General features: G+C 41.2%; 46 protein-coding genes and 1 tRNA gene (2 of these 47 only partly in view). 29 read left to right on the top strand and 18 right to left on the bottom strand.

Features of this window, described 5'->3' with window-relative positions:
• Positions 1 to 536: the 3' portion of a beta-N-acetylhexosaminidase gene (nagZ, locus tag FPL17_RS16760; protein WP_159886301.1), read on the top strand. 487 nt of this gene lie to the left of the window's left edge; only the last 536 of its 1023 coding nucleotides appear in the window; its start codon lies off the left edge, out of view; its stop codon occupies positions 534 to 536.
• 279 nt (positions 537 to 815) lie between these two features.
• Entirely contained in the window at positions 816 to 1658 is an 843-nt protein-coding gene (locus FPL17_RS16755; RefSeq protein WP_159886299.1) for a class I SAM-dependent methyltransferase, read from the top strand.
• A gap of 58 nt (positions 1659 to 1716) precedes the next feature.
• Here the strand turns inward: FPL17_RS16755 and FPL17_RS16750 are convergent, their stop codons facing one another.
• Positions 1717 to 3027, bottom strand: coding sequence for an alpha/beta fold hydrolase (locus FPL17_RS16750; RefSeq protein WP_005185051.1), 1311 nt, complete (start codon positions 3025 to 3027; stop codon positions 1717 to 1719).
• 354 nt (positions 3028 to 3381) lie between these two features.
• On the opposite strand from FPL17_RS16750, the gene FPL17_RS16745 reads away from it, so the two are divergent.
• The 3 genes from FPL17_RS16745 to pta all read left to right on the top strand — a co-directional run bounded on the left by FPL17_RS16745 (position 3382) and on the right by pta (position 8284).
• Positions 3382 to 4647 (top strand): glutamate-5-semialdehyde dehydrogenase, encoded by a 1266-nt coding sequence (locus FPL17_RS16745; protein WP_159886297.1) that lies wholly within the window; start codon positions 3382 to 3384, stop codon positions 4645 to 4647.
• A 296-nt stretch (positions 4648 to 4943) separates the two neighbouring features.
• The gene (locus FPL17_RS16740; protein ID WP_159886295.1) at positions 4944 to 6119 is read left to right on the top strand and encodes an acetate/propionate family kinase; all 1176 of its coding nucleotides are present in this window, start codon (positions 4944 to 4946) and stop codon (positions 6117 to 6119) included.
• Between the two features lie 29 nt (positions 6120 to 6148).
• Positions 6149 to 8284, top strand: a complete 2136-nt coding sequence (pta, locus tag FPL17_RS16735; protein ID WP_159886293.1) for a phosphate acetyltransferase — start codon at positions 6149 to 6151, stop codon at positions 8282 to 8284.
• Between the two features lie 34 nt (positions 8285 to 8318).
• On the opposite strand, the gene FPL17_RS16730 is transcribed toward pta, so the two are convergent.
• Together FPL17_RS16730 and FPL17_RS16725 are read right to left on the bottom strand one after the other, a co-directional pair.
• Positions 8319 to 8996 (bottom strand): DUF6348 family protein, encoded by a 678-nt coding sequence (locus tag FPL17_RS16730; protein ID WP_159886291.1) that lies wholly within the window; start codon positions 8994 to 8996, stop codon positions 8319 to 8321.
• Positions 8997 to 9065: 69 nt separating this feature from the next.
• Positions 9066 to 9971 carry a DMT family transporter gene (locus tag FPL17_RS16725; RefSeq protein ID WP_159886289.1) on the bottom strand — a complete coding sequence of 302 codons (906 nt, stop codon included), beginning with the start codon at positions 9969 to 9971 and terminating at the stop codon, positions 9066 to 9068.
• A 180-nt stretch (positions 9972 to 10151) separates the two neighbouring features.
• Between FPL17_RS16725 and FPL17_RS16720 the strand changes: the two genes are divergently transcribed.
• From FPL17_RS16720 to FPL17_RS16710, 3 genes are all read left to right on the top strand, one after another.
• On the top strand, positions 10152 to 11012 hold the full coding sequence (locus tag FPL17_RS16720; RefSeq protein WP_159886287.1) for an AraC family transcriptional regulator: 861 nt from the start codon (positions 10152 to 10154) through the stop codon (positions 11010 to 11012).
• Between the two features lie 148 nt (positions 11013 to 11160).
• Positions 11161 to 12687: a fumarate hydratase gene (locus FPL17_RS16715; protein ID WP_004657827.1), complete on the top strand. Its 1527-nt coding sequence runs from the start codon at positions 11161 to 11163 to the stop codon at positions 12685 to 12687.
• Between the two features lie 107 nt (positions 12688 to 12794).
• On the top strand, positions 12795 to 13337 hold the full coding sequence (locus tag FPL17_RS16710) for a DUF2059 domain-containing protein (RefSeq protein WP_005185072.1): 543 nt from the start codon (positions 12795 to 12797) through the stop codon (positions 13335 to 13337).
• Positions 13338 to 13351: 14 nt separating this feature from the next.
• Here the strand turns inward: FPL17_RS16710 and FPL17_RS16705 are convergent, their stop codons facing one another.
• The 4 genes from FPL17_RS16705 to tig form a co-directional block, all read right to left on the bottom strand.
• On the bottom strand, positions 13352 to 14068 hold the full coding sequence (locus FPL17_RS16705) for a DUF2846 domain-containing protein (RefSeq protein ID WP_005185073.1): 717 nt from the start codon (positions 14066 to 14068) through the stop codon (positions 13352 to 13354).
• A gap of 153 nt (positions 14069 to 14221) precedes the next feature.
• Entirely contained in the window at positions 14222 to 15532 is a 1311-nt protein-coding gene (gene clpX / locus FPL17_RS16700; RefSeq protein WP_005185075.1) for an ATP-dependent Clp protease ATP-binding subunit ClpX, read from the bottom strand.
• A 42-nt stretch (positions 15533 to 15574) separates the two neighbouring features.
• A complete protein-coding gene (gene clpP / locus FPL17_RS16695; RefSeq protein ID WP_004775790.1) occupies positions 15575 to 16180 on the bottom strand; it encodes an ATP-dependent Clp endopeptidase proteolytic subunit ClpP in 606 nt (201 codons plus the stop codon).
• 352 nt (positions 16181 to 16532) lie between these two features.
• Complete coding sequence (gene tig, locus FPL17_RS16690; RefSeq protein ID WP_005318089.1) at positions 16533 to 17864, bottom strand: trigger factor; 1332 nt, start codon at positions 17862 to 17864, stop codon at positions 16533 to 16535.
• A 248-nt stretch (positions 17865 to 18112) separates the two neighbouring features.
• Here tig and FPL17_RS16685 point away from each other — a divergent pair, with 248 nt between their 5' ends.
• The 10 genes from FPL17_RS16685 to FPL17_RS16640 all read left to right on the top strand — a co-directional run bounded on the left by FPL17_RS16685 (position 18113) and on the right by FPL17_RS16640 (position 33210).
• Positions 18113 to 20317 carry a TonB-dependent receptor domain-containing protein gene (locus FPL17_RS16685; protein ID WP_159886285.1) on the top strand — a complete coding sequence of 735 codons (2205 nt, stop codon included), beginning with the start codon at positions 18113 to 18115 and terminating at the stop codon, positions 20315 to 20317.
• Positions 20318 to 20794: 477 nt separating this feature from the next.
• Entirely contained in the window at positions 20795 to 23056 is a 2262-nt protein-coding gene (locus FPL17_RS16680) for a catecholate siderophore receptor Fiu (RefSeq protein WP_159886283.1), read from the top strand.
• Between the two features lie 97 nt (positions 23057 to 23153).
• A complete protein-coding gene (locus FPL17_RS16675) occupies positions 23154 to 23837 on the top strand; it encodes a Fe2+-dependent dioxygenase (protein WP_159886274.1) in 684 nt (227 codons plus the stop codon).
• Positions 23837 to 24928, top strand: coding sequence for an alpha-hydroxy acid oxidase (locus FPL17_RS16670; RefSeq protein ID WP_171519526.1), 1092 nt, complete (start codon positions 23837 to 23839; stop codon positions 24926 to 24928). The genes FPL17_RS16675 and FPL17_RS16670 overlap by 1 nt, the downstream gene beginning before the upstream one ends.
• Positions 24929 to 25256: 328 nt before the next feature.
• Entirely contained in the window at positions 25257 to 27524 is a 2268-nt protein-coding gene (locus FPL17_RS16665; RefSeq protein WP_159886270.1) for a TonB-dependent receptor, read from the top strand.
• Positions 27525 to 27627: 103 nt separating this feature from the next.
• Positions 27628 to 28311 (top strand): Fe2+-dependent dioxygenase, encoded by a 684-nt coding sequence (locus FPL17_RS16660; protein WP_159886268.1) that lies wholly within the window; start codon positions 27628 to 27630, stop codon positions 28309 to 28311.
• Positions 28312 to 28769: 458 nt separating this feature from the next.
• Positions 28770 to 30467, top strand: coding sequence for a 2-isopropylmalate synthase (leuA, locus tag FPL17_RS16655; RefSeq protein ID WP_159886266.1), 1698 nt, complete (start codon positions 28770 to 28772; stop codon positions 30465 to 30467).
• A 405-nt stretch (positions 30468 to 30872) separates the two neighbouring features.
• Positions 30873 to 32033: a homoserine O-succinyltransferase MetX gene (gene metX / locus FPL17_RS16650; protein ID WP_159886264.1), complete on the top strand. Its 1161-nt coding sequence runs from the start codon at positions 30873 to 30875 to the stop codon at positions 32031 to 32033.
• Entirely contained in the window at positions 32033 to 32626 is a 594-nt protein-coding gene (metW, locus tag FPL17_RS16645; RefSeq protein WP_004877532.1) for a methionine biosynthesis protein MetW, read from the top strand. The genes metX and metW overlap by 1 nt, the downstream gene beginning before the upstream one ends.
• Positions 32623 to 33210: a tetratricopeptide repeat protein gene (locus tag FPL17_RS16640; RefSeq protein WP_159886262.1), complete on the top strand. Its 588-nt coding sequence runs from the start codon at positions 32623 to 32625 to the stop codon at positions 33208 to 33210. The genes metW and FPL17_RS16640 overlap by 4 nt, the downstream gene beginning before the upstream one ends.
• A 40-nt stretch (positions 33211 to 33250) precedes the next feature.
• Here FPL17_RS16640 and FPL17_RS16635 read toward each other — a convergent pair whose 3' ends face one another.
• Positions 33251 to 33784, bottom strand: a complete 534-nt coding sequence (locus FPL17_RS16635; RefSeq protein WP_159886260.1) for an SMI1/KNR4 family protein — start codon at positions 33782 to 33784, stop codon at positions 33251 to 33253.
• A 183-nt stretch (positions 33785 to 33967) separates the two neighbouring features.
• On the opposite strand from FPL17_RS16635, the gene rdgB reads away from it, so the two are divergent.
• A complete protein-coding gene (rdgB, locus tag FPL17_RS16630) occupies positions 33968 to 34591 on the top strand; it encodes an RdgB/HAM1 family non-canonical purine NTP pyrophosphatase (RefSeq protein ID WP_159886258.1) in 624 nt (207 codons plus the stop codon).
• Between the two features lie 17 nt (positions 34592 to 34608).
• Here rdgB and FPL17_RS16625 read toward each other — a convergent pair whose 3' ends face one another.
• Positions 34609 to 35496, bottom strand: coding sequence for an AEC family transporter (locus FPL17_RS16625; RefSeq protein ID WP_159886256.1), 888 nt, complete (start codon positions 35494 to 35496; stop codon positions 34609 to 34611).
• A 152-nt stretch (positions 35497 to 35648) separates the two neighbouring features.
• On the opposite strand from FPL17_RS16625, the gene tatA reads away from it, so the two are divergent.
• From tatA to FPL17_RS16605, 4 genes are all read left to right on the top strand, one after another.
• A complete protein-coding gene (gene tatA / locus FPL17_RS16620) occupies positions 35649 to 35864 on the top strand; it encodes a Sec-independent protein translocase subunit TatA (protein WP_004678519.1) in 216 nt (71 codons plus the stop codon).
• Positions 35865 to 35876: 12 nt separating this feature from the next.
• Positions 35877 to 36317, top strand: a complete 441-nt coding sequence (gene tatB, locus FPL17_RS16615) for a Sec-independent protein translocase protein TatB (protein WP_159886254.1) — start codon at positions 35877 to 35879, stop codon at positions 36315 to 36317.
• Positions 36314 to 37078 carry a twin-arginine translocase subunit TatC gene (tatC, locus tag FPL17_RS16610; protein WP_005185135.1) on the top strand — a complete coding sequence of 255 codons (765 nt, stop codon included), beginning with the start codon at positions 36314 to 36316 and terminating at the stop codon, positions 37076 to 37078. Before tatB ends, tatC begins: the two co-directional genes overlap by 4 nt.
• A gap of 184 nt (positions 37079 to 37262) precedes the next feature.
• Positions 37263 to 39248, top strand: a complete 1986-nt coding sequence (locus FPL17_RS16605; protein WP_159886252.1) for a PhoX family protein — start codon at positions 37263 to 37265, stop codon at positions 39246 to 39248.
• Positions 39249 to 39481: 233 nt separating this feature from the next.
• Here the strand turns inward: FPL17_RS16605 and FPL17_RS16600 are convergent, their stop codons facing one another.
• The 4 genes from FPL17_RS16600 to FPL17_RS16585 all read right to left on the bottom strand — a co-directional run bounded on the left by FPL17_RS16600 (position 39482) and on the right by FPL17_RS16585 (position 44280).
• On the bottom strand, positions 39482 to 40132 hold the full coding sequence (locus FPL17_RS16600; RefSeq protein WP_159886250.1) for a hypothetical protein: 651 nt from the start codon (positions 40130 to 40132) through the stop codon (positions 39482 to 39484).
• 78 nt (positions 40133 to 40210) lie between these two features.
• A complete protein-coding gene (locus FPL17_RS16595) occupies positions 40211 to 41743 on the bottom strand; it encodes an alkaline phosphatase (RefSeq protein ID WP_151716853.1) in 1533 nt (510 codons plus the stop codon).
• 20 nt (positions 41744 to 41763) lie between these two features.
• Positions 41764 to 43356: an alkaline phosphatase gene (locus FPL17_RS16590; protein WP_159886248.1), complete on the bottom strand. Its 1593-nt coding sequence runs from the start codon at positions 43354 to 43356 to the stop codon at positions 41764 to 41766.
• 141 nt (positions 43357 to 43497) lie between these two features.
• Positions 43498 to 44280, bottom strand: a complete 783-nt coding sequence (locus tag FPL17_RS16585) for an NRDE family protein (protein WP_159886246.1) — start codon at positions 44278 to 44280, stop codon at positions 43498 to 43500.
• A gap of 109 nt (positions 44281 to 44389) precedes the next feature.
• On the opposite strand from FPL17_RS16585, the gene lgt reads away from it, so the two are divergent.
• Both lgt and FPL17_RS16575 read left to right on the top strand, forming a co-directional pair.
• Positions 44390 to 45202 (top strand): prolipoprotein diacylglyceryl transferase, encoded by an 813-nt coding sequence (lgt, locus tag FPL17_RS16580; RefSeq protein WP_004657788.1) that lies wholly within the window; start codon positions 44390 to 44392, stop codon positions 45200 to 45202.
• A gap of 105 nt (positions 45203 to 45307) precedes the next feature.
• Positions 45308 to 45682 carry a hypothetical protein gene (locus FPL17_RS16575; RefSeq protein ID WP_159886244.1) on the top strand — a complete coding sequence of 125 codons (375 nt, stop codon included), beginning with the start codon at positions 45308 to 45310 and terminating at the stop codon, positions 45680 to 45682.
• Here FPL17_RS16575 and wrbA read toward each other — a convergent pair.
• On the bottom strand, positions 45679 to 46278 hold the full coding sequence (gene wrbA, locus FPL17_RS16570) for an NAD(P)H:quinone oxidoreductase (protein ID WP_005185150.1): 600 nt from the start codon (positions 46276 to 46278) through the stop codon (positions 45679 to 45681). The two genes, FPL17_RS16575 and wrbA, sit on opposite strands and share 4 nt — an antisense overlap.
• A 113-nt stretch (positions 46279 to 46391) precedes the next feature.
• On the opposite strand from wrbA, the gene FPL17_RS16565 reads away from it, so the two are divergent.
• Complete coding sequence (locus tag FPL17_RS16565) at positions 46392 to 47642, top strand: YihY family inner membrane protein (RefSeq protein WP_005185152.1); 1251 nt, start codon at positions 46392 to 46394, stop codon at positions 47640 to 47642.
• 26 nt (positions 47643 to 47668) lie between these two features.
• Here the strand turns inward: FPL17_RS16565 and FPL17_RS16560 are convergent, their stop codons facing one another.
• Positions 47669 to 48574 carry a DMT family transporter gene (locus FPL17_RS16560; protein ID WP_159886242.1) on the bottom strand — a complete coding sequence of 302 codons (906 nt, stop codon included), beginning with the start codon at positions 48572 to 48574 and terminating at the stop codon, positions 47669 to 47671.
• Positions 48575 to 48681: 107 nt separating this feature from the next.
• Here FPL17_RS16560 and FPL17_RS16555 point away from each other — a divergent pair, with 107 nt between their 5' ends.
• The gene (locus tag FPL17_RS16555; RefSeq protein ID WP_159886240.1) at positions 48682 to 49482 is read left to right on the top strand and encodes an AraC family transcriptional regulator; all 801 of its coding nucleotides are present in this window, start codon (positions 48682 to 48684) and stop codon (positions 49480 to 49482) included.
• A 106-nt stretch (positions 49483 to 49588) separates the two neighbouring features.
• Here FPL17_RS16555 and FPL17_RS16550 read toward each other — a convergent pair whose 3' ends face one another.
• A complete protein-coding gene (locus tag FPL17_RS16550; protein WP_159886238.1) occupies positions 49589 to 50230 on the bottom strand; it encodes a fumarylacetoacetate hydrolase family protein in 642 nt (213 codons plus the stop codon).
• Positions 50231 to 50263: 33 nt separating this feature from the next.
• Positions 50264 to 50761, bottom strand: coding sequence for a YcxB family protein (locus FPL17_RS16545; protein ID WP_005185186.1), 498 nt, complete (start codon positions 50759 to 50761; stop codon positions 50264 to 50266).
• Between the two features lie 397 nt (positions 50762 to 51158).
• Here FPL17_RS16545 and FPL17_RS16540 point away from each other — a divergent pair, with 397 nt between their 5' ends.
• Positions 51159 to 52457 (top strand): SRPBCC family protein, encoded by a 1299-nt coding sequence (locus FPL17_RS16540; protein WP_159886236.1) that lies wholly within the window; start codon positions 51159 to 51161, stop codon positions 52455 to 52457.
• Positions 52458 to 52499: 42 nt separating this feature from the next.
• Here FPL17_RS16540 and FPL17_RS16535 read toward each other — a convergent pair.
• Positions 52500 to 52576, bottom strand: a tRNA-Arg gene (locus FPL17_RS16535).
• 513 nt (positions 52577 to 53089) lie between these two features.
• On the opposite strand from FPL17_RS16535, the gene FPL17_RS16530 reads away from it, so the two are divergent.
• Positions 53090 to 57671 carry the 5' portion of a beta strand repeat-containing protein gene (locus FPL17_RS16530; protein ID WP_420867265.1) on the top strand. 2282 nt of this gene lie beyond the right edge of the window, so the window shows 4582 of its 6864 coding nt (coding positions 1-4582); the start codon lies at positions 53090 to 53092; the stop codon falls past the right edge of the window.

The following is a 57671-nucleotide window of genomic DNA, read 5'->3' as shown; positions in this document are numbered from 1 at the left end:
CCGGCAAACATTTTCCTGGCCACGGTTCAGTCAAAGCTGACTCGCATGTTGCAGCTGCAATTGACAGCCGCTCGTATCAAGAAATCTATGACAAAGACATGCAGAGCTTTATCAAATTAATGCCACAGCTTGATGCACTGATGCCAGCCCACGTGATCTATGATCAAGTCGATCCAAATCCAGCAGGTTTCTCACCATTTTGGTTACAAGAAATCTTACGTCAACAGCTTAAATTTGATGGCGTACTATTTTCAGATGACTTGAGCATGCAAGCTGCCTGTGTTGCAGGTGGTGCGGATGCACGTATTCAAGCCGCTTTAAATGCGGGTTGTGATATGGGCTTAGTCTGCAATGACCGTGCAGCTGCATGTACCGCATTAGATGGAATCCAAACATTAGCGTTACCAAACCAACAACGTTTAGAACGTATGCGCGGTAAAATTCCAAATATTCAGATTGGTACCACATTGACTTTAGACGATGAAAATTGGCACAGCGTCAGAAAAGTCATTGAAGAGTTTAAGAATTCGTTCTAACTTACTTCATATTAAAAAATATTTTTGCCGATATACGATACTCGGTAATGTCATCCGCAACCTGCGTGATTTCAAAAAGATAGATATAGTCGTCTATATGCTGAAATTAATCACATGCAAGGAATGAACAGGTTTTGCGGATGACAATGCCTTTGGTTACTTTGGGCGAAACCAAAGTAACTCCAGCTGAAAGCTTATCCTGATATCAGATGAGGACTCAGCAAGACACCGTTATAGATATCGTTAAAAATAAGAATTAGGGAAAAGAGTCTAGGACAGATGACACAACAACTTTCGAAACATCGCCACATTTCATTTACCGCACACTACACCGGCTACATCTGGTATCAAATGGGGATCTCACATCCAGCACTAGCAACAGCAAAAGGCAAAACACTGGCAGCCTTAGTTCATCCAATTGAAAGCTGGGCAGAAAAATATGTCGGTGGCAGTATGCGCACCACGCTTAAACAACGCCACAGCATCTTGGATAACCACTTAAAAGAATTGATTGAACAACACCCTAATCTTCAAGTACTAGAAATTGCATGTGGTCTATCACCACGAGGCTGGTGGTTTAGACAACATTATCCAAATATCACTTACCGTGAATTGGACTTACCCGATATGGCAGCCACCAAACAAGCTGCACTACAACAAATTGAAAGCAATGTAGATGAAGTTCTGTCTGTCGACTTATTTACCGATGCCTTTGCTGCTGCATTTGAGGTATTTGATCAGCAACGTCCATTGGTGATTATTAGTGAAGGACTCATCAATTACTTTGAAAAACCAATGTTACAGCAACTCATTCAAGCAATTGCCAACTACGGTCAAAACTTTAAAGAGCTGCATTATTTAACAGACATCTACCCAGAACCGACCCAAAACAAACTGGCAACCATTATCTGGAACAGCAGCCGTTTACTAAAATGGATGTCACGCAGTGCATTTAGTTTTCATTTTAAAAACCCAGCCGAGGTCGAAAATTTCTTCCAAGAGGCAGGCTTTAATCAAGTTGAAGTTCTGCAGCCAAAGCAGTTTTTTGAACAAGCAACTTTAGAAAATACGCAGCAACACTTAGGTGATTTAGTCTGGGTCATTCAGGCAACCAACAAATAATCCTCAATAAAAAAGGGAAATGGTTGATCCACTTCCCTTTTCAAATCTTCGGTTCTCATCAAGCCTGTTTTTGACGCTCAATAAAACGCGTTAAACGATCAGCAATATCAAAACTACCATGTTTAAACAAGATGCGCAGTCCTTGCTCAGTTGCATCAAAGTTTAAACATTCAATTTTAAACTCACCTTCCTCATCAGCTAAATGTAGAGCTAAATCACGAGGATGTTGGCTAACAAAATCAAGCTGTTCAAGATCATTAAGTTTTAAATAAACGCCAAAGAAGGTGATATCGACAATTTTCACTGCCACTTCTGTCGCTAAATGACGATGAGTCAATTTAGTCTGTGGTTGTAAAACAGCAATACGCTCCTCGCCCCGACGTTCAATTTTTTGCATTTGTTCACGCGTCATCGGGATAATACCATCCAGATTCTCGATAGATTCCCCTTTCAAGAATGAGGTAAACAAATTCATGGTTTCTTTACGGCGCTGCAATTGCGGCACATGATCTGCGTTTGCAATTAAAGCAAACTGCATATCTTGGCATTGCAAAGCAAAATCAGCATTTTCGTGTGGCAAAGTAAAGCTATCGTACTGTCCAGCAGCCACCAAAGTTTTACATTGGGGTACTGGCACGTCGCTTAAACGCAATAAGCGGTTGCAGTTAATTTCATAACGTTCACGTTCAGTTGCACTAAATTCTGCCATTTGTCTGAAGAATAAACGCTTTGCTGTTGGCGACATGCGCGTTTTATCAAGCTTGGCATGATTCACTAAATATAGGATCACCGCTTGACCAAACTCATCCATGCGATCTTCGCGCATTAAATGCAATGATTCTTCTAGCAGCATCCGCCAGCTTTTACGCGTCTTCTGCATCACGCCCATCAATACCATACGGTCAATCAATTCAGGGCGTTGGTGTGCAAATGATGATGCGACCACCGAACCTAATGACATCCCCATCATTGAAACTTTCTCAAGTCCAACAATATCGAGCCATTGACCAAGCATTTTAGACAGTTCAGGCAGTTCCAGGATTCCAGCAGATTCACCTGTATCAACATTACGAATCTGTTGATTCGCCCCCATTGACGGTAAATCAATGAGAATAACGGGACCACTCTCAAAGAGTTGCTCAACACAATACTTGTAAGAGTTAAAATTTTGAAATGCGCCCCCGACAATTACAATCGGCGTGTTGTAGATCGTTTTCGGATCTGCAATTGCCATATATTCAATTTTCCAACCATCGATCCACGTGGTACGCGCTGGCTGTTTAAAACTGTTTTTATTGTAAATGTCGAAAAAACCAAAGCCTGTGTAGGTATGATTTATATCCGAGTCCATTTGGATAATGGAATTCATGTCCTTCCTCCATCCTTGTTTATTTTTTTGTTGCAAGAATCTCATTTTCAGCGATTTCTACTTGCAAGTTAACAAATTTATAAAATTTGTATTACATTTATCCTATACTTTTTCATTCTATACATATGCACGTTTTATACGCAATCATTTCCTTAACCACTTATCTTGTTTAGAACATTAATCTTTTGCAAAATATGTAATCTCAGCTTTAGATTCAATATCTTCATCGCATTAAAATAAAAACTTTTGCGCCAATTAACGCTTCATAATTTTTTGAATTGTCAGTTCAGCCTATTCATTGTTCAGCCGTTGACTGTTACTATCTTTATAAATACATGCAAATCTCAAACTGCTATGCAAGATTCTATTCAAAATTATATGCAACAGGTCGGTGCTCAAGCGCGTCAAGCTTCTCGTGTATTAACGAGCGCATCGACGCATTTGAAAAACCATGCCCTATCTGCAATCTATACGGCTTTGGAAAATAATCAAGCCCAAATTTTAGCAGCCAATCAAATCGATATGGACAGTGGCCGCCAACGTCAACTCGACAGCGCTTTACTCGATCGTTTAGAACTTACTCCTGCTCGTTTTAAAGGTATGCTGCAAGGTCTGAAAGATGTGATTGCCTTGGTTGATCCGATTGGAGAGATTACCGATCTTGCCTACCGTCCGTCGGGGATTCAACTTGGAAAAATGCGCGTGCCTTTAGGCGTGATTGGCATGATCTATGAATCAAGACCCAATGTGACCCTTGAAGCAGCGTCATTGGCTTTAAAATCTGGCAACGCAATTATTTTACGTGGTGGATCAGAAGCACTTGAATCCAATAAAGCCATCGCAACCGCGATCCAGCATGGTCTACAAATTTCAGGCTTGCCTGAACATGCGGTTCAAGTGATTGAAACCCCTGATCGCGCCGCAGTAGGTCACCTGATTACCATGACTGAATTCGTGGATGTAATTGTGCCACGCGGTGGTAAAAGCTTGATCGAACGAATCAGCAATGAAGCGCGTATTCCAGTCATTAAACATCTAGATGGCAACTGCCATGTATTTGTTGAAGCTCAAGCAGATCTACAAAAAGCTTTACCGATTGCGCTCAATTCCAAAACGCATCGCTATGGTGTATGTAATGCCATGGAAACATTATTGGTCGATGAAGCGATTGCTGAGGAATTCTTGCCACGCATTGCCGAACTTTATGCTGAAAAACAGGTTGAATTGCGCGGTTGCGCTGAAACCCAACGTATTTTAGGCGTATCAGTGAAAACAGCGACAGAGGAAGATTGGTATACCGAATATCTCGGTCCAATTCTTGCGATTAAAGTGGTTACTGGTATGGATGAAGCAATTGAACATATCAATAAGTATGGTTCACATCATACCGATGCCATTATTACTGAAAACTTTAGTCTAGCCCGTGAGTTCTTGGCACGTGTGGATTCAAGTTCGGTGATGATCAATGCTTCAACCCGCTTCGCTGATGGTTTTGAATATGGTTTAGGGGCAGAAATCGGTATTTCAACCGATAAAATCCATGCCCGTGGCCCAGTTGGCCTAGAAGGTCTAACCTCACAAAAATGGATTGTGTTTGGCGACGGTCAAATCCGCCAATAACAAAATCGAGCATTTGAATACAGAAACACGATAAAGGTCATTTATTTGATCTTTATCGTGTTTTTATATATTTACATACAAAAAACAATGACAAAATCAACAGATCAATCAAAACAACTGCTCATTTCCTAACTATACTGAATAGGTTGATTTATAAACGGGTTGTATAGGCTAAAGTCTATCTTCGCCAAGATGACATCCCATGTTAAAACATTGCGCTTGATTCCACTGCCTCATGCGTTGCAGCAAGATCAAAGTGTTCATCATAAAATTTAAAATCTGTTAGGTGTTCAAACGTGGCTATATCTGTATTAGTAATTAACTGTGGTTCATCATCAATCAAGTACGCGCTCATCTCGGAACGTCGTGAAGACCGTATTTATGGCTTGGCAGAGAATTTAGGGGCAGCCGATGCCCGTATTAAAGGAGTCACACTGGGTGGCGAACCACTGGAACTTTCGATTCCGTATGCAGATCACGCCAAAGCACTTGAAACCTTATTGGCTCGCTTAGCCAACTATAACCCTCAGGCAATTGGACACCGTGTCGTTCACGGCGGTAACATCACCAAAGCAGAATTGCTTACATCAGAACTGGTTGAGCGTATTGAAGCAGCGACACCTCTTGCACCGCTGCACAATCCTGCACATTTGATTGGAATTGAAGCCACCCTACGCTTGTTCCCTCAACTGCCTCAAGTCGCCGTCTTCGATACCGCATTCCACCAAACCATGCCTGAGCGTGCTTATCGCTATGCTCTACCACAATATTTGTATACTGAACATCAAGTGCGTCGCTATGGTTTCCACGGAACCAGCCATGCTTATGTGACTGAACGCGCCAGCGAATTGGCAGGCCATAAAAATGAAGGCGGCTGGCTCAGTGCACATTTAGGCAATGGCAGTTCAACCTGTGCTGTCTGGAATGGTCATAGCGTCGATACATCAATGGGCATGACCCCACTTGAAGGTGTGGTGATGGGTACCCGTAGTGGTGATGTAGATCCAAGCTTACATTTATTCCTTGCCAGCAACCTTGGTTGGGATATCCAAAAAATTGACAGCATGTTGAATAAAGAAAGTGGCTTATTGGGCTTGTCTGGTTTATCCAATGATATGCGCACCTTGGTTGAAGCCTCTGAAAATGGTCATGATGGTGCAACCCTTGCCATTGAAGTATTCTGCTATCGCCTCGCCAAATCTTTATCAGCGATGAGTTGCGGTTTACCCCATCTTGATGGTTTAGTATTTACAGGTGGTATTGGTGAAAACTCGGCTTATGTCCGTGAAAAGACTTTAGGCTATCTGGCTCATTTCGGTTTTCAATTTAGTAAAGAGAAAAATGATGCATTGCCGCGTGGTACAGAAGGTCGTATCGACGATGGTACAGGTCCTGAAATCTGGGTGATTCCGACTGATGAAGAAGGCCGTATTGCCAAAGAAACCCGTCAAGTACTTGAACCAACAGCTTAATCAACCTATTAAAAGAATTTAAGGTCACTATGAATACGATTTTACTCATCCCCACAGGTGAAGGTGTTGGTTTAACTTCAGCCTGCTTAGGTATGATCTACGCGCTAGATTGTAAAGGGATTAATGCGGGTTTCTTAAAACCTTACTCTCAAATTGCAGACACCACGGTTGACCGTACCACGACACTCTATCGCCATTTATTTCAGCATAAATCTGCCGAACCAATCACCTACGAGCGACTGACTCAACTGATTGCCTTGGGCGAAACAGATGAATTGCTTGAAGAAGCCGTTGCGCTACACCGTCAAATTTCAGCTGATCATGATGTGATTATCGTTGAAGGTTTGGTTCCGAATGGACAAGATCATTTTGTCAGTGAAATCAATGCCGCACTCGCACAAGCACTGGATGCACAAGTGGTTTTGGTCAGCACCGCAGATTTAGCTGATCCACGTAAAACAGCAGAAAGAGTCGATGCGCATTTACGTCAATTTGGTGGCGCAGCCTCAGCACGCACTACAGGCGTGTTATTTATGCGGACCAAAGGCTTACCTGAAGGCACGGCCGAAATTCCAGTCACGCTTGATCCAAGTCTACGCCTAGACCAGCATATCAATGCTTTTGCCTTAGAGTTACAACGTTATAACCGCTTTATGGGAACCGATGAACTGCCGATTATTGGATTGGTGCCATTCAGCAATACCCTCAGCGTGCCACGTAGTTTAGATATCGCTTCGATCATCAATGGTACATGGTTGCATCAAGGTGAGGCTAAACAACGTCGTATTCTGCATACCAGTTTAATTGCATCCAATATCGAATCAGAATTGCATAAATTTGTTGCGGGCGAATTGATAATTAGCGCATCACAACGCACCGATGCGATCTTGGCAGCGAGCCTTGCCAGCAGCAATGGTACGCCACTCGCAGGTCTGGTGTTAACCGAGCAAGCTGCGCCTGCAAGCAATGTACTCGAATTTTGCCAAAGTGCGATTAAGCAAGGGCTCCCTATCTTACACACACCTTTAGATACCTTAGAAACGGCACAACTACTGCATCGCTTTGGAAATGAAATTCCAATTGATGATACTGAACGTGCAGAGCAAGTCACTCGTTTCGTGTCAAGTCATTTAGATAGCCATTGGTTGGATCAACATACCCAGAACAACTTGCATCCTCGCTTATCACCTTCAGCGTTCCGTTACGAGTTGGTACAAAAATCCATTGCTGCGAAAAAACGTATTGTCCTGCCTGAGGGTGATGAGCCACGCACGGTACAAGCGGCTGTGATCTGTCAAACCCGTGGTATTGCGCAATGTATTTTATTGGCAAAGCCTGAGTCGGTTGCCGAAGTGGCGAAGGCGCGAGGTATTCAATTACCCGATGATTTACAAATCATTGACCCTGATACCATTCGTGATCAATACATCGAACCGATGGTGGAGCTGCGTAAAGGTAAACTCGACGCACTACAAGCCAAAGCACAGCTGCAAGATACCGTGGTACTCGGCACAATGATGTTGGCGCTCGATCAAGTGGATGGTTTGGTGTCTGGTGCGATTCATACCACTGCCAATACCGTGCGCCCAGCATTCCAGCTGATTAAGACTGCACCGAATTACTCACTGGTCTCATCGATCTTCTTTATGTTGTTGCCTGATGAAGTTTATGTCTATGGAGATTGTGCGATTAATCCTGATCCAAATGCAGAACAACTTGCCGAGATTGCGATTCAGTCCGCAGATTCTGCCAAAGCCTTTGGTCTTGATCCACGTATCGCCATGATCAGTTATTCAACGGGAACTTCAGGTACCGGTGCCGATGTTGAAAAAGTGGCTGAGGCGACTAAAATTGCACAGCAACGCCGTCCTGATTTACTGATTGATGGCCCATTGCAATACGATGCTGCTTCGGTTGAAAGTGTCGGTCGCCAAAAAGCACCAGACTCGCAAGTGGCGGGACGCGCCAATGTATTTATTTTCCCTGATTTAAATACAGGTAATACCACCTATAAAGCGGTACAACGTGCTGCCAATGTGGTGAGTGTCGGTCCAATGCTACAAGGTTTAAATAAACCTGTGAATGACTTGTCTCGTGGTGCTTTGGTCGATGATATTGTATTTACCATTGCTTTAACTGCGATTCAGGCAGCTCAGTCAATGTAAGAATAAAAAAACTGATGTAGCAGGTTTTGCTACATCAGTTTTTAAAGTAATTTCTAATCCGTTCCCAACCACGATCTTTCTTGCGTTTTAATATAATAAAATTACGAACACTATAATACCCAGAACTTGGTTCCCAACTTAACTGTTTTAAAGCTTCTAAGCCATCTGCCCAGTCTTGGTTTTCAGCTAGTGCTTCAAACGTTTGCTCACCCTTAAAATCACAAAAGAATACTCTATACCACGCAAAATCATGAGCTGGTTTGTGTTTTAGAATGGCCTGTTCAATTGAAGAAAAGAATTCGCTAGGCGGTGTTGGTGAATTATTAAGATCGCTACGCTGTCCAATATTACCAATATAAGCTGTATATTTTTTTCCTGCTATTTGCCATTGCTCTATAGTGACTTCAGTGTGGTCATTCTGCTTCCAGAAAGCGGCAAGAAAAACATGTAATGAATTAACAGAAAAATTCTGCACCGCATTCAGTACCCCTGCGTTTCCCACCCCTATGCCAGCAAAACTTTCAGTTATGATTCGCTTATCCTCTAACATCACCTCAACATCTAGACGACCATGTGTCTCATGTTCCAACCAGTTGGCCCGCATCGCTGGGAGTTGCCCATAAGGTACAATCCAACCATCAAACGTTTGAACCGAAACACCATGCTCTTCTAACAAATCAATCATTATTTGTGTGACTGATTGATTATTCATAAAGCCTATTCCATATTTTTTATTCAATATATCAGTTTCATCTACCAACTAATAAATCAAATTTCATACTCAGGCTTGTTTTGAAACCCCAATTCTTTTGAACTGCGGCCCTTTCACAAAGAAAATTGCATTGCCACATAGAATTAAAATCACCCCAATCACCGCATTCATTTGCCAGTGATAGCCTTCCCATACAGTCGAAATCACCAATGCGACCAAAGGAAATAACAAGGTACTATAAGCTGCCTTACCTGCACCAATCCGTCCGACCAGATAAAAATAGGCAGTGAAACCAATCACTGAACCGAAGATCGCGAGATACAGTAAAGCACTAACTGCACTTAATTGCATACTCGGGAAAAACTGATCCTGTCTAAACCATGAAATCAACGCCATCAACAGTGAGCCATACAACATCCCGTATGCATTGGTGGTAAAAATATCCAAGCCATGTTTTTGATGGCGCGTACTGATCATATTGCCCAAAGAGAAACCATAAGTGCCTAAAATGCACAGTCCAATACCGATCAATGTATTGCGATTTAAAGTGGTGCCCACCACGTCATGCCAAAACAAGGCAATAATCCCGAGTACACCTAATAAGGCCGCAGGATAAAACCGCGAAGAAACCTGCTGAGAGAAAAATAATCGGGCATTGATGGTATTAAAAATCACCGCCATGGAAAATATCACAGCCTCTAAACCACTACTGATATATTGCACCGCATAATAAAAACAGACGAAGTTAAAACCAAAAATACAGCAGGCCTGCAACATACAAAACAGATGATCTTTACCGGCGAGTTTCCGCAACTTTCGGCTCAAAGCAACGAAAGCGAATAACACCATTGCAGAAATAAAAAAACGCCAGAACACTGCAACACTGGCTGATATTCCACTTTGTTGTTGCAGACTGATCGCAATCCATGTGGTTCCCCAAATTACCACCACCAAAGCATATAACAGCGCATTCATTTCTCTAAAACCACACTCAACGATAACTGTTATATTTTGCAGGGTTGAGGCCGTTGATTACTTGCACCATCTTGCGGTGATTGTCATGGATTTGCGTTTTTCTAGATTTTTTGACCAGATGACAAAACTGGCTGAAAGTTCTACACTAAACTGGATCATATTTGGCACTGCGTATAGAAGATGAAATATCAGATTCTAGATCAATTACAGCAATATAAAGCGCAATTACTCGACTCGGTAGAACTGGGTTCGGGCATGCAGTTGGCCATGTGGCAAAATAATCAGGATCGTGTCAGTGTCTGCAGCAATCACCACACCTTGAGTATGTATATTCAGGGCGGTTATGAAAGCTATCAAAAAACCCAACAGGGCTGGCACAATGGCGGTGGCCCTGACCGTATGTGCCTGATGCCACAAGATTTCGAGTCGACTTGGGACCTACGTGATCCACTCACCTTCGTACATCTTTACTATACTGAACAGCACTTACAACGTGTGGCAGAACAAGTCTGGGATCGCGAACCGAGTCAGATCATTTTAAATCCACAAATTTTTGTGGCTGACCCACAAATTTCGATGATCTATCGGCACTTTTTACTCAATGGTGCATGGCAAGATCGTGAAAACCATTTGCAGATGAGTACCGCAACAACATTATTACTCAATCATCTGATCAAAAATTACAGTCATGCACAATGGCAAGCACCTGAAGTCAAAGGGGGACTCTCCCCTTATGTGCTTAAGCAGTTACTGGAATGGATTGACCAACATCTCCATTTGAGTTTGACCTTGTCTGATCTGGCTCAGCAAGCGCAACTCAGCGAGTATCATTTTGCGCATATGTTTAAACAATCGATGCAGATGCCACCACATCAATATGTGATGCAACGCAGACTTGAACGAGCTCATCAAGCACTTGAACAAACCACAGTGAATCTGACAGAGATCGCAGTGCAATATGGTTTTAGCTCAAGCAGCCATTTTAGCCATCGCTTTAAGAAACAGTTTGGCTATAGTCCATCTCAACTGAGAAAAAACTAAAATCCAAAGCGCATCTTTTGTTGATGCAATTTAGATCGAAGGCTTACTTTAGACCTTTAGCCAAATCTAAGCTAAAACTCCCACATTCATTCCTTTTTGTCATATAATTTAGCCCGCCAGCTAATCGCCCGCTCAAGAGAAATTTGATATGACAACGATCATCAAACAAGATGACTTGATTACATCAATCAAGGATGCCCTGCAATTTATTTCTTACTATCACCCACAAGACTTCATCCAAGCGATGAGCCGTGCTTATGATCGTGAAGAAAACAAAGCTGCAAAAGATGCTATTGCCCAAATCCTTATCAACTCACGTATGTGTGCTGAAGGTCACCGACCAATCTGTCAGGATACAGGGATCGTTAACGTTTTCCTTGAAGTCGGCTTAGATGTTAAATTTGATTTAACCATGAGCTTGGATGATGCTGTAAACGAAGGTGTACGCCAAGGTTACCTAGAGAACTCAAATGTACTCCGTGCTTCTGTTTTAGCAGATCCAGCTTTTGGTCGTAAAAATACCAAAGACAATACGCCTGCCGTGATTCACTACAAACTCGTTCCTGGTAATAAAGTTGATATTACCGTTGCAGCGAAGGGTGGCGGTTCAGAAAATAAATCTAAACTTGCGATGTTAAACCCATCTGATTCAATCGTGGATTGGGTACTTAAAACTGTTCCAACTATGGGTGCAGGTTGGTGTCCACCAGGTATGCTCGGCATTGGTATCGGTGGTACTGCTGAAAAAGCCATGATGCTTGCAAAAGAAGCACTTATGGAAGAAATCAACATGGACGAATTACTTCGTCGTGGCCCACAAAGCAAAATGGAAGAACTCCGTATCGAGATCTTCGAGAAAGTGAATGCACTCGGTATTGGCGCACAAGGTCTTGGTGGTTTAACTACAGTACTTGATATTAAAATCAAGGATTACCCATGTCATGCGGCAGGTAAGCCAGTGGGTATGATTCCGAACTGTGCGGCGACTCGTCACGCACACTTCCAGTTAGATGGTACTGGCGTTGCACATATTCAAGCACCAAAACTTGAAGACTACCCTGCTGTAACGTGGGATTCTTCTCAATCAAAACGTGTAAACCTTGATACTATTACCCAAGAAGAAATGAATGCTTGGAAGCCAGGCGATACATTATTATTGAACGGTACGATTTATACAGGTCGTGATGCTGCACATAAGCGCATGGTCGACATGTTAAATAATGGCGAAGAACTTCCAGTCGATCTAAAAGGTAAATTCATTTACTACGTAGGTCCAGTCGATCCAGTTGGCGATGAAGTTGTTGGTCCTGCTGGCCCAACCACTGCAACCCGTATGGATAAGTTCACTCGTCAAGTTTTAGAAGCAACGGGCTTATTCGGTATGATTGGTAAAGCGGACCGGGGTCCTGCTGCAATTGAAGCGATCAAAGACAATCAAGCAACTTATTTAATGGCCGTTGGTGGTGCTGCTTACCTCGTGTCTAAAGCAGTCCGTGAAGCGGAAGTCGTTGCTTTTGCAGACTTAGGTATGGAAGCAATCTACAAATTCGTAGTTGAAGATATGCCTGTTTCTGTTGCAGTTGATGTAAATGGTACTTCAATCCATGCCACTGCACCAAAAATCTGGCAAGCTAAGATTGGTAAAATCCCAGTTGTTGATGCTGCTGCGTCATAAATAATACTCATACAATAATCATAGCCGAATCATCGTATTCGGCTATTTTTTTGCCTGTGGCTTCTGCTAAATTATAAAAAAGACGAGAACAATAAGGCGGTCTATAGATGAATAAATACATGTTCAACATGGTGATTGGACTTTGCCTTCTCGTTGGCATGCAAAATACCTTTGCATCCCCAGCCCAAAGTAAGTCAGTCAAAGAACTAATCAAACTGAGCGAGCTCGAAAATGTTTTAAATACCTCACTCGATGAAATGCAACCAACACTCGATCTTGAAGCGGAAAATATTTTATTAAGAGTCTTAGGAAAAGAAGAACTGACCACAACACAAGAACATCTTGCCGTGTTGGAACTGAGCCAATTACTTAAAGATACCAGCTCAAAAGTCTTTGCTCGCCCCGAAACTATTCGAGCAATCGAGAAGATTTATGCAGATACCTTGAGCGAAGAAGAAATACAAGCCTATTTGAAATTCTTAAAAACACCTGAAGGTAAATCCATTAATCAAAAAACATTGCAAATCAGTACTCATGTTTTTCAATATATGAATAATTTAAGTCAAAAAACCTTAAATGATCCAGAGCAGAGCTCACAATTAAAAGAGCAGTTCCTCACCATCATCAAACCTTTAATTCAGGATGAGTAACTGCTCAAGCAAACCTACCAAGTCAATGGATTCCACAGTTTAAATGGCTTAACCAAATGCACTTCTGACTTTTCATCATACTTTGCTGGTTTTAATTCTTGAGGTTTTGAACGAACCTTACCCGATGCATCTTGAGCGACAAAGTTATAGCTAGAAGATTTTAACCGTGTGAATGCGATTTCCTGATGCGCCACCTTGTCAGGTGTAATCATAAATGGGCCCGTATGCTCACTACGTGAAATCTTATTTTCTTCATCGTATTTAATAAAATAAGTTTGTGCAGCATCCACAGTAAAATCGAGATATTTCGGCTTTTGGAAATGTAATCCTGCCAAAGGACGACTCACGCTTAAGCGATAAGTTCCCGCAGGTAGTTCCACCCAGTAATAATGATTATGTAATAAGCTCGGAATACGATGACCATTGATAAATAAATTGGCCGCAGCAATTTCCTGACGGTTCCAACGTGTATCTGGTCGATATAAATAAACCACCGCAGCTTGTTCATTTTGCGGTTTGATTGGTGCGTAATATTGGCCTAACTTTTGATTAACCCAACCACCAACGGAGAAGCCACCCACATGATATTGATCAAATAAGCCTGGTTCTTTTTCAGTATTGACAGCTGGTAAGGTTGCAGTCAGCGCGGTTGGTTTTTCTTCAACTGTCTTATGACTTTGACAGCCAGCCAACACCCCTGCACAACATAATGACAATATTAAATAACGCATGACATCCCTCAAGGCGTTTTCTTGGATTTATTTTTAACAGCGCAAAACTATGCACATTTTTTCAATTTTTTAAGATTAACACCTCAACGCTTAATTGCAAATAAAAAAAGCATGAAAAGCCAAGCCTTTCATGCTTTTTTAGATGAATGAGAATTAGGCTGATTTAGAATCAATCACCTTCAAATCCTTCTTTTCAGTTGCTTCTGGCGTACCCACTTGTGGTAAACGCTCTGCTTTGAATGTTGGTTTAGCCGTACCATTAATGACAGCTTCATTCAAAATAACGGTACCAACATCCGTACGACTTGGTAAGTCATACATGGTTTCAAGTAGTACATTTTCCAGAATAGAACGTAAACCACGCGCACCTGTATTACGCTCAAGAGCTTTCTTCGCCACGGCACGTAACGCAGACTCATCAAAGACAAGGTCTACATTTTCCATGGTGAAAAGATATTGGTATTGACGTGTTAATGCATTTTTAGGTTCTGTCAGAATCTGCATTAATGCTTCTTCATCCAGCTCTTCCAAAGTTGCAATCACTGGTAAACGACCGATAAATTCAGGAATCAAACCGAATTTAACCAAGTCCGTTGCTTCAACCTGACGGAACAATTCAGAGACTTTTTTACTGTCGTCCTTATTCTTCACATCTGCTGTAAAACCAATACCGCCCTTCTCTTGACGCTGTTGGACAATTTTTTCCAAGCCAGAGAATGCACCACCACAGATAAACAGGATGTTAGCTGTATCAATCTGGATGAATTCTTGCTGTGGGTGCTTACGACCACCTTGTGGTGGAATAGACGCAACCGTACCTTCAATCATTTTTAACAATGCTTGTTGTACGCCCTCACCAGACACATCACGGGTAATTGAAGGATTTTCAGATTTACGGGTAATCTTATCAATCTCATCAATATAGATAATGCCTTTTTGCGCTTTTTCTACATCGTAATCTGCTTTCTGCAATAACTTCTGCACGATGTTTTCAACATCTTCACCCACATAACCTGCTTCGGTTAAAGTGGTTGCATCTGCCATCGCAAATGGAACATCAAGCAAACGCGCAAGTGTTTGTGCAAGCAATGTTTTACCTGAACCTGTCGGTCCAATCAGCAAAATATTACTTTTTGCAATTTCAATCTCTTGATGCCCGTGAGTCGACTGGCCTACTTTTAAACGCTTATAGTGGTTATAGACCGCAACAGATAAGGTTTTCTTCGCAACATCTTGTCCAATCACATATTGGTCCAAGGCAGCACGTATTTCGTGTGGTTTTGGCAGGGCTTTAGTTGCCCAATCGCCTGCTTCAACTTGTTGACTGGTTTGAACGAGATCTAAGCAGACATCTACACACTCATTACAAATATATGCGTCCTCACCAGCAATCAATTTTCCAACTTCAGATTGCGTCTTACCGCAAAATGAACAATGTTTTTGTCCTTGAGGATGTTCGGACATATTTACTCCACAACTTAAATCTTAAACTTAGGTCCTAAAAAATCAGGGACGTTTGCTTAGCACTTCATCGACTAAACCATATTCTTTGGCTGCTTGTGCAGTCATGAAATTATCACGATCTGTATCACGTGCAACGGTCTCGTAATCTTGACCACTATGTTCAGCCATTAAGCGATTTAAACGCTCTTTAATGAACAGAATTTCACGTGCGTGAATTTCAATATCAGAAGCCTGACCACGGAAACCACCTAATGGTTGGTGGATCATCACACGAGCATTTTCAAGACAGTAACGTTTGCCTTTTGCACCCGCATTCAATAAGAATGCACCCATTGATGCTGCTTGTCCCATACAGTAGGTCACAACATCTGGTTTGATAAACTGCATGGTATCGTAAATCGCCATACCAGCAGTTACTGAACCGCCTGGTGAATTGATATAAAGGTGAATATCTTTTTCTGGATTTTCTGCTTCAAGAAATAACATCTGCGCAACGATTAAGTTCGCCATGTTATCTTCAACTTCACCCGTTAAGAAAATAACACGCTCACGTAATAGACGTGAAAAAATATCGAATGAACGCTCACCGCGAGATGATTGTTCAACGACAACAGGAACTAAAGCATTTTCAATTGTTGGAACATACATACGTTTACTTATTCCTAAATTATTGTGACTCGATCTATGCCAACAATATGAGGGATAATCAATGAAATTGCAAAAGGTTCAATCTGAAATATTCGATTATTTAGACTAAAATCTGGCAATTTTTCGACAAATTAACACTTTGCTAACAGAGGGTTTGCAGACTTTACATCGATGCTTTAAGTAAGGGAGATTTTCTGATGATGCACAGCATGGTTTATGAAATTTCACACCTATGCTTAAAGCTCTGCAAGCCAAAGTCTTACTGTTTTAAATCATAATGAAATACAAAATTGGCAACCCTAAAGAAAAAGGCGCATTAAGCGCCTTTTTCTTGAATCAACTTTTTAAAAGATTAGCCACGGCGAGCTTGTTGTTCTTTCAATAAGTCTTCATAGCTGATCGCAACATCTTTTACTTTAGCTGCAGCTAAGATGTGATCAACAACTTGGTCTTCTAACACAACAGCTTCGATTTGAGCACGTTGTTGTTGGTCATTTTTGAAGTATTCAACAACTTCTGTTGGATCTTCATAAGAAGAAGCCATGTCATCGATATAAGCATTAACACGTGCTTGGTCAACTTCAAGTTTAGCGTCAGCCAATACTTTGCTTACCAATACGCCAAGCTTAACTGATTTTTCAGCTTGTTCTTTGAACAATTCATCAGGAAGCATGCTGCTGTCAAATGCGCCTGCACCTTGAGCACCAAACTGCTGAGTGAACTGTTGAATCATTTGTTGACGTTGACGGTCAATTTCTTGAGCAACCATTGAAGCAGGAACTTCAATTTCGTTTGCAGCAACAAGCGCATCAAATGCAGCTTGTTTAACTTGGTTACGAAGACCGTTGCGAACTTCACGTTCCATATTCTTACGAACGTCAGCTTTTAACTTGTCTAAGCCTTCTTCTTCAGTTAAACCAAAGATTTTCAAGAATTCAGCATCGATTTCTGGAAGTTTTGCTTTTTCAACTTGCTTCACAGTGATTTTGAATTGAGCTGCTTTACCCGCTAAGTTTTCAGCTTGGTAATCTTCTGGGAAAGTCACATCAATCACTTTCTCTTCGCCAGCTTTCATACCAACGATACCGTCTTCAAAGCCAGGAATCATACGACCTGAACCAAGTACTAGTTTAAAGTCTTCAGCAGCACCGCCTTCAAACTTCTCACCATCAACAGTACCTTCGAAGTCGAAAGTTACTTGCATGTCTTTCTTCGCCATACCTTTAGTTACAGCCCAAGTTTGACGTTGTTTTTGCAAGTTTTCGATCATGACATCAACGTCTTTGTCGTTGATTTCTGATGCTTTACGTTCAACTTCCAAGTCAGCAAAAGCTTTCACTTCTACTTCTGGATAAACTTCAACAGTCGCTTCAAAAACTAAAGCATCATCTTTGTTTTCAACTTTTTCAATGTTCGGCATACCGACCGCATTGATTTTTTCTTGTTGAATTGCTTCAAATACTGTGTCGCGAATGATGTCATTCACAACTTCTTGATAAATGCCCGCACCATATTCACGGCGAACAACATTCAAAGGCACTTTACCTGGACGGAAGCCGTTGATCTTCACAGTTTTGGCAGTGCGTTGTAAGCGAGCTTCAAACTGCTCGTTAACACGGCTCGTCGGTACAGAAACATTTAAACGACGGGCAACGCCCGAAACCGCTTCAGTCGTTACTTGCATGGCTTCCTCGATATTAGTTAGTAATAACAATTTTTAAAGTGCCACATTATATGACAACTTTCTGGATATACAAAATCGGATGCTAAAAAAGCAAATATATTTCTTATTTTAGCCAAAATCATAGTTTTCTTAAATGAATCTTAAAACAAACGTTATTTTTTGTTGTTAGTGATAAGTATTATCACTATACTTTGCATTCTTTTTGAACAATTGTTCTGTTTTTCTCGTCCAGCTTTGGAACTCTAGTTATGAGTAAATTTAATTTGAATCCCCTTTCATTTGCATTACTTGGGGTAATGACCACATCCGCTTTCGCAGATACAACGACAGCATCTGAAAATACCAACACACACCAACTTGCAACCATTGTGGTATCGGCAGCTGGATTTGAACAAGATATTAAAAATGCACCAGCAAGTATCACAGTCATTACTGCTCAAGATTTGAAAGATAAAAGAATTAATTCCATTGCAGATGCATTAATTGATGTAGAAGGCGTTGATATCAGCCCAACAGCAGGTAAAACAGGTGGTTTGAATATCCGTATTCGAGGAATGGATTCTGAATACACACTTGTATTAGTAGATGGTAGAAGACAAAACAGTACAGGCGACATTACGCCAAATGGTTTTGGTGAATCCAATAACAGTTTTATTCCCCCAATATCTGCAATTGAGCGAATCGAGGTAATTCGAGGGCCTGCTTCTACACTTTATGGTTCTGATGCTATGGGTGGCGTAGTCAATATTATTACTAAAAAAGTAACTGATGAATGGACAGGCTCAGTAACTTTAGAAGGCACAATTCTACCTAACTCATCTGATTTTGGTAATCAACGCTCTGTCGATGCATTTATTACGGGTCCACTTATAAAAAATCTACTAGGTTTACAATTAAGAGGCAGAAAGGCGGAGAGAGACCAATCCAATGTTGTTAGAAAGGATGATGAGTCAACTGATGAATCATTGAATATGGGAAATAACCCAACCAAATCCGATATTGAAACCATTGGTGCACGCTTAACTCTTACCCCGACAGATAACCATGATTTATCAGTGGAATACGAGCAAACACAGCAATGGTACGATAACAGCAAGGGACAACTGGGTACTTTAGGTGCCAATGGAGGCTATGCAGAGTCTCAAAAATATAATCGTGAAAAATATATTTTAGCGCATACATGGAGAAGCGATTTTGGTAATTTAGAATCCAGTATTAGTAATATTCAGACCGAAACTATTGGTCGTCTAATTCCTTCTCGCGCGCAAAACGGATCTAAAGCCATTACTCCAAGACTTCTAGAAAGTGAAGATACAACTTTTGATACCAAATTTACGACTGAACATTTCTCGGGTCATAAAATCACTCTAGGTGGCCAATGGTGGGAAGCTAATATCAAAGATGGTTTACGTGCCAATAAAGAAATCTCCTTTAAACAGCTAGGTCTTTTCGCTGAAGATACATGGTCAATCACAGATAGTCTGGCACTTACACTTGGTTTACGATACGACGACCATGATACCTTTGGAGACTTCTGGACTCCACGTGCTTATCTAGTCTGGAATGCGAATGACAACTGGACATTTAAAGGTGGATATAACGAGGGCTACAAAGCACCGAGACTTGAGCGTTTAACTGATGGTATCTATAACGTTGGTGGACAAGGCCGGACTCCTCTCTTTGGAAATCCAAATTTAAAACCTGAAAAAAGTAATAACTTCGAAATCGGAACATATTTTAGTAATGGCTCTAATTTTGATGCCAATATGACGGCTTTTTATAGCCAAGTTAAAGACAAAATCGTAACTGGGGCAATTGAAAGAACTTGTGATGCTGCCAGTAGTGATGCTTTCGGAGGAAAAGTTGCCTGTGAAAACTTTATGGCAAGCGTTGGCACACCTTGGCTAATGGAAAATGGAGATACGGGTACTCGCTCATGGAACGTTACACGACCAACCAATGCTGAAAAAGCTGAAATTTATGGGGTAGAAACAGGATTTAACTGGGAATTTGTACCTGATTGGAAATTTGGTATCAACTACACGTGGACAAACACAGAGATTAAAGATAAGAGCATTGGAAATCCACCACTTAACGATACGCCTGAACATATTGCAAATGCTTCACTTAAATGGCAGGCAGATGACAATATCCAACTTTGGGCTCGTGGTGAATACCGCAGTGAAAGGGCTCGCTACCTCAAAACTTATCAAAATATGAGCACTGCAGAAAAAAATGCTTACGATGCTTTGGGTGATTATAAAGAATATGCCTTATTACATGTAGGCTCTAATTTTAATATCACACCAAACTGGAACTTGGGCGTTGCGTTGTATAATGTTTTTGATAAGAATTTCAATGACTATGAGCGTGTTGGTACTAGCTATTATAACCGCTACAGCAATACCCAAGAAGGTCGTCGCGTTCAATTAAGCACAACTTTCTCTTTCTAAACACAATCTTTTCACTAGTCATTAGAAATCATCTAATGACTAGTGAAACACTCATCTAACATACTCAACTCAAAATCAATTTTACAGAAATATTCATATAAAGCTCATCCGAACCCTACTCTATGCCCCTTATGTTCAGATATTTGACCCTCTAAGACCAACCCTTAAATTAAATAAAAAGTTCAAATAAATACTTTTATATCAACATATTAAATATAACCATCACTACATTATCATTTTGCACAACTATTCATCATTAATACCAATTCGAGAAAATATCTTTAAATTTCAAAACAATAAACATATACAGCTCTTTACACAGAAGCTAAAGCTATTGATAACGATAATAATTATCAATAGACTTCGCACATATTGTTACATAGATTAACAATTAATCTACTTTTACTCCTTTTTCTGTAAAAGTTTCATCAGGTTGAAAGTTCTGTCATTCACACTTCAATTTCAGGGGTTCTCTCAATGGCAAAAATCAAAAGTCGTAAACATTTTCGTACCACACCGTTAGTTGCGCTTGCAGCAAGTCTTCCTCTAGCAGCACATGCTGCCCCTAAAGAAGAAAGTGTGGCAAAGCTTCCAACAATTGAAGTAAATGCAGAAAATACCTATAAAGTAGATACTGTTAGCTCTCCAAAATATACACAACCCCTACTCGATACCCCTCAAACTGTACAAGTCATCAAAAAAGAACTATTACAGGAACAAGGTGCTGCATCATTAATGGAAGCACTGCGTAATACCCCGGGCATCACACTACAAATGGGTGAGAATGGTAATACCAGCGCAGGCGACACCTTCCAGATGCGTGGTTTCTCAACGCAAACATCTACTTATGTCGATGGTATCCGCGATCTTGGTGCCGTAAGCCGTGATGTATTCAACCTAGAACAGATTGAAGTTGTAAAAGGTCCTTCTGGCTCTGAAGCAGGTCGCGGTGCAGCATCGGGTTATATCAACTTAGTCACCAAGTTACCTAAAGCTGAAAGTAGTCGTGAAGTTTCAGCACGTTACAATACTGCTGAAAATGCACGCTTAACTGCAGACATCAATCAAGCAATTAATGAAAGCACAGCAGTTCGTTTAAATGTAATGGGACAAGACGGCGGCGTTGAAGGACGAGATGTTTTAGAAAATAATGGTTGGGCAATTGCACCATCGATTGCTTTCGGTTTGAACACAGACACTCGCTTCTACCTATATTCTCAGCATGTTCGCCAAAATAATATTCCTGATGGTGGTATTCCTACAGTCGGAATGAAAGGCTTCTACAATGCTGATGCCGATTTAAATAAGGCAAAAGAAGTTGATCGTTCGAATTACTATGGCAGTGTCAATGACTATGAAGATATTGACGCTGATATGGTGACTGCAAAAGTTGAAAGTGATTTTGGCGATAAAATTAAATTTACCAATACCTCTCGTTACGGTAAGTCAAAAATGAATCGTGCATTAACAGGTATTAATGCCTTAAATAAGAATGGATCAAACAATCCAGATGCATGGACGATTTCTCGCTCACATCAAGGGGTTGATCAGGAAAATAAAATTCTTGCCAATACCTCATCACTCAATGTGAATTTTAAAACAGGTGTCGTTGAACATGACCTAGTCACAGGTTTAGAGTTCTTACAAGAACAGCAAATTTCACGTACTTTATCAACACAAACACCTGGTCAAAAAGCACCAACAACACCAGCTGCAAATCTATACAATCCAAATCATTACGATGTTATTCCAAGCTTAGTCCATACGGGTGCATATACGGATGGTGAAACACGGACAGCTGCGGCATATTTGTTTGATACCATTAAATTACTCAACGATCGTTTGCAGTTTAATGGTGGTGTTCGTGTTGATTACTACGAAACTGATTATGAAGCACTTGCTGTAGCAACAGATTCAAACACGCTTGCAGTCACTAAAACACCGACCAACCTAAAAGCACATGACACTTTAGTCAGTTGGAAATTGGGCAGCTTATTTAAGCCAACTGAAAACAGCAGTGTCTATGCATCTTATGCAAAATCACTCACACCTCCAGGTAGTGCAAACTTTGGATTATCCGCTGAAACCACTGGTACTCAGGCAGCCAATAATGCACGTTCAAAGCCCCAAGAAACCAACCACTATGAAGTGGGTGCAAAATGGGATGTGTTGAAAAATAAACTGGCATTAAACGCTGCCGTTTATCGCACAGAAAATGAAAACCAATTTACCACTGACCCAATTACCAAAGAATCTGTTCAAGAAGGTAAAACACGAGTTGAAGGTGTTGAACTTGGTGTTGTGGGTCAAATTACCGATGCGTGGAATATTTCTGCGGGTGTTGCCCACATGAAAACCAAGCAAAAAAACCAACAGAGCTTTGGTACGACTGGCGAAAAAACAGTAACAGATTCTGTTCGTTGGTCACCTGATTGGACTGCAACGTTATGGACCACCTATGACATCGCTGGCTTTAAAGTAGGCTTAGGTGCACGTTATGTAGATGAACAAAAACGTGTCATTACCGACAGCACTGCGCTAGCCAATATGCCAAAAGTACCATCGTATGTTGTATTTGATGCAATGGCAGGTTATAGCTTCAACAAAAATGCGTCACTTAACCTCAATATCTATAACTTAGCAGATAAAGACTACATCAGTGCATTGAACAATGGTGGTAGCCGTTTTGTGCTCGGTCAACCTCGCTCAGCAGCATTAACATTCAACTACAAGTTCTAAATTATTCAATCAAAATTGAAGCTTGAATAGATGAACTCGGCCTGTTAGAAAAGGTATACTTTTTCGACAGGCTGTATTTTTTTGAAGGGTTTTAAATATGATGTTGCACATTCCTGAGCTGCTCAGTAAACAACAAGTGTTAGAACTACGCCAACAAATGCAGCCAGCCTCAGCATGGGTCAATGGCGCGCAAAGCGCAGGTGCACAAGCTCAGAAAACTAAAAATAATTTACAGATTGATATCCATAGTGATGTTTATCAATCCCTAAGTCTGTCTGTTCTAAATGCGTTACAACACAATTTACTGTTACGTTCAGCCGCCCTGCCCCAACACATTTTATCGCCAATGTTTAATTGCTATCAAAATCAGGGCAATTATGGCAACCACGTCGACAGCGCTGTTCAGGCCTCTTCAAAAACAGGACAAATGATTCGCACCGATGTTTCTATTACGGTTTTTTTATCCGAACCCGATGAATATGAAGGTGGAGAACTGATTGTTGAGGATACCTATGGCAGCCATGAAGTTAAGCTAGATGCGGGTGATGCGATTTTATATCCGTCCACAAGTCTGCATCGCGTTGAGCCCGTCACTCAAGGCAGTCGAATTGCCGCTTTCACTTGGATTCAAAGCATGGTGAAAGATGACTGGCAACGTACTATGCTGTTTAACCTTGATATGACCATTCTAAAACTAAGACAACAGCTTGGCGATACTGAGGAAGTGGTTGCTTTGACCAGTCACTATCACAACCTCTTAAGACAATGGGGGATTTTCTAATGTCACCTCTTCCGCCATTGACCATAATCCCTGCTCATTTACAAACCGTGGCGGATTACGAGCAACAAGCTTCACAACATTTGGCAGAGGCAACTTGGCATTATTTACAAGGCGGTGCGATGCATGAACTAAGCGTGCAAGAAAATCAGCTCCAGTTTCAAGATATTCATCTTATTCCACGACATTTAAATGACTTTTCTCAGGGCAATACTCGGCTCAATTTATTTGGGATGGACTACCCTCATCCAATTTTTCTTGCTCCCATTGGGCATCAGGCACTTTTCCATCCTCAAGCGGAGCAAGCCACAGCACTTGCCGCTGAGTTAATGCAGAGTAACTTTGTCCTCAGTACATTAAGCAACACACATATGGAAGCTTTGAATAAAGAGAATCCGTACAAATGGTTTCAACTTTATTGGCAAGCTAACCGAGAAAAATCATTGGCTTTAATTCAGCTTGCAGAACAACACAATTATAAAGCGATCGTGATCACCATCGACGCGCCACATACAGGTATCCGAGATCGAGAGCGTAAAATCTTCTTTCAACTTCCCAATGAAATGCCACATCCACATGCATCAGTTGATTTAGAAATTGGTAATTTGGCTGCTGACGAGCACCCTATTTTTCAAGGTCTAATGAAAATAGCACCAAAATGGGAGGATATTGAGTGGTTGATTAGAAATACAAAACTGCCAGTGATCCTTAAAGGTGTATTGCATCCCGCGGATGCCAAGAAAGCGGTCGAATATGGTGTTTCAGGTCTGATCGTTTCCAATCATGGTGGCCGCGTACTGGATACCACTATTCCTCCATTAATTGCGCTACAAAAAATCAGAGCCGTTGTTCCAGTCAGTTATCCCCTACTGTTAGATGGCGGAATTCGTCGTGGTTCAGATATATTTAAAGCAATAGCACTGGGCGCATCCACCGTACTGATCGGCCGTCCTTATATTTATGGCTTGGCAACGGCTGGTGCCTTAGGTGTTGCCCATGTACTTAAAATCTTAAAGGAAGAATTTGAGGTCACCATGGCCTTAATGGGAACAACAACTTTACAAGAGATTAACCATGACTTTATTAATCAATAATCCGCTTTACTGCATCTCGTTACCTTAACAAACTGATATTCAAAACACTTTCAGGCTTTTGAAGATAAATCATATAAATAAAACTTTAGTAAAATGAAAAAAATCATAACATCAGAATTAAGCGTCAATATTTAAACCACAATCGTTTTTTTAGATTAAATAAAAAAATCAACAAATTAACAACATTTTTGAACAATTAAGGACGAAAAATTATTTAAGTTTCCATTGTAACAATTAGAAACAATTGAAAAAACCAATCCAAAACAAATGAATATAGAAATGACAATGATTATCCTTTGCATAAATTTTTACATACTTAGGCGTACTCATGTCTTTTATTAAATCACGGAAGAAACTCGTTTCTTCTGCAATTGCTTCTTCACTTTCAGTAATTGCAGTACCAGCGATTGCTCAAGATCAGGCAGTTCAGCTTCCAACAATTCATGCTCAAGCTGAAAAAGAACAAAGCCTCAAAGTCGATAAATCTGCAAATACTAAGTTTGTTGCTCCTCTTTTGGATACTCCAAAATCCATTTCTGTGATTTCAAAGCAACTGATTGAAGATACCAAGGTTACAACTTTAAGTGACGCACTTCGTACCGTTCCTGGTATTACATTAGGTGCGGGTGAAGGTGGTAACCCAAACGGTGACCGTCCGTTTATTCGCGGTTATAGCTCTGAAAGCTCAATGTATGTAGATGGCATTCGTAACGCCACTTCTCAAAACCGTGAAATGTTTGCGGTTGAACAAGTTGAAGTATCAAAAGGCTCTTCATCTTCTTTAGGCGGTGGTGGTTCTGTTGGTGGTAACGTTAATCTTATTTCTAAAGTTGCTAAAAAAGGTGATTCCTTAGAAGGATCTGTACAAGGGGGTACCGATGATTATCAACGTATTACCCTTGATGGTAATAAAGATTTCGGTAATGGTGTTGCGGCTCGTGTTGTGGTTATGGGACATCACAACAATAAAGCAGGCCAAGGCGATGACGGTGCAGAATACAAACGTGCAGGTATCGCTCCAAGTATTACCTTCGGCCTAGACACAGCCACTCGTGCAACTTTAAGTTATTATTACTTAAAAACTGATGATACTCCTGATGCAGGTGTTCCATATAACAACCCGAATAATTTCGCCGCTGGTTCAGGAAAACCAATCGATGTTAAAAAAGGCATCTATTATGGTTGGAAAGATCGTGATTTCCAAAGACAAGAAAACCAAGTAGGTACTTTTAAGTTAGAGCATGACTTAACAGAAAACTTAACTTTAAGTAATACAGCAGTTTATAACAAATCTAAAAATGACTATATTTGGACTCAACCAGATGACAGTCAAGGTAACTTCCTTAACCCGACGACAGGTCAATTGAAGGATACTGGTATCTGGCGTCGTGCCAATACACGTATTACTGATACAGATACGTTCTCTGATCAATTAGCGTTAACAGGTAAATTTAATACAGGTGCATTCAAACACAGCTTTAATGTTGGTGCTGAATATAGTAAAGCTGAATCAGATAAAGGTAGCTATACCATTACTGATCCAAATACCAAAGCAATTGGCGGTGCAGTTGCTAACGGCGCGTGTAGCTTAGGTTTAGCTGCATCTAATGGTTGGTGTACATCAACATTTAATCCAAATTCAAATGATCGTTTCTTAGGAACAGTGACTGCGAACAAGGCTGTTACAACCACGACATCTGAATCGACTTCCGTTTATGCGCTCGATAATATCGAAATTACACCACAATGGTTACTCGACTTAGGTGTGCGTTGGGATAAATTTGATACTGAGCTAAAAACCAATGCGACTGGTGTTAAATTAGAAAATAATACGGACTTCTTTAGTTATCAAGCTGGCTTAACCTTTAAACCTGCTGAAAATGGCAGTATCTATGCAAGCTTTGCGACCTCTGCAAACCCAGTCGGTATCGATGCAGGTGATGGCTCTGAACCTGCGGTGAATGCAAACAACCGCGATCTAGATCCAGAAAAAGCACGTACTTTTGAAATTGGTACAAAATGGGATTTATTCAACAATAAACTCAATGCAACTGCTGCAATTTTCCGTACAGAGAAGCAAAACACGCGTATCCAACTTGATCCAACTACGTATACCAACGGTGGCGATAGTAAAGTTGACGGTATTGAGCTTGGCTTAAATGGTTATATCACTGATAAATGGGCTGTTAGCGCAGGCTATACCTATTTAGATAGTGAAAATACTAACCCAGGTCCAAGCTGTAACCGTGCTGGTGTTTGTACTCCTGAAAATGCAGCGAAAGGTAAGCAATTACCAAACGTTCCAAAGAACTCTGCTACTTTATGGACAACTTATAAAGTATTACCACAAGTTACTCTCGGTGCTGGTGCAGTTGCAATGGATAAAGTCTATGGTAATGCAATCAATACCAAATGGGTTCCAGGCTATGTACGCTACGATGCGATGGCAAAGTATGACGTGAATAAAAACGTAAACTTACAGCTTAATGTAAACAACTTGTCTGATACACGTTACTTTACCAAAGCCTATGCCTCTCACTATGCATCAGAAGCGGAAGGTCGTAGTGCAGTATTGTCTGTAAACTTTAAGTACTAATCCTATCAATAAAACCCATAATTTAATTATGGATTTTATTGCAAAAATAGCCTCATAATGAGGCTATTTTTTATCATTCATTGTTTCCACAAAGGTAGCTATTGTGATCCATCATATTCCTAATGTATTAAGCAAAGAACAAGTTCAGTACTTTCGCGAAGAAATGGATAAAATCGAATGGACCAATGGAAAAGTTACGGCAGGTACTCTATCTGCTAACGTGAAAAATAATCAGCAACTGCCTGAAGATCATCCTTTAACCCACCATCTCAGTAACATCATTTTAGAAGAACTGGGCAAACACCCCCTATTTCTCTCAGCCGCTTTACCACTGGATATTATCCCTCCGCTTTTCAATCGTTATGAAAATCAGGAATCTTTTGGATTCCATGTTGATAATTCAATCCGTCGAATTCGTGGCACGAAAGAACGCTTACGTACCGATTTATCTTGCACTTTGTTTTTATCAGAACCTGATGAATATGAAGGTGGTGAACTGGTCATTGAAGATACTTACGGCTATCATGAAGCCAAATTACCTGCGGGCGATATGGTGCTCTACCCTTCATCTAGTCTGCATGAAGTGACTGCAATCAGCAGTGGATGTCGGACGGCTTCATTCTTTTGGGTACAAAGCATGATTCGTGATGATGCTGAACGTAATATGTTATTTACACTGGATCAGACGATCCAAAATTTGCGTGTACAGCTTGGTGACACTCATCAAGAAGTGATTAAAATGACCAATCTTTACCACAACCTCATGCGAAAGTGGGCTGAGCTATAATTCGCACACTTTTCAAAGTTTAGAGATAAAAACAACTTTTTTATCTCTAATTGATAAAATTTCGGGAAATTTTTCCCATTAAAATTGAAATAGTGCAAAAAACAGGGAAATATTTCCCATTCATTCCAATTAAAATGTTTTATAGACCTTTGCAGTCGTCTGTATTTTCGCCTAGACTGAATATCGTTAGATGATTAATATAACTGCAAAATTAAATACCCAATATGAATGGTAGATGATGAAAACAAATCGCGGCTTTACCCACCCGTCTCATATAACACATCTCGCTGCACTTCTCCTGATACTGCGCCTCGCGCGCGTATAAATTTTTTCGCCTACATTTTTAGGCGCTCGATCCCCGAATTCGCTTTAAATTAATTCTTATAGACACCATATATATCTGTAGCACGTTGCCTTTTATTTGACTCAGCAACCATGCTACGACAAGGAGTTTTCTCATGATGTTGGCTGACCCAAGCAAAAAATACCGCCGTATGTACCAGCGAGTGGATTTACCAGATCGTCAATGGCCGAATAATGAAATCAATCAAGCACCGATTTGGATGAGTACTGACCTTCGTGACGGTAACCAAGCGATTTTTGAACCGATGGATATGGATCAAAAATTAAAAATGTTCCACATGTTGGTTAAAATCGGCTTCAAACATATTGAAATTGGTTTCCCTTCTGCATCTCAAATTGACTTCGACTTTACCCGTAAGTTGATTGAAGAAAATTTGATTCCTGACGATGTCTATATCGAAGTGTTGGTGCAAGCACGTGATCATTTGATTGAACGTACCTTCGAAGCGTTGGTTGATGCCAAGCGTGCCATTGTGCATATCTATAATTCAAACTCTCCAACCTTCCGTCAGAAAGTCTTGAATGTCGATGCCAATGGTTCAAAACAACTTGCCATTAATGCAGCAAGCAAAGTCAAAGAATATGCAGCGCAATACCCTGCTACAGACTGGATTTTCCAGTATAGCCCAGAATGTTTCTCTGCAACTGAATTAGAAGTTGCCAAAGATGTCTGTGATGCTGTGACTGAAATTTGGGAAGCTTCACCAACCAATAAAGTCATCTTGAACTTACCTGCAACAGTTGAAGTATCGACACCGAATGTCTATGCCGATCAAATCGAATGGATGCACCGTAACTTGGCGCGTCGTGATGGCGTGATTATCTCTGTTCACTGTCACAATGACCGTGGTTGCGGTATCGCGGCCTCTGAATTGGCGATTATGGCAGGTGCTGACCGTGTAGAAGGTTGTGTATTTGGTAATGGTGAACGTACTGGTAATGTGGACGTTGCTGCGATTGCCTTGAACATGTATACCCAAGGTGTTGCACCAAACTTAGACTTCTCAAATATCAATGAAATCATTGCAACAGTCGAAGAATGTACAGGTTTACCAGTACACCCTCGTCATCCATATGCAGGTGACTTAGTCTTTACTGCTTTCTCTGGTTCACACCAAGATGCAATTAAAAAAGGTTTCGAATTCCAGAAAAACGAAGAAATCTGGGATATGCCATACTTGCCAATCGATCCGAAAGACTTGGGTCGTGATTACGATGCGGTGATTCGTGTGAATAGCCAATCAGGTAAAGGTGGTATCGCATACTTATTGGAATCGAATTATAACGTTGCTTTACCACGTCGTGTCCAAATCGAATTCAGTCAGATCGTACAGCAGCATACCGATGAAAATGGCACAGAAATCAGTGCACATGAAATCTGGACTTTATTCGAAAATACCTATGTGGATGTGAAGAACAGCCATTATCAAACCAAACATTATCAATTGTCGGATATCAATGGTACACAAATCATTGAATTAGACGTTGAAATTGACGGTGAAATTCAACGTCTCCGCGGAGAAGGAAATGGCCCGATCTCAGCTATGTTGAATGCCTTACAGTTACCAATTGATGTGGTGAACTATGAAGAGCGCAGTATCAGTTCAGGTGCCAATGCCAAAGCCCTCGCCTTGATTGAGCTTCAAGTGAAAGGCACAGGTAAGAGCGCATTTGGTGCGGGTGTACATGACAACATTGTAACTTCATCAATCGAAGCCATCATTGCATGTACCAACCGTTTAATTGAACAAGGGGTATTAACCACCGATCAAGTGGCTGCTGCAGCTGTTTAGATAGGTGAAATATCACATAATCGTCAGTAAAGCTGAGTTGTAATATCAGAAAAAATGACTTTTGAAAGGATACCTGAATTGGTATCCTTTTAGTTTCATTGAGATTGAATATAATTTCTCGTTTAAACTCAGATACTCGGAAATGTCATCCACAACCTGCGTGGTGCTTGTAAGATGCTCTTTCTGCGATAGAATGAGAAAAATGCAAGAAATGAACAGGTTTTGTGGATGACAATGCCTTTGCTTACTTTGGGCGAAACCAAAGTAAGTCTAACTGAAAGTTTATCCTAGAACTGGATAACAACTCGGCAGGACTCCGTTATTAAAACCAATGATTTCAAGTAACGAGAGATTCAATTGAACTCTGTTTATTGATTCAAACTTTATATAAGGCGAACGATTCCAGTGTCTTTTCCATCGGATTCAGTGGGTTTAGTCACACCACAAAAGTTTCAATTTGAACAACCCTTAGAACTTGAATGTGGCCGCGTATTGCCACGTTTCGATTTAATGGTTGAAACCTATGGAACCCTCAATTCAGACCAATCCAATGCCATTCTGATTTGCCATGCGCTGTCAGGGCATCACCATGCGGCAGGCTATCATCATGAAGATGATAAGAAGGCAGGCTGGTGGGACAGCTGTATTGGTCCTGGAAAAGCCATTGATACCAATCACTTCTTTGTTGTTTCCTTAAATAATATCGGTGGATGCAGTGGTTCAACTGGTCCCACCTCACCAAATCCTGAAAATGAAAATCGCCCTTACGGTCCTGACTTCCCATTAGTCACAGTGCGTGACTGGGTCAAAACTCAAGCAATGCTGTCTGACCGTTTAGGCGTTAAAGTTTGGTATTCTGTGATTGGCGGCTCTCTGGGCGGTATGCAAGCTCTACAATGGTCTTTGGATTATCCAGACCGATTACAAAAATGCGCCATCATCGCTAGTGCACCCAAATTATCAGCCCAAAATATTGCCTTTAACGAAGTGGCACGCCAATCGATTCTATCTGATCCTGATTTCCATCATGGTCGCTATCTGGAAAATGACAGTTATCCAAAACGTGGTTTGATTTTGGCGCGTATGGTGGGTCATATCACCTACTTGTCTGAAGAAGCCATGAAACAGAAATTTGGTCGCGATTTAAAATCGGGCAAATTTATGTATGGTTTTGATGTCGAATTCCAAGTGGAAAGCTATTTGCGTTACCAAGGTGAACAATTTAGCCGCAATTTCGATGCAAATACTTACTTGATTATGACCAAGGCCTTGGATTATTTTGACCCTTCGCGTGAATATGAACATTCTTTGACGAAGGCAATGAGTCAACCGAAGTGCCAATTTTTGGTAATTTCATTTACCACAGACTGGCGTTTTAGTCCAAGCCGCTCTCAAGAGCTGGTCGATGCTTTGATTGATAATCATAAGCCTGTCAGCTACTTAGATATTGATGCTGAACAAGGTCATGACTCGTTCTTATTCCCTATTCCACTGTATGTAAAAACGCTACGCGCATTTTTAGGTGGAGAACAACAGTTGCAATCGACATCGCAGGAGCAGCACTAATGCGTATAGATCAACGACTCGCCGAAAAATGGATTAACCCGAACTCTAGCGTGCTAGACTTAGGCTGTGGTGATGGTGAATTGCTGGCTCATATGAGCAAACAGCACAATATTCGTGCCTATGGTCTAGAAATTGATCAAGAAAAGATTGCAATTGCCATCAGTCGGGGGTTAAATATTATCCAACAGGACTTAAACCTCGGTTTAAGCCGTTTTGCCGACCAGTCTTTTGACTCTGTGGTTATGGCACAAGCTTTGCAAGCTGTAGATGCACCAGATGTATTACTTCGTGATATGGTGCGTGTCGGCAAACAGGCCATTATTACTTTTCCAAATTTTGCATATTGGAAGACACGTTCTTTTCTTGCATTGAAAGGGAAAATGCCTGTTTCGGAAGCTTTACCGTATATGTGGTATAACACCCCGAATATTCATTTATGTACTTTCCGTGACTTTGAAGCCTTATGTGCTGAGAATCGGATTAAAATTATTAATCGACTTGCCGTTAATGGTGACCAACAAGGTAGTATGCTCAGTAAGCATATGCCGAACCTATTTGGTGAAGTCGCAATTTATCGAGTGAGCGCTCTATGAAAAAGACATTAATCAGCACATTTTTATTTGGTCTGATCAGTATACAAGCGCACGCTGACTATGTTGCTCAACCTCAATCGGTTGCAACACAGGCAGCGCGATATTCAGTGATGGGTATCAATGAACTACAAAGCGCAGCAAAATCTGGTCAAGCTGGGGCACAGTTTTACTTAGCAACTCGTTACCAGTTTGGTAAAGACGTTGCTAAAGATGAAAAACAAGCATTTTCTTTATTCAAAGCAGCAGCAGATCAAGGTTTATCTGCAGCACAATTGAATGTTGGTCGTATGTATGCCGATGGTATTGGTGTAAAGAAAGACGAAGCTTTAGCGCGTAAATATTTCGAGAAAGCAGCAAGCAACGGTGACAACCGTGCTAGCTTTAATCTTGCGATGATGGAAGAACAGAAGAAAAACTTTGTCGGTGCTTATCAATGGTATGAGCTTTCAACCCGTGATGGCATGCTGGATACCAAAGTGATCAGTCTTTCTGAAGGTAAGAAAACTGCTTTAGCTGCAAACTTAACTCAAGATCAGATTCGTACTGCACGTGACCGTGCTGATAAATGGATTCAAGCGCAATAATCTTAATTGTAAGATTTAGCGAAAATATAAAACCGACTTTCTATGTCGGTTTTATATTTAAGAAATTTAAATCATTAAATTCCTCAATATTGTAACCCACCATAGCAAGAAAGAACTCCTCAAAATTTGGAAATCTATCTATTTCTTCTCCTGCTAGCCATATTACTTGGCCTTCTATTGAAGTTCCTTTAGCACCAATTACAAATAAATCCTTATCAATCAGAGTTGTAGCTATAGGTAAAACACTATTTCTAGTTATATTTTTTTGATCAAAATAAGAATCCTCAATAGCGTCTAATAAACCTTTTGCATAGCTCATAAGTGGGCTCACAATTAGATCAACTGTTCCAAATAAATCAACATATTGATATATTCCTTTCCAACCATTCGCATAACTAAGAAAATTGAAATATAAAGGGTCAGCAAATTTTTCTAAGTATTGCTCTACTTCTAATAACTGTATTTTAGTTGCCGCTACTTCTGGCAAATGATATGGCCAAATATTTTGAATATCAGCCTCATTTATCTTATATTTAACATAAGCCATTCTAGAAATCTGTGTAGGCCAATCCATATCTTCCTCTAAAAATTATTCTTAAGTACATCTGATACCATATGAAATATAAAACAAGTAGAATTACAGAAATACCATAACTCTAATGGCATTAATATTTTTTCTTATAACACACATATTCACTACTAATTTCTTAAAAAAATTCCTAAAATTCTACTCAATCTAAGCGAATTTAAAACTGATATGTCTACCCAACAATGGCTCAACCAAGGCAGCCTTGTCCTTGCAAGTAATAACAAAGGCAAAGTTGTCGAATTTGAACATCTCTTTCAACAACTTAATCTTCCTGTCGAGATCATTCCTCAAGGCAAACTCGATATTGAAGATGCGATTGAAGACGGTCTCAGCTTTGTTGAAAATGCCATTATCAAAGCACGCCATGCCTCTAAGCTTTCAGGTAAACCTGCGCTAGCAGATGACTCTGGACTTTGTGTACCTATTTTAGGTGGTGCGCCTGGCATCTACTCAGCGCGTTATGCTGGCGAGCATGGTAATGATGCTGCCAACAATCAGAAATTGTTGGCTGATCTTGCACCTTTGCGTAAAGAAGGTGAAGCCATTGAAGGGATGTTTGTCTGCGTATTGGCACTGGTCACGCATGCAGAAGATCCACTGCCACAAATTTTCCAAGGTATCTGGAAAGGTGAGATTTTAGAAGCTGCTCGTGGTGAAAATGGTTTCGGTTATGACCCTTTATTCTGGCTGCCTGAACTCAATGTTTCGAGTGCTGAACTGAGCAAAGCTGATAAAAATAAAATTAGCCATCGCGGTCAAGCAATGCAGCTGTTTAAAGCCAGTTTGGTTTAAAACTTAAAAATGCCCTCCTAGATGAGGGCATTTTTTATATGCAGCACTAAACCATAGATCACAATCACCAAACAGCTCACGATGGTTCCCGCAGCAATATAGCGGGCTGAAACACCCGTACCTTGATAATGTGTTTCCAAAGCAACAATATTGGCGGCAGGTGGCAAACAAAATAAGAAAAACAGCACAGGAAGCAATGATTCAATTTGCGGAATCGCAAAAAAATAATAAGTCAACGTACAGATCACCACACCACACAAGAGCTTGAACATTAAGGTTCGTGCACTCAGCCACAAATCAACAAAATGTACCCGAGTATGTCTCAGCCACATCCCTAAAATACACATCCCCGCAAAGCTCATCCCAAATTTGGCAATATCATACAGCCCTTCTAGAACCAGATTACCTTGCAAACGATGCATGCCAAATAGCCATAAAATCAGTGCAGCAAACAATGCCAACACAGGTGGTGACTTTAAAACTTTTTGCAGTGTTGATAGATAATGTGTTGGTGTTTCTGAAACGGCAGACACCGCCCAAATATTGCCAAACAGTGAACCTCCAATATACAGCGCGATCATGGCACTACTGACCTGCTCCCCAAATAAGGCGATGGCAAATGGAAAACCCAACCAACCAATATTGCTATAACTCATACAAAGCGCTTGTAAGCGATCCTTTGAAAAGTGGAAAAAACAATAGAATAGAAGAATCGATGTAATGAAACTAAATCCCATCAATGCAAAGCTACCCGCCTGATAAAACACCATGTTATAGATGATCACCACAGGAATAAATAAGCGTGCCAATAAGGAAGATAAGATTTTCTTTGCCTGTTCCGCGACTTTGAATTGAGCAAGCAACAGCCCGAAAATAAAGGCACTGATGGGGAGAATAAAGGTCATGTCGATCTGTTTTTATCATGTCTTGATATGTTGCTTATGCTAGCACTATTTACCATTGGGTAAATGCATTGTCTTAAAACTGCAATATAAGTGTCACATCTTTGTCATGCCAAGCTGTTGAGATATATCCAAAGTTTTATAGGAATAGAATGATGGCTGGTTTATCAATTTGGCACGTACTGATTTTTGCAATTGTAGTGATTCTACTGTTCGGTACATCGAAGCTTAAAAACCTCGGTAAAGATGTTGGTGGTGCAGTCAAAGACTTCAAAAAATCAATGAAAGAAGAAGAAGCTGCGACACCTTTAAATGAACCTCGCACCATTGATGCTCAAGTTAAAAATACTGAAAGCTCAGTAAAAAGCTAAGCGAGCACGACTATGCTGAATTTGGGAATGACCGAAATCTTTTGCTTTGCCGTGATTGCATTGCTGGTGCTCGGTCCTGATAAATTGCCAGAAGCTGCTCGGTTCGTAGCGAAATGGTATGGAAAAATTAAAAAGTTTATCAACAACATTCAGAACGAAATTGATCGAGAATTACGCCTTTCTGAGTTCCGCGAAGAAATGCAAAAAGAAATTGATAAAATCACTGAACTTGAACGCAGGATGCAACAACAGCTGGATGCGCTTAAAAATGCACAAACGCCTTCTGAAGTTGAAGAAGTAAAAACTGAGACTAAAGCCCCAATCATCTATACGCTTTTTTCTCAGCAAACGACCATTCCTTTCAGTCTTGAATATCAAAAGCAGTTACCTTTCAAACTAAAGTCGAACGTACCCACTCAACAGTTTGATACAGAATTAAAGATTGCCGTATGAGCCAATTACCATCAACTTCAGTCAGTACTGAAGAACCCTTACAACAAATGCCTGTGATGCAGCATTTGATTGTGCTGCGCCAATATCTATTTAAGATTGTTGGGGTAACGATTTTTCTTTTCTTCTGCTTATTGCCTTTTAGAAATACCACCTATCAATGGCTGTCTGAACCATTAAGACAACAGCTACCAGCAACCTCAACCATGATTGCAACCGATGTCACTGCAACATTTATGGCACCGTTTAAGCTGAATTTATTTGTCGCGTTTATGCTGGCAATGCCCTATATCATTTATCAAATCTGGTCATTCATCAAACCAGCACTTTATGAAAAAGAACGTCATTTGGCCATTCCGCTCTTATTAGGCAGTATTGTGCTGTTCTATTTAGGCGTGGCATTTGCTTATTTCATTACCTTACCTGCGATTTTGCATTTCTTTATTAGTGTTTCCCCTGAAACAGTTGCACCAATGACAGACATCAACAGCTATCTAAGCTTCTGTCTAAAATTATTCTTGGTGTTCGGTTTTACCTTTGAAATCCCAATTATTACTTTAGTTTTGATTTTAATTGGTGTGGTCAGCACCCAAACACTGATCGACAAGCGTCGCTTCATCGTCGTGGGGTGTTTCTTTGTCGCGATGTTTGTGACGCCACCCGATGCCTTATCGATGATTATGCTTGCCGTTCCAATGTGGATGTTATTTGAATTAGGTCTATTGTTTGGGAAAATCCTTGAAAAAAGAAAAGCATCAGATTAATGCAGATCGATAAAGAATTCCCAGAAACCCTCTGGGAATTCCTCTATTTTAATTCTTTATTTATTAATTATTTATAAAATAAAAATTGTCTTCAAACTGCCTTCAAACTGTCAGAAAACTGTCATCTCCGCTTCATAGAATCGATCAGGATTTATTTACCATATATTACAGATACGGATTTACTATGACAGCCAATACTAATCAGCCAAGTCGTCGTGATATTTTAAAATGGTTCGCGGGTGTTCCGTTTTTACCACTAGGGGCAATGGGCACAGCAGCAGCTTTAACGGGTTGCAATGATGACAACGATAATAACGTTGTTACACCACCAGCAAAACTAGTTAAATTTAAAAATGCCAAATTTACGCCAATGGCTGCACCATCAACCACAGCAGAAATGGCCACCACTTCTGTTAAATCAAGTTTAACAGTGACTTGGGAAGACAATACCAGCACTGAATATAAATTAGGTTATCAAGAATTTTTCCGCACAGGTATGGAAGTTGACAATATCAACGGCGGCAAAATTATCGCAGGTAGCTATTACGACATTAATAACAAAGCGATCAGAGATACATCGGTTGCAGGTCAAGAACGTCAATTCTTCTCTGACTGTCCAGATGGCTCTTCAATGATCCACCTCAAAGATGCAAAAGTTGAAGGCGTCAACAACCCAGTCTTCCATGTGGTTCAGTTTGAGTACACCACACAAAACTTAGCCAAACAAAGTATGTATGGTCAGTTGCCATCTCCTATTGCAGTATTGACCTTAGACCAAGATCAAAAAACAGGACATCTTGCATTGAAAAAATACTTCAATGTCGATATGTCTAAAGTTCATGGCCTATGGATTACTTGTGGCGCTAGCCTTTCACCTTGGAATACGCACCTTTCAAGTGAAGAATATGAACCAGATGCGTTTGATCAAATCGGTAGTACCTTAGCAACATTAAGAGCTTACAGTAAAAATCTGTATGGCAATGAAAATACGGCCAATGCCTATAACTATGGTCACTTACCAGAAATCATTCTAGATGGTAAAGGTCGTGGTACTGCGGTTAAACACTACTGCTTAGGCCGTATTTCACATGAGCTGATTCAAGTCATGCCAGACAACCGCACAGTAATCATGGGTGATGACTATACCAACGGTGGTTTCTTTATGTTTGTTGCAGATAAGGAAAAAGATTTATCTGTGGGAACACTATACGTTGCAAAGTACACTGCTGAGTTGAATGAAACGTCTACCGCACCAATTAAATGGATCAAACTGGGTCATACCGACAGTAAAACCATTGAAGACTTAGTCAATGTTCGCGGCATTAAAGCTGAAAACATTATGGAGAGCTTAACCACAGCACCTGCAGACTTAACGGGTTATACGCAGATTGTCCTAGATAAGAAGACGCTTTGGATCAAGTTAAAAGAAGCCAATAACGGTTTCAGCAAAGCAGAAATCGAATTAGCTGCTGCCTTCCTTGAAACACACCGTTATGCTGCGTTGAAAGGCGGTAGTATGGCATTCACCAAGATGGAAGGAACCACTGTTAATATCAAAGATAAGGTTGCTTATTCTGCACTTGCCAACATTCAAGACTCGATGATCGAAGGTAAATCGAGCTGGGTTGCTGCACATAATGTCAAATTCAAGAATACATTGAAAGCAGGCGGCGTACTTGCGCATGACCTGAAAGGCAGCCAAGTTGACCACCTAAACAATGTGATCAATAGTGAATGGACACCTTACCAAAGCCATATGGTTCTGATGGGCAAAGATATTCCAGTAGATAGCTTGGGTAATACGGCTGATCCAAATAACATTGCAAGCCCAGACAACCTAAAATTCTCTGAAACTTTACGTACTTTGTTCATCGGTGAAGATAGTGGTAACCATACCAATAACTTCCTTTGGGCTTATAATGTTGAGACCAAGTCTTTAGACCGAATTCTGTCCACACCAGCAGGTGCAGAATCTACTGGTCTACATGCAGTTGATTCAGTAAATGGCTGGACCTATATCATGAGCAACTTCCAACATGCGGGTGATAGCTCAAGCCTTCCAGCTGAATTAAAAGCAAAAGTATTAGAAAACTACAATGGTGGTTATAGTGCAAGTGTTGGCTATATCACTGCTGATCCAGTCGGACCATCGATTGAGAAAAAAGCTTAAATTTCAGTAATCCACTCAAAAACAAATGCCGACATCATGTCGGCATTTGCTTGTCTAAATCAATCACAATCTAACCATTCAGCTAGTGCTCGTGCTTATATAAAAATAATAGAAAAGCGAGATCATTTTATTCAAAGATTGAAATGATAGCGGTCACCAAACAGATCAATTTCTATGATAAAAAAAACCCCTTTAAAAAAGGAGCTCGACTCAATCAATCCAACTTTATGCAATTAATCACCAAAATCTGAATAATCTTTACTGCTGAATTTACTATATTTTTTCCATGGTTCTGCAATATTGACCTGTTGGATATTGGCTTTCATGATGTCATAGCGCAAACCATCTAAGCTACGAATATCAACGCGTTTGGCAATATTGTTACGGTTATCCCATTCCACACGAATCTTATTCTTCTTATTTTGGCTTTCATATAGGGTACTGTTGGTATCCTTTTTAATGATCTTCATCCCTTTTAAGGTTTTAGGATCAAGTAACGAATAGACACATGACCAACAGTTGCTTAAGCCCAGCATATCCACATCCGCATCTTGCAAATGTACGACGGTTTTATCTTCGACCAAAACCAAATTCAGTTTGGGTTGTTTTTTCTGATCAATAAAATAATGTTGAGCAGCTTCCGCTAGATCTAGATGTTTATGTCCACCCTTTTCGTCACCATGCTGATGCTGTCTCGGCAACACACGTTCAATCCAGATATTCTGAGAATCACGATACATACGCTCCTGAAACACACTGGTACGTGTCACACCATCATTGCCAATGGTCTGAGTCTCTCGTGTAATACTGGCACTCAATAACGGTGTAGCATGCAAAGACGTCATTCCCAAACTGAGCAATACCGAACTCATCACTAGACGCATGTTATTTCCCGCATAAAAAAACCTCAGTCATAATGACTGAGGTTTTTTGCAATATGATGAAAATATTGAATAAAGCGCTTATTTAAATCCGAATGCTTCTTTCAATTTGCTAAACACCCAAGCATTTTCACGTGTACCTTTAAACACTTGAGAACCTGCACCCTCAGCAAATAAGAGGACATCACCACCACCATGTGTTTCAGAACCTGGGCTACCGAGTTTAACGCCGACTTGTTGCAAATAATCATCTGCCGCCGCTTCATCATCAGTAATATCAATACGTGACGTTGGACGTGGTCCACCACCATTACCAAACACCAACGTGGTTGAGGTTTTGCCCTTCGCATCTAAGTTAGGTGCATGCTTTTTGCCATCGGCCAACACACGCGTGCGCGTATCTGTCGCTTTGGCTTCTTGATAGCTATAACTTAAACCCAAGATACCAGGATTCGCAGTAGTTGTTTTTCCAGTACGTGCTGTATAACCATTAAAGGTCATGGTATGGTCATGGTCAGCCGTAACAACGATTAAAGTATTTTTTAATTCAGGGTCAGTTTTCTTGATTTTATCTAAGGCCTTCTTGATCGCATTATCAAATGCAATGGTATCGTGTAGCGCACGTTTGGCATTGGTTCCATGTAGAGCATGGTCAATACGCCCACCTTCAACCATCAAGAAAAAGCCTTTACCTGCGGTATCTTGTGCCTGTAATAAATCAATCGATTTTTCAGTCATTTCAGCCAAACTTGGCTGATTTGGTGCTGTTCGTGCTCGGTCTAAATCATATTCTAGATGTGAAGTTGCAGAATAAAGACCAATATACTTTTTATTCAATGGCGCTGCATCCATTTCTGCTTTGGTCGCACCAACAGTGTAGTTTTTGGCTTTTAATTCATTCAGTAGGTTACGCCCATCAATACGCCCCTTCTTGTTATCTGCTGCATTATAAGGGGTGAAATGGTTACGTCCGCCACCCATTAATACATCAACGCCATCTAACAGTTTAGTGTTATAACCTGCTCCGCCAGGAATGATCTGACGTGCAATCTCAAACTGTGCATTACGATTACACACATGAGAGAAGGTCGCAGCAGGTGTTGCATGGGTCAACTCTGTAGTGGTAATTGCACCAACTTTTTTACCATTGGCTTTAGCGAGTTCAAGTATTGTCTCCGCAGGACTCCCTGCAGTGACACTCGAACCTGGTGTTGGGCAATTATTAATGGCATTGGATATCGTGTTTTTTCCATCTGTCCACGTACCTGGTTCAACCGCGACCGTTCCCGGTGTCATTCCAATCACTTCATTACGGGTTTTCTTGCCCGTCATATAAGCCGCCATTGACGGCGCGCTATCGGTGGTTTGACCATCTTCTGAATACGTTTTGATGCGTACGGTACGGCGTAAAGTGTCCATGGTTAATTTACCAGATTCACCATAACCATAAATACGGCTTGCCGTGACGGTGGTTGGCCCCATACCATCGCCTAAAAAGAAAATGATATTCTTGGCTTCACCCGCCGCCTGTACACCCGTACTTGCCGCAACTAATGCAACAGTTAAAACAGAAGCTTTCATACCGAACTGACCTAATTTAAATTGTTTTAACATCATCGTTCTCCAGTCTGTTGTTATTTATCTAGGCCAATGGCTTTACGAACTAAGTTAAATACTTCGATATTTTCGAGGCTGCCATGGAAGTTGTCTGAGCCGACACCAATTGCACCAAGGAAGACATCGGTACCGCCATGTGTTTCACTATCCGCAAAACCAGTCTGTACCACGGCTTCCTGTTGGAAATCATCTGCCGCAGTACCTGTACACCAACCCTCTTTATCAATGTCTGTCCCACGGCTATCGGTATATTTATCTGCAGGACCTGCGACTGGATTACAGCTATCGTTATCCTTTAAAGCACCACGTGCTTCAAGACGGTTATTATCTAGACGCTTTTTACCAGTACCAAAGCCAATAATTGGATACGGTGTTCCATTTTCATCAGTCGCATAGCCAGCTTTGTTATAGTTTTTAACCAAGCCTAGTACACTGGTCTCTGCACCTTTTACATATTTACCCGTACGTTTCGCATAACCATTCAAGACCATAGTATGGTCATGGTCAGCAGTCACCACGATCAGAGTATTCTTAAGCTCTGGATCTGTTTTTTTGACTTTATCAATCGCTGCTTTAATCGCATTATCAAAAGCAACCGTGTCTTGTAAGGCACGTTTTGCATTGGTGTCATGCAAGGCATGGTCAATACGTCCGCCTTCAACCATCAAGAAGAAGCTTTTGTTTTTCGCTTGTAAGACATCAATTGCCTTGGTCGTCATATCAGCAAGGCTTGGCTCATCAATTTTTTTATTGGTACGATCGAGGTCATAGTTCATATGGCTGGCATTGAATAAGCCCAATAATTTTTTGGTCTTGGTTGGATCAATTTTGGTCAGGTCACTCCCCGTTGCAACAAAGCTATAACCTTGATCTTGCATTTCTTTGACCAAATCACGACCATCAGCACGTTTACCACCCGATACAGTCGTAGGTTTAAACTGGCGTAAGCCGCCACCCAAGACCACATCCACGCCATCATTTAATTTGGTGTTATACGCACCCCATCCAGTACCCTTCCCTGCAGGAACCAATTGCGCTGCAATATCATTTTCAGCATCACGATGACAAACATGTGCATAGGTGGTTGCTGGTGTTGCATGAGTAATACGCGTTGTAGTTACCAGTCCTGTACCCATACCTTGTGCTTTGGCAAGTTCAAGTAAGGTTTCTGCTGGTTTTTTGCCTTTATTCTCTGCGACATCATCACAGGTACTGGTCCCATCTGCTTTTGGTGGTGATGCAATTGTTCCTGTCTGCATGGAAATGACTTCATTCTTCATTTTCACGCCGGTCATATAGGCAGCCATAGAAGGTGCACTATCCGTCACCTGACCATCTTCTGAAAAGGTACGAACAAACGCTGTTTCTGGGAGCTTATCAATGGTCAAATCACCATCTTCACCAACAGAATAAATACGCGATGCGGTTAAGGTGGTAATTCCCATACCATCGCCTAAAAAGAAAATTACATTTTTTGCAGTTGGTGTTTTTGGTACTTCTGCTTTGTCATCATTATCATTATCGTTACAGGCTGTCATCCCGCCCGATAAGACCGCCATCAAACTGACCGCCAATAGCTTTTTGGAAAAGCTCATCTTTGATAAGAACATAAAATATCCCCAGATTTATTGTTTGGACGTAATTTCGTTGCATAGACCATAACAATGCTGGGTGACCCTTTTATGTCACCTTAATGACAATATTATTTCATCTTGTTGTTTTATATATAAATTACGTTATAACATATCAATTTAATCCGCTAATGTAATTTGAAGATCGACAACTTTTCCCTGCTGTTCACCTTGTTGGGATTTTTCCAGCCAATGCCACTGCGCTTGAGTCAATCTTAAAAAATTAGAGCATCGCGTTCCATAAATTGGACTTTGAATAAAGGTGGAAGACAACAAAGCTTCCATGTCTGGATTAATGCCCGTATCAGGTAACAGGCCTGAAATGACTTTTCGTTCATCTTCCAAAATGTCCCAAGCAGCGGCATCGATTGCTGATTCAGCAATTTGTGGTTGCTGCAACATCGGTAAAAACTCTTGGGTAAAGCGTTTACGCAAATGTCTGGTTTTCTCCCAATCTTCTGACATTAATCCATTTGAGACCACATAAACACCATTGGCGAGGACCTGCGGAGCTTCACCTCGGTTACTCATATAAACCGCTTGTTCTGTATCACCGACAAACAAATTAAAGCCCGCATAATCCTGTTGCTTTTGTTCCAATTGCTGAGCAAAACGGATTGGGGCTAAATCACTTTCCAAAAAAGATTGAATCAGATGCCCACGAGAAGTCGTATAACTTTTTTGATCTCGGCCATTACGGAAATTGGTAACAATCGCCCAACGCCCCGATGCTGTCACCCCCATCCATGTCCCACCAGACTGCAAGTCCTGCCCCGCTACAATGGTGCTCTGCTCCCACAGATGTAAGGGTGAGCTTGGACGATGATAAAACTCATCACGATTTGAAATGAGACACAAAGGCATCTCATCCGGCACTTGCCATGCAAAAGCGACAATACACATAGATTCTTTTTCTCACATGTTTGGAACATTGATCTTTCACATTGAATGTACAACATTTTTAACATCATTCCGCTACAATCTGCTCAAAATATAAAATTGAGGAACAGCAATGCTGACCTATCCAAATATTGATCCAGTTGCGCTGAGCTTAGGACCTGTCAAAGTACACTGGTACGGGCTCATGTATCTCTTGGCGTTTCTATGTGCATGGGGTTTAGCTTCTTATCGCGCTAAACAACGTGATGGCTGGACAGGCGACATGGTGTCAGACCTGGTTTTCTACGGTGCATTAGGTGTTGTGCTCGGTGGACGGGTTGGCTATGTGTTGTTCTACGAATTTGGTAAATTTTTAGAAAACCCACTGTGGTTATTCCAAGTCTGGACAGGTGGCATGAGCTTCCACGGCGGCTTCCTCGGTGTGATGATTGCGATGCTGTTTTGGTGTAAAAAATACCAAAAGACATGGTTCCAGACCTTGGACTTTATTGCACCCTGCGTACCAACAGGCTTGATGTTTGGTCGCTTTGGTAACTTTATTGGTGGTGAGCTGTATGGCCGCCCTGTACAAGACCCGAGCTATCCATTCGGGATGATCTTTCCAACTGACCCATTAGGTTTGGTGCGCCACCCTTCGCAAATCTATCAAGCCCTGTGTGAAGGTTTGATCCTCTTTATCGTATTGTGGTGGTTTAGCTCTAAACCTCGTCCGCGTATGGCAGTTTCAGCTCTATTCCTTGTCGGCTATGGTATTGCACGCTTCTTTATGGAATTCTTCCGCGAACCCGATGCAGACCAAGGCTATATCTTATTTGGTTGGATGACCAAAGGTCAGATTCTCAGCTTCCCAATGATTATTATTGGTCTGTGGATGATCTGGTACGCTTATCGTAAAAATATTTATGACTGGCAGTTAAAGAAATAATAAAAATGGGAGCGAATGCTCCCCTTTTTAGGCCGACGATTTAAGCTATTTATCAATCACTCAGAAACAGCGTATATTGATTCTATTCCTTTCAGGAGAGAGTCGATGCAGCAACAACGTCAGCATCTCGCCCACTTTAAAGTGCATGCGCTGGTTCTTAGCCTCTCTCCCCTACAGTTCAATCCTCAGATTGTCAGCCAAATCGAAAAATCACTTGGACTCAGTTTCATCAACGACAATGAACCACATCGGGTGTGTTTCGCCAGCCAAAACACCGAATTACAAGATGCTTATAAACAGGTGTTTAGTGCAGTTGATCTACTGGATTATCTCTATGCAAGTTTAATTTCAGACCAGCAAAGTGCAGAAAAAATAGAACTACAGAATCTTGCCTTAGCTCCAATTCCCTATCCAACTGATAATCTTACTTTCTGGAGATTGGTCGCAACTGGGCGGAAATATCGACTTTCGCTGAGTTAAAATTTTCCAGCCAATGCTTTCACCACTTCACCTAAACGCTTGCCTTGTGCTTCACACAAGATTTTCTCATCTTGACTTAAGCTCTGATCATGACGTGGCCCGCTAACATGACTGGCACCATACGGTGTCCCTCCAGTTTTGGTATTGGACAAGGCTGGAATCGAATTGGGTAGTCCCATAATCATCATGCCATGATGAAACAACGGCGGTAACATCGTTAGCAATGTGCTTTCCTGCCCACCATGCATCGAACCAGAAGACGTAAACACACAAGCAGGCTTATTATGCAAAGCACCATTCAGCCATAAGCTGGTGGTTTGGTCCCAAAAGTACTTCATCTCACTGGCCATATTGCCAAACCGTGTTGGAGAACCTAAGGCCAAACCAGCGCAATGCGTCAGATCATCTAAACTACAATAAATATCGCCATCTTCAGGAATACTAGCTTCCGCTTGAGTCACAACAGGAGCTAGATTCGGTACTGTTCGAATACGAGCAGTCACGCCAGCAGCTTCAATTCCATCGGCAATTAGATGCGCCATTTGCTTGGTTGAACCGTATTTACTGTAATAAAGAACAAGAACGTAAGGTTGCATCACTTTCAAGAATTTTGTTAAAAAGAACACTATACGACATTTTTTATATTTTGAGCTGTAGTAAATCCAGTGATTACACCGGATTTTTATTAAAAATAACTAGGATAGAACCCATGATCTTAAAGCGTTATCTAAAAAATCTGCCCTTTTTAGAGAAAACATGGTTTCAATTTATTGTGTTTGTGTTACGACGTTTCGAAGCAGATCGTTGCCGAGAGCAAGCTGGAGGACTCACCTACACCACCCTATTTGCAGTGGTGCCGATGCTGACGGTCTTTTTAGTGATTATCTCCTCGATTAAAGCACTCGAACCTGCCAGACAACAGTTACAACAACTGATCTATAGCAACTTTCTACCAAAAAGCACCATCGCTTTTGACAAAGCTTTAAATGCCTTTACCGAAAAGTCCAGTAACCTGACCATTATTGGTGTGCTGTTCCTGTTTATAACCACAGTACTGATGCTAACCTCGATTGAAAATGTATTTAACCGAATTTGGCGAGTCAAGGAGACCCGAACTGGCTTAGTCGGTTTTATGCGTTACTGGACTATTATTTCATTAGGACCGATTGTTTTAGGCAGTGCTTTTGTACTGTCATCGACAGTGGCTTCAATGAATATCCTGAGTAATAACTTTGCCGGCTATCAACTCGATGGCTCGTTTCTGTTATGGCTCATTTCTTTTGTTTTAACTATTGTCGGTTTCTTCATTTTATATTGGACCATTCCCAATCGAACTGTGCCTGTTTTTTCTGCCTTCATCGCAGCTTGCTTTAGTGCGACAGTCTTTGAGGTTTTAAAACGCTTTTTTGGTTGGGTGATGAGCAACTTCACCAGTTATGAAATCGTGTATGGTGCCTTTGCAGCGGTCCCAATTTTTCTGCTGTGGATATATTTATCTTGGAACATTATCTTATTAGGCGTCGAAATCAGCTATGCACTGACAGCTTTCCATTCTGGTAAAGAACAAAAGCGTCATCCAATTTTAATGATGCTGGATATACTGGAATTATTTTATAAAAAACAGCAAATTGGACAAAGTGTCAGCGAAAAGGAGCTGTTAAATATTATTGGTCGTGGTGAACTCGGTCGCTTACCTTCTTTTATCTTGGAGCTCGAAGCCCAAAACCTGATTATGCGAACAGATAAAGACGAATACGTATTGGTCCGTAATCTGGCTCAGGTAGATTTCTGGAGCTTCTTCACGGCCCTGCCTTATCCACTGCCGTTACGTCCTGATGTTGAGCATATCCATCAGGATGATGAATGGATGGAACGACTCGGACCTTCATTGGTTGAAAGTAATGATTATTTAGCAGCCAAGCTATCTATTCCACTTTCTACCCTGTTTGAACAGAAGTAACTAAAAGACCTCTTTCGAGGTCTTTTTTATTTCCTTAGCCAACCCTGTAAACTCACCACTATGATGCCCAGCAAGACCAGTGCAGAGCCAATCACAAAGTTCAGCTCAATTTTTTCGCCCAATAACCACACACCAAATGCCATCCCGAATAAAGGTGTCAGGAAGGAAAAAACACCAAGACGGGAAGCCAAATAATTACGTAGCAACCAAAACCACGCCAAGAAACTGGCGAAAGAAACCACTAAGGTATGAAATGCTAAACTGCCCATCACCAAAGGGGTGAGGTGAATCGTCGCCTGCCCAAGAACAAGAGCCGTGCCAAACAACAACACAAAACTACCCGCCAATTGATAAAACAGCGTTTGAGTCACCGCAGCTTGCGCAAGTGAGGATAAACGTACGGTAATCGTGGTCGCTGCCCAAGCAATACTGCCTGCCAAAGCGAGCAAGTCACCCAATAACATCTGTCGATCCGCAATCGACCCACCTGAATTAGCACGTAAGAACGTCACCACGATCCCTAAAAAAGCAATGCCGATACCTGTCCATTGCAACAGACTGAGACGCTCTGAAGGAAGTTTCCAATGTAATCCCAAGGCTACAAAAATCGGTGCGGTATACAGGAGTACCACTGCATGTGAAGCCGAGGTTAGCTGTAATGCTTGTGCCAATAAAAAGAATTCTAAAGAGAATAAAAAAGCAACCAGTGCACCCGCTTTCAAATTCTGGCGATTAAACAGCTGACTGGTTTTATCGAGGTAAAGTAAGGGTAAAAGCAGTATGGCGGCAAGGCCCGAACGCAGCGCGATTTGCATTAAGGGCGAAATGTCAGGAGCTGCCATTTTTAAAATGACTTGTTGTAATCCCCAGATCATACACAGTACGATCATCAGACCCGATGCCGTTGCATCTAATGCTTTACGCTCATCCATTGCGCGCTCCTGATTTTATGGTTTGAGCACCAATATAAGACTGTCGTATTTTCATGATATAGTGAAATTACGACAATAGATGCGTATTTTCAGGCAATTCTCATGTTATGAAAAAATCAGCACAAAGAATTCAAGATTTTCAACCAATCCCGACCTACAACGATATTCCTGCGCCCTTATGGCTTCAGATTCGGGACGCACCTGCCGAGACTTTTTACCCACAACACGCGCACGCTTGGGGAGAGTTTATCTATGCTTTTGACGGTGTTTTAGAGGTCAATATTGATCAAATTCATTATTTAACCCCACCACCTTATGGGATTTGGCTGCCGCCGCATTTACAACATAGCGGCATCAATCGTAACGAGGTCACGCATTGCACGTTGTACGTGCATGAATCACTCTGCCAAAATATGCCTCAACAGGCTGGTATCTTATTGTCTGCACCCTTAGTTTCTGCACTACTCGAACATATCCGCAAGCATCCCTTTTCTGAACAAGATCCAGAGTATTTACGCTTGCTTCAAGTCTTACTTGACTCACTGACCCATGCCGAACTTGTCGGTAGTTATTTACCTACAACACAGCATCCCGCACTGGCGAAAATATTGACCCATTTACATGAATTCCCTGCGGACAACAGCACCTTGGAGCAGCTTGCACAAATGATCAATATGACTGAACGTACCCTTGCCCGTTATAGTCAAAAAGAATTGGGAATGTCTCTACATGAATGGCGGCAACGTTTAAAAGTGATGAAAGCAATGTCGATGTTGAATCAGGGCAAAACCATTGAAAATATTGCTTTAGACTTAGGTTATGCCAGCTCATCGGCTTTTATTTATATGTTTAAACGTTGGATGCACTTTACCCCTGACCAATTCCGAAAACTGTATCAAGGCAGTTAACATTTGACTGAGTTTGTATTTCAGCTCGAACAAAAACACATATGTTGAGCTATAAAAAATGGCGCTGATTGCAAAACCAGCGCCATCCTCTTTATTTCATTGCAACTTATGCTTTTACAAAAGTATTCCAATCGTATTCGCCAGACTGGGTAATCAATTTCATGGTCAATTGATCATTGGCACGTAATGCTCCAACACCAGCAGGCGTACCTGTCATAATGACATCACCAACTTCAAGACTAAACGATTTGTTAATCTCAACAAGTAGAGTTCCAATATCGAAGATCATGTCTTTGGTAAAACCATGCTGACGGTCTACACCATTGATATTCAAAATCAGCTCTAGCTCTTGCAAGTCACCAATTTCATCTGCTTCAATCCAGTCCGCCAAAATACATGCACCATCAAAAGCTTTGGCACGTTCCCACGGCTCGCCTTTGGATTTTAAATCGCCCTGCAAATCACGTAGGGTCAAATCTAAGCCCAAAGTCACCGCACCGATTGCTTCTAAGGCTTTGGCTGGATCGGTTTCTTGTGATAATGGATGTGCGATTTGCAAACAAATTTCGCATTCATAGTGACACTCACCTAATGCCTGATTCCAGCTTACGCCTTGTGTCAAAGAACCAAGACTGCTCGGCGGTTTGATAAAGAGCAACGCGCGATCAGGAATAGCATTCCCCAACTCTTTCGCATGTTCAGCATAATTTCGACCCACACACACAATTTTTGAAGGACGTGTACTCATGAAAACTCCTTGTTCTTTCAACCGTCAATAAATTTACTTTTTAAAACTATTTTCAAACTTACTTTGATCCGCAGGATCGGTAAATGCGCGTTTAGGCACAATCACGACAGTATGACTTTTAAGTTCTAGCATATAAGTCAGCTTGCCAATTGCAAAAGATTGTACTTCTGCATACTGCGCTGTTTGTCTTTTACCTGCTGCATAAAGCTCAAAATGATCTTGGTACAAATCGATCCCTTGCTCGCTTTTACCAAATTGATAACGTACAAATTGGCGCTTAAACAACATTGGTAAAAACCAATAACGCATGACACCCTGCATAATCAGAAAAAAAGCACCGAGTGCAACGTAATAACGTCCCACGCCAGAAAAGCCTAAATAAACGCCCCACAAGATAATCGCGATACTAATTACGGGGGTTAAAAAACGACTAAAGGTCTTTTTTCCGAACGTTACCAAAGCAAACCCATCTTGGGATTCTTCTAAATTCAAATAATAGCGTACAGATACCGTTGGACGTTGTTCAGACATTTTTAGATTTCTAACATTTGAAAAAAACTGATCTATTAGAACATAAATGATTCAACGGGCAATCACATTTCTCGTGATTTAATACAAAATTTAAATGATATTGTCACGCCATCTCATACTTGTTTATGTTGCTTGCATTGAATACTTTTATTTTTATAAATCAATATTATGTCGAAACGATATAAATATACTTCTATTTAATTTAAATCATTCTGATCTATAGAACTGGTAAAAAGTAAATGTCTAAAATGTCTTGCTCGAAAGAATATTTCAGTGGGTTTTACATAATACGACTATTTTTTATGCATAAAAAAATTTATTAATAAGCAGTGTTGATCAGCTCCCTACGAGCAATCAAGTCATGAATGAAATCACGGATAAAAATCAAAGGAATGTGATGTCTTATTTGAATCGTCTCTCGTGCCTCTGCATTTTTATGGCAATGGTACAACACAGCTCTGCACAAATCCTGTCATGGAATGACAATATTCCAAGTGCCTTACAGCCTTTTCAGAACAATCCACAACTCTTGGCCAGTTATACTCAAAACAATATTTTCATCTATGGGCATCCTGCGACTAAAACCTCAATCCCGACGCTAAAAAGTAACCCACAACCGATGGCCAGCTTTAATTCAGCAGCCATTATTGTTCCTGTTAGCACCCAGCAAGTCGCCAAAACACTCACCGATTTCAGTCAATATGTTGGTCTATTTCCCACACTCAAATCAGCCAAGCCACTCGAACAATCAGGCAACATTGTACAAATGAAATATCGGGTTTCCATCCCAACACCTATTCCTGTGCTCAACTTTAATGAAGATGTCACCCTACAACACCAGATCAAGCCGAATAGCATTGCCAGTTTAGTTATCGATGCGCCTATCCCATACGGCGTTGGAAAGTTTGAATGGTTTGCATTAGATGAACATCGGACCTTAATCACTTTGACTCAATGGGGTGATTTAAACCAGCCTAAAGGTTTTATTTTTAAGAAAATTCTCAATGCAATTCCAGAAGCAAAACTAGGACTTCCAAGTGGAAGTAATGCTTTTATCCTTGAGGCTTTAAGGAATCGTTTTATTAAACCTAACATTTCCCCACTTAATGCAGGGCAACTTCCCACCCCCCAGTTGAGCGCAGCACAACTCACAAAAATTAGCCAACTTATTCAAACGGCTCAACAACCAGTTAGTATTATTCATGTACCGACCAGCATGCTTTATACCCATGGACGGGAACCCATGCGCTTTACCACCACCTATCAATTTTATAAACAAACACCGCAGCAATTACAAAAATGGCTGACACCATTGGCTTATCAAGAGCTATTTCCACGACAAATCAAGAAAGTTATAACCACACCAATCCAAAATCAGGCACAAGATGCGGACATTCAAGTGAATGTGGGACTTGGAGTCATCAATATTCCTTTTGCATTTAAACTGCGCTTTAACTATCCACAAAGCACTGAAAATAATTTTTATGCCAATGGTGGCGATCTACGTTTTATTAAAGGTCAAATGCGGTTTACCAGTTTAGATCAAGGGACTTTATTTAAAATAACCAGTGCAATGAAGATCGATGAGAAAGCTCCTTTCTTATTGAGAGCCATGCGCAGCCTGCCTTATCATGATGTATTGCCTGCTGTCGGTGGCAATGCCGTTTTTGTACAAAAAATCAAAGCAAAAATTTAAGACACAAAAAAAACCGCAATGAAGCGGTTTATTTATTCAAATTGGTGCGCTCAGAGAGATTCGAACTCCCGACCCCTTAGTTCGTAGCCAAGTGCTCTATCCAGCTGAGCTATGAGCGCATATTTGATGGAGGGCATTATACGCACTTTTCCCCAAATGATAAGACCTTTTTCACAAGATCACGATCAACTGGCTATAGATTCGGCATAATTTGTTTTTTTCAATGTGGATCGACTAACATTTCATCGGATTCTCTTGGCCTTAAAAGTAAAGCAATATTTCCTTGCTTAGCCTCAGTCATAAGACAATTTCTCGCCCAAAACAGCAATAATTATTATTAAAATTCAAATAAATATTATTTCTACTAAGTTTTAATTCAGGTATAAACTTTGTATTTTTTATTAATAATCTATCTTTTTATAATATCTTTTTGATTTTAACCATTTATCTCTAAGTCATTATATAGCCCCCTGTTTTACTTCACTTTTATACCCCATTAAAAATATGATACACACTGCATTATTGACATTAAATAGACAACTAATAAATACTAACATATAGATTATGAGACAGGAGTCACATAATTATTAAACTTAATAAAACAAAACTCCAATAATTATAGGTATATCGATATGTTATTTAAAAATATTTTATCACCCATTAAAGGTATTCTGTCTCTTTCTAGCAATAGCCAAGGATCCTCCTCTTCGGTTAATACTGTACCCACTGTAAAAAATACAGTCATCGAAGACAGCAGCACTCTTACTCATACAAATAGTGGTACGAATACGAGTCATGGCGGTTTGCTCAACGACATAGCGGCAGGTAATGGTAGTCACAACTACGGTCCAGGATTAGGTAACGCAAACGATTTTAGCTTTACCCCCTCTTTCACAGCAGCGTTCCAGCCTTTCAGCAATTCATTTTCATGGCTAGGCACGACAACACCTGTTACAACGGCCAATACAACGCCAACAACATCAACGACTCAAATCCACGATAACGATATTATTAATAATAGTAATACTGGTACTCAAGCTGGCAATGGCAATGCCGGTGGCTTATTAAATGGTATTGCCGCAGGCAATGGTGAACATAATTATGGCGTTGGAAATGGCAATGCTGATGATGCCAGCGTAACAGTGCCATGGACCACACCAGTTCAAGCAATCAGTAATTCAATCGCTGCCGTTGGTGGTGCTGATATCAACGCGGTGAATACATCACCCACAACCTCTTCAACTCAAATTCAAGATAATGATACGACTAACAACAGTAATACTGGCATAGGTTCTGCTGGAAACGGCAGTGCTGGTGGTCTATTAAATGGCATTGGTGCTGGAAACGGCGAACAAAATTATGGAATTGGCAATGGTAATGGCGACGATGCTGGTATCACCACACCGGTTACCGCACCATTCCAAGCAATAGGCAACTCAGCCGCAGCGATTGGTGGTGCTAATGTCAATGGAATTAATAGCACGTCAACCACAAATAGCAGTGTAATTGATGACAATGATACGACCAACAACAGCAATAATGGCGTTGGTGTAGCTGGTACTGGCAATGGTGTGGGTGCTGGTTTACTTAACGGCATTGGTGCAGGCAATGGTGAACATAACTATGGTATTGGCAATGGTAACGGTGATGATGCAAGTGTAACCGTACCTTGGACCACACCTGTTCAAGCAGTGGGTAATTCCGTTGCAGGCATTGGTGGTGGCGATATCAATTCGGTGAACACCTCAACAACCAATACATCCAGTACAATCCATGACAATGACACCATAAATAATAGCAATAATGGTACGGGCTTAACGGGTACCGGCAATGGTCTTGGTGGCTTGGGTAACGGCCCAGCGTCAGGCAACGGGCAACAAAACTATGGAATCGGCAATGGCAACGGTGATGATGCAAGTGTCACAACACCAATCACTGTGCCAGTCCAAACCATTGGTAATTCAGTCGCAGGAATTGGCGGTGGTGATGTAGATTCTGCCAACAATACATCAACAAGTTCAACGACAACGATTCAAGATAATGACACCACCAACAACAGTAATAACGGTGTGGGTGCAGCAGGAAATGGCAGCAATGGTGGCTTATTAAATGGCGTATCTGCTGGCAATGGTGAACATAACTACGGTATTGGTAATGGCAATGGTGAAGATGTTGATATCACCACACCGTGGACCACACCTGTACAAGCAGTTGGCAACTCAATTGCAGGAATTGGCGGTGGCGATGTAGATTCGGTCAATACATCAACCACAACATCAACTACCAATATTCAAGACAATGACACCACCAACAATAGTAATAATGCAACGGGTGTCCTTGGCAATGGTTCTGGCGGTTTAGCCAACGGCCCAGCAGCAGGTAATGGTGAACAGAACTATGGGATCGGCAATGGCAACGGTGATGATGCCAGCTTTACTGCACCCGTCACTGCTCCATTCCAAGCAATTGGCAATTCAGTTTCAGGCATAGGCACAAATGATGTCGATTCTGTAAACAATGTTTCAACCAGCTCAACTACAGCGATTCAAGACAATGATACAACCAACAACAGCAACAATGGGGTTGGATCAGCGACCAATGGTAATGAAGGTGGTTTACTCAACGGTGTATCCGGAGGGAATGATGAAAATAACTTCGGTATCGGCAATGGCAATGGTGACGATGCAGATATCACCACACCATGGACCACACCTGTACAAGCTGTAGGTAACTCAGTTTCCGCAATTGGCGGTGGTGATGTTAATTCTGTAAACACTGCAGCAACAACATCGACCACACATATTCAAGACAATGACACCACCAACAATAGCAATCATGCGACTGGTGTGACTGGCAATGGTTTTGGCGGTATAGCCAACGGTCCAGCCGAAGGCAATGGTGAACAGAACTATGGTATCGGCAATGGCAATGGCGATGATGCAAGTGTCACCATACCTGTGACCTCGCCTTTCCAAGGTCTAGGCAACTCAGTTTCCGCAATTGGTGGTGGTGATGTTAATTCGGTGAATACTGCTCCGACCAATGCCTCTACTGTGATCGAAGATAACGACACCATCAACAACAGCAACAGTGGTGTTGGTGCAACAGGCAATGGCAGTGCAGGCGGTCTATTAAATGGTGTTTCTGCAGGCAATGATGAGCACAACTATGGTATCGGTAACGGCAATGGTGATGATGCCAGCGTCACGACACCCATTACGACACCAGTCCAAGTTCTTGGTAACTCCGTTGCAGGCGTTAGTGGTGATGTAGACTCCGTCAATACAGCGCCAACCAACACATCAAATATTGTTTATGACAACGATACAACCAACAATAGTAATAATGGCGTTGGTACAAATGCAGGCAATGGCCTTGGTGGTTTAGGTAATGGTCCAGCCGCAGGCAATGGCGAACAAAACTATGGTATTGGCAATGGCAACGGTGATGATGTAGATATCACTGCCCCATGGACCACACCTGTCCATGTCTTAGGAAATTCAGCGGGTGTTATCGGCGGTGGCGATGTTAGTTCTGTCAATAATGGTTCTACCAACACCCTTAACTATGTACAAGACAACGATACAACCAACAATAGTAACAATGGCACTGGTGTCACTGGAACAACAGGCAATGGTGCTGATGGCTTACTCAATGGTGTAAGTGCTGGTAATGGCGAGCACAATTATGGCATTGGTAACGGCAATGGCGATGATGCCGATTGGACATCACCAGTGACAACACCGATCAACTTTATGGGCAACAATGTCTCTGGACTGGATAATGACAATGATCCGAATGGTCTAGGTAATACCTCAACCAATACAGCAACAACCAATACAACCAACATCGTCTCAGACAATGACAACATCAACCATAGCAATAATGGTACTGGCGTAGGTGATGGCACCGGCAACGGTGTAGGCGGACTACTCAGTGGTGTTGGTGCAGGTAATGGCGAACAAAACTATGGTATTGGTAATGGCAATGGTGATGACGTTGATGTTGTTACACCAGTCACCACTCCAATCAATGGTTTAGGTAATGAGTTTTCCTTCATTGGTGATGCAAATAATGCGTCCCACAATAATGCAGCAACCACAACAACCAATACGGTGTTAGACAATGACACCACCAACAACAGTAATAATGGTGGTCCTGGAACCGGCACAGGTAACGGTGTTGGTGGTGGTATAGGCAATGGCATTGGTGCGGGTAATGGTGAACATAACTACGGTATTGGCAATGGTAATGGCGATGACGCAAGTGTAACCATGCCTGTTACCGCGCCAGTCAATGGCTTAGGTAACTCTTGGACTTTCTTTGGTGATACAACCAATACATCTGTCAATAACGGTTCAACCACAACAACCAATAACCTGCAAGATAATGACACAACCAACAATAGCAATAACGGTACAGTTGTAGGGGGTGGTGCTGGTAATGGCGTTGGCGGTGGTATAGGCAATGGTATTGGCTCTGGCAATGGAGACCATAATTTTGGTATTGGTAATGGCATCGGTAGTGATGCCAGTGTCGTCGCACCAATCACAAGCCCTGTTAATTTCTCTGGTAATGCGGGCTCTATTTTTGGTAATGCAACATCAAACTCAATTAATAACTCCTCTACAACAGCCAATAACAACTTCCAAGACAACGATACGATCAACAATAGCAATAACGGTGGCGTAGGAAGCGGTTCTGGTAGTGATCTTGGAGGTATTCTGAATGGTATTGCCGCAGGTAATGGTGAACACAACTACGGTATTGGCAATGGTATTGCAGATGATTCAAGTATCGTAATCCCAATTACCACACCATTAAATGCATCAGGGAATGCCTTCTCTATCTTTGGTGATGCGACTTCAAATTCACAAAATAATTCTTCAACCACGACCAATAACAATGTCCAAGACAACGATACAACCAATAACAGCAATAGCGGCGGTAACGGTGCAGATGGCTTAGGTGGCGGTATTGGTAATGGCATCGCTTCAGGTAATGGTGAACACAATTACGGCATTGGCAATGGTATTGCGGATGATGCAAGTATTATTATCCCGATCACAACGCCTGTGAATGCATCAGGGAATGCCTTCTCTATCTTTGGAAATGCGACAGCAAATTCAACCAACAATTCATCTACGACAACCAATAACAATTTCCAAGACAATGATACAACCAACAATAGTAACGGCAGCGGTACAGGTGTCG

It is taken from the genome of Acinetobacter dispersus (assembly GCF_009884975.1).
In the GTDB taxonomy this organism is placed as follows: Bacteria; Pseudomonadota; Gammaproteobacteria; order Pseudomonadales; family Moraxellaceae; genus Acinetobacter; species Acinetobacter dispersus.
The sequence above is the reverse complement of the archived record's forward strand: the minus strand, read 5'-3'. Positions and strand labels throughout refer to the sequence as shown.

Coding starts and splice junctions, on each gene's coding strand:
- FPL17_RS16755 (WP_159886299.1), top strand. CDS start 816: ATGACACAACAACTTTCGAAACATCGCCACATTTCATTTACCGCACAC.
- FPL17_RS16750 (WP_005185051.1), bottom strand. CDS start 3,027: ATGAATTCCATTATCCAAATGGACTCGGATATAAATCATACCTACACA.
- FPL17_RS16745 (WP_159886297.1), top strand. CDS start 3,382: ATGCAAGATTCTATTCAAAATTATATGCAACAGGTCGGTGCTCAAGCG.
- pta (WP_159886293.1), top strand. CDS start 6,149: ATGAATACGATTTTACTCATCCCCACAGGTGAAGGTGTTGGTTTAACT.
- FPL17_RS16730 (WP_159886291.1), bottom strand. CDS start 8,996: ATGAATAATCAATCAGTCACACAAATAATGATTGATTTGTTAGAAGAG.
- FPL17_RS16725 (WP_159886289.1), bottom strand. CDS start 9,971: ATGAATGCGCTGTTATATGCTTTGGTGGTGGTAATTTGGGGAACCACA.
- FPL17_RS16720 (WP_159886287.1), top strand. CDS start 10,152: ATGAAATATCAGATTCTAGATCAATTACAGCAATATAAAGCGCAATTA.
- FPL17_RS16715 (WP_004657827.1), top strand. CDS start 11,161: ATGACAACGATCATCAAACAAGATGACTTGATTACATCAATCAAGGAT.
- FPL17_RS16710 (WP_005185072.1), top strand. CDS start 12,795: ATGAATAAATACATGTTCAACATGGTGATTGGACTTTGCCTTCTCGTT.
- FPL17_RS16705 (WP_005185073.1), bottom strand. CDS start 14,068: ATGCGTTATTTAATATTGTCATTATGTTGTGCAGGGGTGTTGGCTGGC.
- clpX (WP_005185075.1), bottom strand. CDS start 15,532: ATGTCCGAACATCCTCAAGGACAAAAACATTGTTCATTTTGCGGTAAG.
- clpP (WP_004775790.1), bottom strand. CDS start 16,180: ATGTATGTTCCAACAATTGAAAATGCTTTAGTTCCTGTTGTCGTTGAA.
- tig (WP_005318089.1), bottom strand. CDS start 17,864: ATGCAAGTAACGACTGAAGCGGTTTCGGGCGTTGCCCGTCGTTTAAAT.
- FPL17_RS16685 (WP_159886285.1), top strand. CDS start 18,113: ATGAGTAAATTTAATTTGAATCCCCTTTCATTTGCATTACTTGGGGTA.
- FPL17_RS16680 (WP_159886283.1), top strand. CDS start 20,795: ATGGCAAAAATCAAAAGTCGTAAACATTTTCGTACCACACCGTTAGTT.
- FPL17_RS16675 (WP_159886274.1), top strand. CDS start 23,154: ATGATGTTGCACATTCCTGAGCTGCTCAGTAAACAACAAGTGTTAGAA.
- FPL17_RS16670 (WP_171519526.1), top strand. CDS start 23,837: ATGTCACCTCTTCCGCCATTGACCATAATCCCTGCTCATTTACAAACC.
- FPL17_RS16665 (WP_159886270.1), top strand. CDS start 25,257: ATGTCTTTTATTAAATCACGGAAGAAACTCGTTTCTTCTGCAATTGCT.
- leuA (WP_159886266.1), top strand. CDS start 28,770: ATGATGTTGGCTGACCCAAGCAAAAAATACCGCCGTATGTACCAGCGA.
- metW (WP_004877532.1), top strand. CDS start 32,033: ATGCGTATAGATCAACGACTCGCCGAAAAATGGATTAACCCGAACTCT.
- FPL17_RS16640 (WP_159886262.1), top strand. CDS start 32,623: ATGAAAAAGACATTAATCAGCACATTTTTATTTGGTCTGATCAGTATA.
- FPL17_RS16635 (WP_159886260.1), bottom strand. CDS start 33,784: ATGGATTGGCCTACACAGATTTCTAGAATGGCTTATGTTAAATATAAG.
- rdgB (WP_159886258.1), top strand. CDS start 33,968: ATGTCTACCCAACAATGGCTCAACCAAGGCAGCCTTGTCCTTGCAAGT.
- FPL17_RS16625 (WP_159886256.1), bottom strand. CDS start 35,496: ATGACCTTTATTCTCCCCATCAGTGCCTTTATTTTCGGGCTGTTGCTT.
- tatA (WP_004678519.1), top strand. CDS start 35,649: ATGGCTGGTTTATCAATTTGGCACGTACTGATTTTTGCAATTGTAGTG.
- tatB (WP_159886254.1), top strand. CDS start 35,877: ATGCTGAATTTGGGAATGACCGAAATCTTTTGCTTTGCCGTGATTGCA.
- tatC (WP_005185135.1), top strand. CDS start 36,314: ATGAGCCAATTACCATCAACTTCAGTCAGTACTGAAGAACCCTTACAA.
- FPL17_RS16605 (WP_159886252.1), top strand. CDS start 37,263: ATGACAGCCAATACTAATCAGCCAAGTCGTCGTGATATTTTAAAATGG.
- FPL17_RS16600 (WP_159886250.1), bottom strand. CDS start 40,132: ATGCGTCTAGTGATGAGTTCGGTATTGCTCAGTTTGGGAATGACGTCT.
- FPL17_RS16595 (WP_151716853.1), bottom strand. CDS start 41,743: ATGTTAAAACAATTTAAATTAGGTCAGTTCGGTATGAAAGCTTCTGTT.
- FPL17_RS16590 (WP_159886248.1), bottom strand. CDS start 43,356: ATGTTCTTATCAAAGATGAGCTTTTCCAAAAAGCTATTGGCGGTCAGT.
- FPL17_RS16585 (WP_159886246.1), bottom strand. CDS start 44,280: ATGTGTATTGTCGCTTTTGCATGGCAAGTGCCGGATGAGATGCCTTTG.
- lgt (WP_004657788.1), top strand. CDS start 44,390: ATGCTGACCTATCCAAATATTGATCCAGTTGCGCTGAGCTTAGGACCT.
- FPL17_RS16575 (WP_159886244.1), top strand. CDS start 45,308: ATGCAGCAACAACGTCAGCATCTCGCCCACTTTAAAGTGCATGCGCTG.
- wrbA (WP_005185150.1), bottom strand. CDS start 46,278: ATGCAACCTTACGTTCTTGTTCTTTATTACAGTAAATACGGTTCAACC.
- FPL17_RS16565 (WP_005185152.1), top strand. CDS start 46,392: ATGATCTTAAAGCGTTATCTAAAAAATCTGCCCTTTTTAGAGAAAACA.
- FPL17_RS16560 (WP_159886242.1), bottom strand. CDS start 48,574: ATGGATGAGCGTAAAGCATTAGATGCAACGGCATCGGGTCTGATGATC.
- FPL17_RS16555 (WP_159886240.1), top strand. CDS start 48,682: ATGAAAAAATCAGCACAAAGAATTCAAGATTTTCAACCAATCCCGACC.
- FPL17_RS16550 (WP_159886238.1), bottom strand. CDS start 50,230: ATGAGTACACGTCCTTCAAAAATTGTGTGTGTGGGTCGAAATTATGCT.
- FPL17_RS16545 (WP_005185186.1), bottom strand. CDS start 50,761: ATGTCTGAACAACGTCCAACGGTATCTGTACGCTATTATTTGAATTTA.
- FPL17_RS16540 (WP_159886236.1), top strand. CDS start 51,159: ATGTCTTATTTGAATCGTCTCTCGTGCCTCTGCATTTTTATGGCAATG.